The sequence below is a fragment of the Flavobacterium turcicum genome (assembly GCF_011365745.1).
GTDB lineage: Bacteria > Bacteroidota > Bacteroidia > Flavobacteriales > Flavobacteriaceae > Flavobacterium > Flavobacterium turcicum.
The window spans coordinates 57,672-115,342 of the sequence record NZ_JAAOBY010000007.1; the positions used below are offsets into that span (position 1 = coordinate 57,672).

The 57,671-nt window shown below is 34.6% G+C and carries 44 protein-coding genes and 1 pseudogene (2 of these 45 cut by a window edge); 26 read left to right on the forward strand and 19 right to left on the reverse strand.

Features of this window, described 5'->3' with window-relative positions:
* From G9Q29_RS12115 to G9Q29_RS12150, 8 genes are all read right to left on the reverse strand, one after another.
* A protein-coding gene (locus G9Q29_RS12115) for an N-6 DNA methylase (protein ID WP_166137747.1) crosses the window boundary here: on the reverse strand, positions 1-5,137 show its 5' portion. 260 nt of this gene lie to the left of the window's left edge; only the first 5,137 of its 5,397 coding nucleotides appear in the window; it begins with the start codon at positions 5,135-5,137; its stop codon lies beyond the left edge, outside the window.
* Positions 5,124-5,561: a DUF1896 domain-containing protein gene (locus G9Q29_RS12120; protein WP_166137750.1), complete on the reverse strand. Its 438-nt coding sequence runs from the start codon at positions 5,559-5,561 to the stop codon at positions 5,124-5,126. Before G9Q29_RS12120 ends, G9Q29_RS12115 begins: the two co-directional genes overlap by 14 nt.
* A 162-nt stretch (positions 5,562-5,723) precedes the next feature.
* Complete coding sequence (locus G9Q29_RS12125; RefSeq protein WP_317164745.1) at positions 5,724-6,002, reverse strand: ORF6N domain-containing protein; 279 nt, start codon at positions 6,000-6,002, stop codon at positions 5,724-5,726.
* A complete protein-coding gene (locus G9Q29_RS12130) occupies positions 5,944-8,034 on the reverse strand; it encodes a type IA DNA topoisomerase (protein ID WP_166137753.1) in 2,091 nt (696 codons plus the stop codon). Before G9Q29_RS12130 ends, G9Q29_RS12125 begins: the two co-directional genes overlap by 59 nt.
* A gap of 60 nt (positions 8,035-8,094) precedes the next feature.
* The gene (locus G9Q29_RS12135; protein ID WP_166137757.1) at positions 8,095-9,549 is read right to left on the reverse strand and encodes a DUF3945 domain-containing protein; all 1,455 of its coding nucleotides are present in this window, start codon (positions 9,547-9,549) and stop codon (positions 8,095-8,097) included.
* An 83-nt stretch (positions 9,550-9,632) separates the two neighbouring features.
* Complete coding sequence (locus G9Q29_RS12140; protein WP_072944053.1) at positions 9,633-9,941, reverse strand: helix-turn-helix domain-containing protein; 309 nt, start codon at positions 9,939-9,941, stop codon at positions 9,633-9,635.
* A gap of 481 nt (positions 9,942-10,422) precedes the next feature.
* Positions 10,423-11,256: an RteC domain-containing protein gene (locus G9Q29_RS12145; protein WP_166137760.1), complete on the reverse strand. Its 834-nt coding sequence runs from the start codon at positions 11,254-11,256 to the stop codon at positions 10,423-10,425.
* Positions 11,257-11,287: 31 nt separating this feature from the next.
* Complete coding sequence (locus G9Q29_RS12150) at positions 11,288-13,717, reverse strand: aminotransferase class I/II-fold pyridoxal phosphate-dependent enzyme (RefSeq protein ID WP_166137763.1); 2,430 nt, start codon at positions 13,715-13,717, stop codon at positions 11,288-11,290.
* A 221-nt stretch (positions 13,718-13,938) separates the two neighbouring features.
* On the opposite strand from G9Q29_RS12150, the gene G9Q29_RS12155 reads away from it, so the two are divergent.
* The 4 genes from G9Q29_RS12155 (at position 13,939) to G9Q29_RS12170 (ending at position 17,216) form a co-directional block, all read left to right on the forward strand.
* On the forward strand, positions 13,939-14,322 hold the full coding sequence (locus G9Q29_RS12155; RefSeq protein ID WP_131910610.1) for a DUF7793 family protein: 384 nt from the start codon (positions 13,939-13,941) through the stop codon (positions 14,320-14,322).
* A gap of 38 nt (positions 14,323-14,360) precedes the next feature.
* Positions 14,361-15,281, forward strand: a complete 921-nt coding sequence (locus G9Q29_RS12160) for an AraC family transcriptional regulator (RefSeq protein WP_166137766.1) — start codon at positions 14,361-14,363, stop codon at positions 15,279-15,281.
* 88 nt (positions 15,282-15,369) lie between these two features.
* The gene (locus G9Q29_RS12165) at positions 15,370-16,848 is read left to right on the forward strand and encodes a MauE/DoxX family redox-associated membrane protein (protein WP_166137769.1); all 1,479 of its coding nucleotides are present in this window, start codon (positions 15,370-15,372) and stop codon (positions 16,846-16,848) included.
* An 89-nt stretch (positions 16,849-16,937) separates the two neighbouring features.
* The gene (locus tag G9Q29_RS12170; RefSeq protein WP_131910607.1) at positions 16,938-17,216 is read left to right on the forward strand and encodes a DUF6520 family protein; all 279 of its coding nucleotides are present in this window, start codon (positions 16,938-16,940) and stop codon (positions 17,214-17,216) included.
* Positions 17,217-17,258: 42 nt separating this feature from the next.
* On the opposite strand, the gene G9Q29_RS12175 is transcribed toward G9Q29_RS12170, so the two are convergent.
* Genes G9Q29_RS12175 through G9Q29_RS12185 form a run of 3 tightly spaced genes read right to left on the reverse strand, consistent with a single transcriptional unit; the run spans position 17,259 to position 24,268 of the window.
* Positions 17,259-19,841, reverse strand: a complete 2,583-nt coding sequence (locus G9Q29_RS12175; RefSeq protein WP_166137772.1) for a S9 family peptidase — start codon at positions 19,839-19,841, stop codon at positions 17,259-17,261.
* A 4-nt stretch (positions 19,842-19,845) separates the two neighbouring features.
* Entirely contained in the window at positions 19,846-21,255 is a 1,410-nt protein-coding gene (locus G9Q29_RS12180; protein WP_225872935.1) for a RagB/SusD family nutrient uptake outer membrane protein, read from the reverse strand.
* 19 nt (positions 21,256-21,274) lie between these two features.
* Positions 21,275-24,268: a SusC/RagA family TonB-linked outer membrane protein gene (locus tag G9Q29_RS12185; protein ID WP_166137775.1), complete on the reverse strand. Its 2,994-nt coding sequence runs from the start codon at positions 24,266-24,268 to the stop codon at positions 21,275-21,277.
* 875 nt (positions 24,269-25,143) lie between these two features.
* Here G9Q29_RS12185 and G9Q29_RS12190 point away from each other — a divergent pair.
* The 4 genes and pseudogenes from G9Q29_RS12190 to G9Q29_RS14895 all read left to right on the forward strand — a co-directional run bounded on the left by G9Q29_RS12190 (position 25,144) and on the right by G9Q29_RS14895 (position 28,738).
* Complete coding sequence (locus G9Q29_RS12190; protein WP_113634439.1) at positions 25,144-25,395, forward strand: helix-turn-helix domain-containing protein; 252 nt, start codon at positions 25,144-25,146, stop codon at positions 25,393-25,395.
* Between the two features lie 533 nt (positions 25,396-25,928).
* Complete coding sequence (locus tag G9Q29_RS12195) at positions 25,929-28,097, forward strand: TonB-dependent receptor (protein ID WP_113634441.1); 2,169 nt, start codon at positions 25,929-25,931, stop codon at positions 28,095-28,097.
* 32 nt (positions 28,098-28,129) lie between these two features.
* Positions 28,130-28,468, forward strand: a pseudogene (locus tag G9Q29_RS14890) (MerC domain-containing protein); the annotation flags it as partial.
* Positions 28,469-28,519: 51 nt separating this feature from the next.
* Positions 28,520-28,738: a DpnI domain-containing protein gene (locus tag G9Q29_RS14895; protein ID WP_244199275.1), complete on the forward strand. Its 219-nt coding sequence runs from the start codon at positions 28,520-28,522 to the stop codon at positions 28,736-28,738.
* A gap of 295 nt (positions 28,739-29,033) precedes the next feature.
* Here G9Q29_RS14895 and G9Q29_RS12205 read toward each other — a convergent pair whose 3' ends face one another.
* The 3 genes from G9Q29_RS12205 to G9Q29_RS12215 are packed head-to-tail and all read right to left on the reverse strand — an operon-like array spanning position 29,034 to position 31,896.
* On the reverse strand, positions 29,034-30,257 hold the full coding sequence (locus tag G9Q29_RS12205) for a hypothetical protein (protein WP_166137778.1): 1,224 nt from the start codon (positions 30,255-30,257) through the stop codon (positions 29,034-29,036).
* On the reverse strand, positions 30,254-30,694 hold the full coding sequence (locus tag G9Q29_RS12210) for a QcrA and Rieske domain-containing protein (protein WP_086455349.1): 441 nt from the start codon (positions 30,692-30,694) through the stop codon (positions 30,254-30,256). Before G9Q29_RS12210 ends, G9Q29_RS12205 begins: the two co-directional genes overlap by 4 nt.
* Before the next feature lie 2 nt (positions 30,695-30,696).
* Positions 30,697-31,896: a di-heme oxidoredictase family protein gene (locus G9Q29_RS12215; RefSeq protein WP_131910603.1), complete on the reverse strand. Its 1,200-nt coding sequence runs from the start codon at positions 31,894-31,896 to the stop codon at positions 30,697-30,699.
* A gap of 125 nt (positions 31,897-32,021) precedes the next feature.
* On the opposite strand from G9Q29_RS12215, the gene G9Q29_RS12220 reads away from it, so the two are divergent.
* The 11 genes from G9Q29_RS12220 to G9Q29_RS12270 all read left to right on the forward strand — a co-directional run bounded on the left by G9Q29_RS12220 (position 32,022) and on the right by G9Q29_RS12270 (position 46,062).
* Complete coding sequence (locus G9Q29_RS12220) at positions 32,022-32,336, forward strand: DUF6660 family protein (protein WP_225872936.1); 315 nt, start codon at positions 32,022-32,024, stop codon at positions 32,334-32,336.
* Positions 32,337-32,432: 96 nt separating this feature from the next.
* Positions 32,433-36,752: a CusA/CzcA family heavy metal efflux RND transporter gene (locus tag G9Q29_RS12225; protein ID WP_086454895.1), complete on the forward strand. Its 4,320-nt coding sequence runs from the start codon at positions 32,433-32,435 to the stop codon at positions 36,750-36,752.
* An 11-nt stretch (positions 36,753-36,763) separates the two neighbouring features.
* On the forward strand, positions 36,764-38,014 hold the full coding sequence (locus G9Q29_RS12230; protein ID WP_024981662.1) for an efflux RND transporter periplasmic adaptor subunit: 1,251 nt from the start codon (positions 36,764-36,766) through the stop codon (positions 38,012-38,014).
* A gap of 61 nt (positions 38,015-38,075) precedes the next feature.
* Positions 38,076-38,249, forward strand: coding sequence for a hypothetical protein (locus G9Q29_RS12235; protein WP_165930050.1), 174 nt, complete (start codon positions 38,076-38,078; stop codon positions 38,247-38,249).
* The gene (locus G9Q29_RS12240) at positions 38,230-38,904 is read left to right on the forward strand and encodes a DUF1345 domain-containing protein (protein ID WP_086454894.1); all 675 of its coding nucleotides are present in this window, start codon (positions 38,230-38,232) and stop codon (positions 38,902-38,904) included. Before G9Q29_RS12235 ends, G9Q29_RS12240 begins: the two co-directional genes overlap by 20 nt.
* A 194-nt stretch (positions 38,905-39,098) precedes the next feature.
* Positions 39,099-39,356, forward strand: coding sequence for a heavy metal-binding domain-containing protein (locus G9Q29_RS12245; RefSeq protein ID WP_166137781.1), 258 nt, complete (start codon positions 39,099-39,101; stop codon positions 39,354-39,356).
* Positions 39,357-39,646: 290 nt separating this feature from the next.
* Complete coding sequence (locus tag G9Q29_RS12250) at positions 39,647-40,279, forward strand: phosphatase PAP2 family protein (RefSeq protein ID WP_086455356.1); 633 nt, start codon at positions 39,647-39,649, stop codon at positions 40,277-40,279.
* Positions 40,280-40,558: 279 nt separating this feature from the next.
* Complete coding sequence (locus G9Q29_RS12255; RefSeq protein ID WP_024981666.1) at positions 40,559-42,520, forward strand: LTA synthase family protein; 1,962 nt, start codon at positions 40,559-40,561, stop codon at positions 42,518-42,520.
* Between the two features lie 61 nt (positions 42,521-42,581).
* The gene (locus G9Q29_RS12260) at positions 42,582-43,451 is read left to right on the forward strand and encodes a bestrophin family protein (protein WP_166137784.1); all 870 of its coding nucleotides are present in this window, start codon (positions 42,582-42,584) and stop codon (positions 43,449-43,451) included.
* A 10-nt stretch (positions 43,452-43,461) separates the two neighbouring features.
* Positions 43,462-43,929, forward strand: coding sequence for an MgtC/SapB family protein (locus tag G9Q29_RS12265; protein ID WP_086452997.1), 468 nt, complete (start codon positions 43,462-43,464; stop codon positions 43,927-43,929).
* A 36-nt stretch (positions 43,930-43,965) separates the two neighbouring features.
* On the forward strand, positions 43,966-46,062 hold the full coding sequence (locus G9Q29_RS12270) for a heavy metal translocating P-type ATPase (protein WP_166137787.1): 2,097 nt from the start codon (positions 43,966-43,968) through the stop codon (positions 46,060-46,062).
* A gap of 236 nt (positions 46,063-46,298) precedes the next feature.
* Here the strand turns inward: G9Q29_RS12270 and G9Q29_RS12275 are convergent, their stop codons facing one another.
* From G9Q29_RS12275 to G9Q29_RS12295, 5 genes are all read right to left on the reverse strand, one after another.
* Positions 46,299-48,269 carry a protein-disulfide reductase DsbD family protein gene (locus G9Q29_RS12275; protein ID WP_113634450.1) on the reverse strand — a complete coding sequence of 657 codons (1,971 nt, stop codon included), beginning with the start codon at positions 48,267-48,269 and terminating at the stop codon, positions 46,299-46,301.
* A gap of 155 nt (positions 48,270-48,424) precedes the next feature.
* Entirely contained in the window at positions 48,425-49,231 is an 807-nt protein-coding gene (locus G9Q29_RS12280) for a hypothetical protein (RefSeq protein WP_113634451.1), read from the reverse strand.
* A 2-nt stretch (positions 49,232-49,233) separates the two neighbouring features.
* Positions 49,234-49,761, reverse strand: a complete 528-nt coding sequence (locus tag G9Q29_RS12285) for a heavy-metal-associated domain-containing protein (protein ID WP_225872937.1) — start codon at positions 49,759-49,761, stop codon at positions 49,234-49,236.
* 1 nt (position 49,762) lies between these two features.
* Positions 49,763-50,251 (reverse strand): TlpA family protein disulfide reductase, encoded by a 489-nt coding sequence (locus G9Q29_RS12290; RefSeq protein WP_113634453.1) that lies wholly within the window; start codon positions 50,249-50,251, stop codon positions 49,763-49,765.
* Between the two features lie 28 nt (positions 50,252-50,279).
* Entirely contained in the window at positions 50,280-50,642 is a 363-nt protein-coding gene (locus tag G9Q29_RS12295) for a heavy-metal-associated domain-containing protein (RefSeq protein ID WP_086452991.1), read from the reverse strand.
* Between the two features lie 1,228 nt (positions 50,643-51,870).
* Between G9Q29_RS12295 and G9Q29_RS12300 the strand changes: the two genes are divergently transcribed.
* The 7 genes from G9Q29_RS12300 to G9Q29_RS14935 form a co-directional block, all read left to right on the forward strand.
* On the forward strand, positions 51,871-52,239 hold the full coding sequence (locus G9Q29_RS12300; RefSeq protein WP_086452989.1) for a hypothetical protein: 369 nt from the start codon (positions 51,871-51,873) through the stop codon (positions 52,237-52,239).
* A gap of 153 nt (positions 52,240-52,392) precedes the next feature.
* On the forward strand, positions 52,393-53,238 hold the full coding sequence (locus G9Q29_RS12305; protein WP_086452988.1) for a DUF3347 domain-containing protein: 846 nt from the start codon (positions 52,393-52,395) through the stop codon (positions 53,236-53,238).
* A gap of 20 nt (positions 53,239-53,258) precedes the next feature.
* Positions 53,259-54,311 (forward strand): YncE family protein, encoded by a 1,053-nt coding sequence (locus tag G9Q29_RS12310; RefSeq protein ID WP_086452987.1) that lies wholly within the window; start codon positions 53,259-53,261, stop codon positions 54,309-54,311.
* A 103-nt stretch (positions 54,312-54,414) separates the two neighbouring features.
* Positions 54,415-55,041, forward strand: a complete 627-nt coding sequence (locus tag G9Q29_RS12315; protein WP_086452986.1) for a heavy metal-binding domain-containing protein — start codon at positions 54,415-54,417, stop codon at positions 55,039-55,041.
* A gap of 190 nt (positions 55,042-55,231) precedes the next feature.
* Positions 55,232-55,966 carry a DUF3347 domain-containing protein gene (locus G9Q29_RS12320; protein WP_086453000.1) on the forward strand — a complete coding sequence of 245 codons (735 nt, stop codon included), beginning with the start codon at positions 55,232-55,234 and terminating at the stop codon, positions 55,964-55,966.
* Position 55,967: 1 nt separating this feature from the next.
* Positions 55,968-56,438, forward strand: a complete 471-nt coding sequence (locus tag G9Q29_RS12325; protein ID WP_086452985.1) for a heme-binding domain-containing protein — start codon at positions 55,968-55,970, stop codon at positions 56,436-56,438.
* Positions 56,439-56,443: 5 nt separating this feature from the next.
* Positions 56,444-57,671, forward strand: partial view of an efflux RND transporter permease subunit gene (locus G9Q29_RS14935; RefSeq protein ID WP_086452984.1) — the 5' portion only. It continues 53 nt past the right edge of the window; only the first 1,228 of its 1,281 coding nucleotides appear in the window; its start codon is at positions 56,444-56,446; its stop codon lies beyond the right edge, outside the window.

The following is a 57,671-nucleotide window of genomic DNA, read 5'->3' on the forward strand; positions in this document are numbered from 1 at the left end:
TTTTTTCCAAAGCACTAAGGAAATTCATTGATGCAAGCTTTTCATCATTAGCAACTAATCCATTATTGTAGGTGTATTTTATATTACCCTCGCCCTGTACCAAAAACCGATTGACCCTAATGTCAACACCCTCTTTTTCGGAAATTTCCGTTTTAACCAACAATGCAAACCCATATAGGCTGCCTATTTCTTCATATTGACCACCAGTACGGGCTTTATCTGCAATTTGGTTAAGTTTGGCTCCAATCTGTTTTACATCAACATTAGGCGATAATCCATCAAGTTGGACAAGATTCAGTATCGTACCGTCCTGTCGTTTTTGTATACGCTGTTGCAGGTTTTCCCAATCGAGGCTCATTCTTTCCAATCGTGACCTAGCAGACTCCAGTGTAGTGATACTGTCTTCCAGCTTGTATTTGGAACTGAATTTGGAACGGTTGAATGCCTGCTTCTCACTTTCCAATCCAGCAACCTGTTTCTCCAGTTTTGCTTTTTCCAAAAGGTCGGTATTCCCCGAAAGGATAGCTACGTATTCCGAGAAATTCATTCCCGATTTTTCATCCATACTGCCTTCATCAATGGTTCGCTTTCCGAGATTGTTGGCTTTAAGCTGGTCAATAAAAAGCTGTTTATTGTACAGCAGATTAAACTTGTAGCCATCCAGCGATTTTTCGACTGCATAGATAATTACATCTACCTTGTTATTGGCAAAGAATTTGGCAATTTCATTGCCTTTGCGGACGGCCCTTCCGTCACGTTGGGCAAGATCGCTTGGTCTCCACGGCGTATCTAAATGATGGACAGCAACTGCTCTTTTCTGCGCATTTACACCAGTTCCCAACATACCTGTAGAACCAAACAGAACACGGATTTTTCCATCATTCATTCCGCTGATAAGCTCTTTACGTTGCTTATCATTTTTAGCTTCCTGTATAAAACGGACTTCATGTGGCGGTATGCCGTGATTTTCTACAAGTTTACGTTTTATTTCTCCATAGACGTTCCATTCTCCAGGTTTGTAAGTACCTAAGTCTGAAAAAATAAACTGCGTTCCTTTCTGTGCATGGAATTTTTGATAGTATTTAGCTATATTGGCAGCACAATGGGAAGCTTTGCTATCGGGATGGTCATCGTATTTTCCACTTACCATCCGCATATCGAGCGACATCTTACGGGCATAATCTGTAGCAATCAACATCTTTGCTTTTTCTTCGCGATCTGTCAGCGGAGGTCTCCCTAATAAGATAGCATTACCTGATTTTGCAAACTCCATCAATTTCTGGATGAATACTTCCTGATCAGGCGTAGGTGGTATATTATAAAGCACCTCGTTCTTTTCCGGACGATCTATACCAATATCCTTAGCGGTTCTGTAATCTGTGATTTCCGAATAAAACTGTGCCAGTTCCGGCACTTTGATAAAGTAACGGAAGCGTTCTTTTGACACTATATTATTCGCTACCGAAAACTCATAATCAATCGTCTTTCTTGCATAGATAGCCGCCCACGCATCAAAGCAGTTAATACCTTGTTTTTCCAATGCTCTTGGACGGAGATATTTAAACAACAAGTATAACTCGGTTAAGGAGTTGCTAATGGTTGTTCCCGAAAGAAAGGTAGCACCCATATCGCCTTTTATGAGATCCTGAATGGTTCGGATGGCAAAAAGCAGGTTCATGGCTTTTTGGCTTCCCATCATATTACCCAAACCCGCAACCCGGTCATGGCGGGTATTGAACATTAGGTTTTTGAACTGGTGGCTTTCATCAACAAATAAATGGTCGATGCCCATCATCTTAAAGTCCACTACATCATCTTTTCTGTTTTCGATGTCGTATTCCAATGTTTTCAGCCTAACTTCAAGATTCTGTTTCCTGATGATTACACCTTTGAGCATTCCCCTTGAAATCTCCTTGCCCTGTGCTTCTAAGGTGGCAAGATTATCTTCCACGCTGTTGAGTTCGACTTGCAGGATTTCCTTTTGCATTTCTGGCGACTGAGGTATCATGCCAAACTGATCATGCGTCAATATCACGCAGTCCCAATCGTTGTTTTTAATATCTCCGAAAATCCGTTGCCTTTTCTGTGGGGTAAAATCTTCTTTACCAGGATACATAATTTTAGTGTGTGGGTAGGCTTCACGGTACGTTTCTGCAATCTCATGAACATTGGCTTTCAATCCTATTATCATAGGTTTGTGTACCATTCCCAAGCGTTTCATCTCTTGTGCTGCGGTACACATCACCAATGTCTTTCCTGCTCCAACTTCGTGATCGCAAATCGCACCGTTGTTCAGTTTGATCATCCATACTGTGTCCTTTTGGCTCGAATACAAATCGTTAATACCTAAACGTTTTCTTTCCAGTCCGGGAAATTCCTGATGACTTCCGTCGTACTGCGGTCGTACAAAACAGTTAAAGGTATCGTTATATTGGTTGGTTAGTCTTTTTTTGAACTCATCGTTTTGGGCGTGAAGCCATTCGGTAAATGCTGTACGTATTTCATCAATCTTGGTATTCGCCATCTGTATGGCTTCCATATCCCGTACCTTGATCTCCTTATCATCAATCATGACCTTTTTGGTAATATCAGGAGTGGTGTTAACTAATGCATTTTTCAGCAGAGCAATCCCGTCAAATGTTCGACTTTCTGACTTGACGGCATATTTATCCCATATATGTACATTTTTCTGGTCGCATTTTATAGAAAAGTCATCAGAAGTCTCAGAATATTGAATGCGCACCTCTGTGTCGAAAAGATGAGAAGCGAAGCGAGCATAGATCCCTGTCGGTATCCAGCGTTCACCAAGATTGAAATCCAGCTCTTCAAATTCAATTCGTCTTGGACGAGCTTCTTCTAAAGAGGTAAGGCTTTGTTTGCCCTGCCTATCATAGGGATTGTTTTCGAGATATGTTTTTACAGCTGTGGCTTTCTCCACCACATTGCCTGCAATCCATCTTTCAGCTATTTCATATTCCTTTTCCATAGGATTGTAAAAAATACGTCCGTGTAATGCCTCTTTCAAATTGTCGGATGACATACCGCTGATTTTGGACATATACCCCAAATCAACCTTGCCGTATTTGTTCAGCGATGCGGCCAACGCCTCATCGGGATTATCGGTAGCCAATGTGGTAATGGAGAAGCTTACAGGACGGTGGAAGATATCCGCTTTGTGTACCACACCGCCCACCACACGTTCCAGATAAGGAATTTCCTTACCTGAACTGTCTGTTTTGATAAGCTTGATATTATCAGCACTGTTTAGGTTGCCGTACCTTTTTACAAAGGCATCGTAAGCCTTATTAAATGTTTCTCTCTCTTCTTTATGTTCGATTTGCAGTTCGGCTTCCTTCTGATATAAATCTAGATAGCTATCCCGTACATAAATATAGGCTTCAGCTCTTGCTTTCTGCAAGGACGATAATTGCAAAGGATGAAACATTACCTCCTGTTTATCGTTATCAAAATCTTTAAGATAGCCGACCCAGCCGTTATGTACTGCAAGGCAATCGTTACGATGAAAAGATTGTATTTCTTTGGTATAAATTGCAGGTTCGGGAATAGTGTTGCCTGCGGTAATCTTTTCGATCAGACCATTTCCGTTCAGTCCTGAAAACAAATCGCCGATAACTTCCTGCGTATTCCTTTCATTTGGGGTATTGTTATTTACAGGAGAAATAGAAACAGGAGGTTGCTGCATCAAACCGCTGAACAGGTTTCTCTGATACCCGTTCACGGTTCTTTTTCTTTTGGCTGGTTGTTTTGTTGTTGCGACTGCTTTAACAGGAGTGGCAACAGCCGCCAGTTCTTCTGAATTTTCAAAGAGATCAAAAATGCTTAGTTGCCTTTCCTCTTTTACAATGTCCTTATTTGTTGTTGAAGCAGATAAAGTCTGTGTTTCCTGTGTAATGGTTACAGATTGAGCAGCGGGAGGTGTAACCGTTGGTATTATAGGAATTTCTATGACAGGCACATCGTTTCGTTCGCCTTTATACAAGCCAATATCCAGATGCTCCCCAAAATCTTCTGATAGCATTTGCTTCAGGTCTTTGGCAATTCCTTCCACACCATCCCTGTGCGTATAGATAAATGCAGGTTGCCCGTAAGGATCGGTATCTAAAACACGTGTAGTATGTATAATCCTTCCGTTATCCTGAAACAAGGCATTGCTTGGTGTATTGTATTCCGTTATTTGGCTCTGACAGAAAAGTTCTTCCACTTCTGTGAGGCTTTGCTTAACGGTGTTTTTTTGCAGTATAATCAAGTCGCTACCGACTTCCGTACCGGCATAGTCTGTAAATAGGTTATTTGGCAATCGGACTGCTGAAACCAGATTATTATCCTTCATCAATGCCCTGCGTATGGTCTCGTTCTTAGCACTGTTCAATACCCCCTGTGAAGTAATAAAAGCCAATATGCCACCCTCACGGAGCATATCAGTTCCTTTCAGGAAAAAGTAATTGTGTATGCTGCGGGCTGCTTGCACTTTTGCTGTGTCCCTGTTTCTGGAATAGGAAAGATCAAAAACGGAAGTATCACCGAAAGGGATATTACTAGCAACCACATCATAGCTATTTTGTTCTCTTTCTGGTATTTCTTCAAAACCGTTTATTCGGACAGAACTGTCGGGATAGAGCTGCTTTAAAATTTTTCCTGTAAGCAGATCCTTTTCATAAGCGGTAACCTGAGGAGAGTCTCTATCGGCAAAAGATTTTATAAAAGAGCCGATACCGGCAGAAGGTTCTAGAAATTTTCGGATGTTTATACCGTTTTCTTTTAAGGGAGCAGAAATAGCATCAATAACCAAAGGCGGAGTATAAAATGCAGTCAGTACAGAACTCCGCATACTCTCCACATACCTTTGGTATTGCTTCTCGTCAGTTGCATTTTCTTTTAGAAGTTGATGGAGTTCTTGTGTAAGTGGAAAGAGTTCGTGTTCAGTCTTCTTCCAATGGTTAATGTCTATCGGGTTTTGGGCAGGGTTCAACACGAATTTAAGACCGCCAAATCCGCTGTATTGCATCATTAGCAGTCTTTCTCCTATCGTGGCTTTCCGTTTCTCCCTTTCCAGTTCAAAAGCAATTCGTAAGGCATCAATATTCCTTTGGAGATGTTGACGTTTACTGAAGCCCATTTTCTTCTATCCAAATGGCTATAGTTCCAGTCAGTTCGGTATAGAGCAGTTCAAACTCCGAAGAATAGGCAAAGTCATCCTCCAATTTGTAGTTTGTAAAAACAGGGTCGCAAACAGGCAACATCTTGAAGGCAAACGGTCGTAGTTCTTCGTCTGCCATTGTAGTATCAAACTCATTGCAAACCACCTGAAAAACGGTATCAAATCTGGAGAAGTACAATCCTTCAAATAAAACATAGTCAGCAATATGATCGCATTGACTGACGGGGTTTCCTGCCCGAAATGCTCCTTCATAAGCATTGGAAGCCCAACTTGAACGCTGGTCAATAAATTTAACATCATACGTTTTTTCGGGAAAGCTTGTAGTCAATAATTCTTGTAGTCGTAACCTGAAATAAGACAGGTCTTTTTGATGTGTTTCCATACTATATTTTGTTTATAATTTTGCTAAACGGATAAAATTTGAAGCATTCTGCCAATCTCAATATCCATTCGTGAAAAGGCAAACCATTTTTTACCCAGATCTTTCAATGATACTCCAATATGATAGAGTTCGGTATTATCAATTATGAGAAAACGGTCGTGGTCATCCTTTTACGGCAGTATAGCTGCGGAGCACAGATAAGAGCATAGCGATACCTTGCTCGGTAAAAGCATAAGGCAGATAACGCCTTCCCGCATAATTCAAACTTGAGTTCACAAATTGTGACCTCAAGTTTATAGTATCAAATTCATCTTGGGTCAACTGGAAACGGAAGTTTTCAGGAAAGCGGTCTATATTCCGCTTTACAGCCTGATTAAAGACTTTAGTTTCTACCTGATAAATTAGATTTTTCAAATTCAAAGGAGCTTTCCCCTTTCTCATTCAATACAATATAGGCCTCGAATTTCTTTCCAGCTTTACTTTTCATTCCTCTTATAAGAGAAGTTTTGCCAGTATTGACAAGACTTTCTATATCAGTTATGCTTAAATGCACACCACATACATTTCGGAACTGTACCCAGTTGCAGACCTCATCAGAACATTTAACAATTTTATCTCTAATAATCAGTTGCTGCTTTTTGCATTTAGGACAAACAAGGCTAGGTAGGTTTTCTTGTACAATAGCCGTTTGCAGCAATTCATTGGTAATAGACGTGGCATAGATTTCCATTTCTTTTTGAAAAACTTCCGCATTACTTTCGTTGTTTTCAATTTTCTGCAAAGCTAGCTCCCACTCTGCGGTCATTGCTACATCGGCAATTTTCTTGTCTTTGACCAGTTCATAGACTTGCAATCCTTTATCGGTAGGTAACAGGGATTTATTTCCCCTTTGGATATAGTTACGGCTAAACAGGGTTTCAATAATGGAGGCTCTTGTGGCTGGTGTACCAATACCTACGTTTTGCATTGCTTTGCGTCCCTCTTCATTTTCAATCTCCTTTCCTGCCGTTTCCATAGCTGATAAAAGTCCGGCCTCAGTATAAAGCACAGGTGGTCTGGTTTTTTTTTCCAAAACCGAAGCATCTTTGATTTTGAGTTCATCACCTTTTTTCAGTTCGGGTAATTCCTGCACAGGTCCAGTATCATTATCGGAAAAACTGCCTTTGATGGAACGCCAACCTGGTTCCAATATCTTGCAGCCTCTTAAGGCAAAATCATAATGCAGCGCCTGTAAAGTAATATCGGTTATCTCTTTTGTACAGGCTTGTGAAATTGCTTCCAGTAGTCGAAAGGCAATCATATTGTAAACAGCATTTTCCTTGGCCTGTAATGCTGATGGGATTTTGTCCGTAATCAGCAGACCATGATGATCGGTAACACGAAGGTCATTTACGATACGTTTATTGAAATGCCCCCATTTCACTTTGGTTACTGCTTGCTTGAAGGCTCCCATATCCTGTAAAGCCCTTATCAGATTTGGAATCTCTGCCCACATATCTTCAGGAATATATTTACTCCCAGTACGTGGGTAAGTAATAAATTTCTTTTCATACAGGCTTTGGGCAATGTTCAAGGTTTCTTCAGCCGTCAGATTCAACTTTTTATTGGCTTCTTTTTGCAAGCCAGTCAGATCAAACAGCAAAGGCGGTTGTTCCGTCACGCTTTTGGTTTCTACAGTGGTAACCGTAACTGTATTGCCATTTCTTTCGATGGACTTTAATATATTTTCCACAAGCTTTTTATCTTGCCATTTGTTTTTGGAAAGGCTTTTAAAATCTATGAACTCTTTTGTATGGGACACCTGTATTTGCCAGTATTGCTGCACCGAAAAATTTCTATTTTCCAGATAACGTCTGCATATTAAAGCAAGTGTAGGTGTCTGCACTCTACCAAGTGAATAGATACCATTTCCTACAGCAATACTTAATGCCTGAGAAGCGTTGATGCCCAAAAGCCAATCAGCTCGGCTCCTGCCCTGCGCTGCCTGATATAATCCGTCAAAATCGCTACCAGGTTTTAAGTTGTCTAAACCCTGCCTGATTGCCTTTTCGGTCAGCGAATTAATCCAAAGACGATCAAAGGGTTTGTTGCTTTTGAGGTATTCATAGATATAGCGGAATATCAGTTCACCCTCACGCCCGGCATCGGTTGCGACAATTATCTTTTCACTACGATCAATGAGATGTTCAATTACATTTAACTGCTTTAACGCTCCTGCATCTGCTGTATAGATTTTCTCTTTTTTGACTTTTCGGACGGTCAATAAAAAAGGATCGGGAAGTATCGGCAGGGACGATTTCTGAAACCCGGAAATGCCGTAATCTTCCGGCATACCCAATCCTACCAAATGTCCAAAAGCCCACGTAACATAATAGCCGTTGCCCAGTAGGTAGCCATCTTTCTTTTCGGTGGCTCCTAACAGGGCTGCTATTTCACGGGCTACGCTTGGTTTTTCTGCAATCACTACTTTCATGTGTTTATTTTTACAGTTTTTTATTTGTCACATGGAATGCAAAAGGCATTTCATGACACATTACATTTTACGTCCTTTAGATTTGGCCGGCGCTTTGTCTGCTTCCTGTTCCTCCATCTGTTCCTTGCTATCGGGACTTTTTTGTCCTGATTTTAAAGGCTCTTTGATATTCTTGGTAGCATCATTGGTTTTGCCTTCAGAATTGACTGCCGTTTGTGTTTTATGAGCTTCAGTAGGTTTTGCCTCTTCTTTGATTTTGTTCGGGTTTTGAAAAGAAAAATCTGTTTTGTTTGTCTCTTTGTTGAAAGTGATGTAACCTTTGTATTCTTTACCTTTCTTATCCACCAATCCACTCACATAGACAGTCTGACCGTCTTTGAACTTTTGATATTGCTCATTATCCAGTTCTTTTCCTCTAAAAGTTTTCGGAGTTTCCTTCGACTGGCTTTGCTCATTGTTTTGCAATTGCTTATTGGTATTATTTCTGTCAAACAAGAACTCTACAAAACGTTTGTCGGCATTGAATTGTACTTCTGCATCAAACGAAGTCCCTTTTTTGGAAGTCATACCCTCTATATGAAGCGGCTTACCCTCCATTAAGGTTTGCTTTTGTACATCATCAAGTTTCACGCCTTTGATCTCATCAGGGATTTTGATTTTGTCTGTTCGCAGAGCAACAAGCTCATTAGTCAGCCTATCCACGCTGACAATAGAGGGTATGGTCTCATTCGTTTTAGGATTGGTCAGATTGACCACACGCCCCATATTGCCTGTTTTAAGTAGATTTTCTTTATCTTCTTTAGAGAACTCATGACCGAAAAAAGCAAAATTCAGGATAGGTTCTTTACGGATACCGTGAATGGCAACCACAACCACTCCTTCATCATTTTGTTGCAGAGACAGCCTTGCATCCATTCGGGTAACGGCAGTGCCTAGATTAAGGCTTACAGGCACAAGCTCATTTGTTTTAAACCCTCTCAATAATGGGTCAAGGAGGTTCATCTTTTCAAGTTTTTCTTTGTTCAGCCCAAGATTGTTCATTGTTTGCCAATCGATCTGTTCTGGTTTGTAGCGGTATTCGCTTGTTTCTGATGTTGTCTGTGTTGTTGTCATACTATTTTTATTTTCTTGTTTATTATTGCTTTTATCGGGTTCTGCTTTCACTTCGTGCTGCTTCATCAGCTGTTCCCCTTCGGGAGTTGGTCTATCCATCTGTTTTTGCATTTCATTTGTCATATCAATAGCGACAGGTTCAGGAACTTTGAAAAAGGAAAAATTAGTTGGGTTCTTTAACTGGCTGACGAAGTTGGAAAAGAAATTGGAAAAGAAATCACCCTGCTTATCCACACGCATAAACTGATTCTGATTTTTTTTATTAGTATCTACGGTTTCGAGTTTGCCATTATTATCAATGCCCTTTACAGCCTGAATTTTATTTTTCTCTTTGTCCAGTAACAATAATATCTCTGATAATTGTTCAGGAGACTCATGTATATCTAACGTTTGTTTGCTCATAATCTGAATATTTTCTATTTCAATATTGAAAGTAAAGAAGCTGCCACTGTTTCTCTTTGATTGGCTTTAATTGACATCATTTGTCAGCCGTTGACTTTTACTTTGGACATGGGAGCGGTAAAGCTTTCTCTGATGAACTGGTGCACATCTGAGAGCTTATAATAAATTTTTCCACTAATAGTATAATAGGGTAACTTACCGGAAGAGCGGTAACGCTGCAAGGATCGTGGGCTTATCTTCAGTATTTGTAAAATATCCTGATTGTCCAACAGCTCTTCTCCATCAATAATCGCATGTTGATTTTTAGTCCCACTTGCCAATTCCATAAGGATGTCAAATCGCTCCATTATTCGCTCCATCCAAGCCATAAATTCTATTCTGTCGATATTCATAATCAAAAATTTAGGTTCAATACGCAGTATGTAGCAATTCTTCCAGATAGAGGTACTGTTTAAAATGCTTTTACAAAATTCAGTTGCTTTTGTTAGATTTTATCCCAATGGCTTTCGTAGTACTGAAAAACTTTAACATTTAAAATTCTTAAAGCCTTGGTTTTACTGGAAAATAATTCTCCATAAAATGATGATTTCTTATTCGATTTAAAATATTCTCTTTTTAGGCTCCAATTATTTGAGTGATCTTGTCATAAAAAATGAGTGCAACCATGATTTCTGTTTTAGATTAGTACTGTTTAGTATGTTTTTATAAAATTCAGCAGCTTTTATTGGATTTTATCCCCATGGCTTTCGTAGTACGAAAAAAATAAAAACCTTAATTTTTCTGGTATTGTTCTTTGATTGATTCTGGCATAAAAAAAAGCAGTATATCCTTTTAAATCAGGATTTACTGCTTGTGGGCATAGTGGTTAAGGCTTTATTCTTGGTCTTCTCTGTACATTTTTTGCTGTAGGTTTAGCGTTAATTCCTCCAGAAATTTTGTCTTACTGCTTTTACGTGCTTTAATTTCAGTATAGGTTTTATAGATGTTATCTAGTTTGATGTTGAAAAAATCTTCAAAGGATGTCGTTATCGTATTAATATCTGCCGCACCATGATTGATTGTTCCATTAGAAAACAAGGCGTAGATTAATTCTGTCAAAGCTGTTTTTGGCCCTGTCCATACCAATACTTTATGCTTTTTTTCTTCAAAAATATCAGAATCATCCACTTTTAGTCTTTTTAGTGCTTGTCGGATGTAATGAATAAATCGATACATCGCCTTTACTTTTGCCCAGAGCATGTCTTGCGATGTTGAAAATTCCGGAAATTGGTAATAATCAGTCATAGGTGTAAAGGGAAAATTATCGCGATGGTTTCGAGTAAAGAATTGATGATCCAGATAACTGTATCCTTGTTCCATATAATGCACAAAATCGGCATTTCTGTAAAAGAACTTATTAATTTTCCGCAATTCTTTTTGGAGGAATTCGACTTTATAAGTGTTACCCGCTTTTGGCATTCTTAGCTCGCAGGAACGCACTTCTGTAAAATAGATCAATAAACTCATAGGAACGGGTTTGATATTTTTGAAAAAATCGATCTCCTCCGGAACGGTGTTGAAATCATTTTTATCAACTATCTCTTTTAAGTTCGTTAATGTTTTATTACACAATACAATTCCATTACAAGCCTTATTTTGCATTGTATCGTTTGCCTCTAAAATTTCATTGCAGACAGCATTAAATGATTCGATCGCTTTTTCAAACATCTTTTTAAATATTAGTTGTCAATATCTATCGTCATTTTGCAATTGATTTGTAATCATTTTGCAAAGTATTCATAAGTTCCATTGCGTAATTATCTCTTGTCTGAACATAGGCTACTTTTGGAATTATCCTAGCTCCTAATTTTCTTTTTTCAAATGAGGCTGACACTCCAAAATCTATCTTTTGAAGTTGCAAATCATTAGCTCTTTTTATGGTTTGAAATAACAATTGCCTGTACAGTTGGTATTCTTTCGCCCATTTATAATCCATACCTATTAATTCCGGTACATAGGTATGATTGTCATTTTTGTAGCAAAACATAACTCCTACAAATGGATTTTCAGGCTCTACTTTCAGGGCTAATACTATAAATTCCCAGTTGGGACTTTCATTCATGTTTTCGAAAATTTCTTGGGTGTATCGGAATGTATTGATAGCGCAATTATTGTCTTTTACATTGTTGTAAAGTTGATATGCTCTTGATATTTCTGATTTGCTCAATTTATCTTTTATTGCAACATCATAGTACTTCTCATAAGGTTCTATATCTTTATTGAAATGTTTACGGGAACGCAACGATAATGTTTTTGTAAACTCTTCGTGTGAATGCCAAACTTGGTTTTCAATTACACAGGATTCCGGCATGTCTATTTTGAAATAACCTTGATCTACTATTGTTTTGTTGTAGCTGTTTTCTTTTTCGAAATCTCTTAAAACTAGCATGTCTGCATTTAATTCATTGTATTTTTCTTCCAGCTTATCCAATAATAGTTTCAATGCTTTTTCTGCAAAAGGATGTTCCTGATTGATATAGCAGTGTTCTCCTTCGGTAAATAGAGAGCCCATACCCAATACTCTTGAGGTCAGGTATAAAGGATTAGTCTTTCTTATTTCTTCCAAATGGATGGAAACCGATTCAGTAGCCAGCATGTCGTCTTTCCAAAGACCATAGGTAACAAAGGTCATTAATACTATGATACCTTTGTTGTCTTTAATGGTATAATAGTAAAAATCCCATTGGTTGGTTGGGTCTGGATGCTGACTAAATGTTTTTTCTAAATAAACCAGTCCATCCCAATCGAAAATATTTTGTTTTCCCATGTATTGATTCCATTCTGATTTTTCAATATCTTGAATGGTATTTTTTTCTTCGATAAAAAGCTCCTGCTCTTTTAATTCTGAAATGTTTTCTGCTTTTTTATTGTCCATTCCAAAAGCCTGTCTGATTTTGATTTCACTATTATTTGTATCTTCCAAAGTTTTAGGAAAATGATATTCCATCGCTTCAGCTAAGGCTGTAATATCCTCTAGCTGGTTGTGGCTCGATAATGTTATTCTGATTCCTGTGTTCTTTATTGGAACTGCAGGATAAATTCCCAAGTTCAGAAAATATCCTTCTTTAAATAGGCTATGCACAAACTTATAAGCTGTTGCAGGCGTACCCATACCCAAAAAGAACACTGGCGAATCATTTTTTGAAATTATGGGGAGGTTTCCGTTTGATAATAACTGGTTAAAATAATCGATTTTATCAGCTAGGCCTTTTTGTTTCAATTCTATTTCAGGAGATAAATGAATGTCTGCCGAAGCGATTGCTGCTGCTACAGATGCAGGTTCTAACTGAGCGGAAAAGGTTAATGGTCCGCCAAAATTTTTGATTTTATCTCTTAGTTTCTGATTCCTGCAAAATACCGTCGCACCACTGGCTCCAAAAGTTTTGCTTAGTGTACTCACCACAATACAATTTTCGGGAAGTTCTTTTATTGCATCAAAAATAAAACCAGTTCCATTTTTACCTCGCCAACTCATACCATGAACATCGTCAAAATAGAGATTAAGCTGAGGATATTTTTGAGTTAAAGCCAATAATTCTGGGATAGGTGCATAATCACCAAACATGGAATATACTCCATCAGCCATATACCAGATTTTATTGCATTTGGTAATTAATTGTTTGATTTTATCTTCTAACATATCCAAATTGCTATGTCTGATCATTTCTACTGGAATTCCCCGTAGCTTTAAAAGCTGACACGCATTTTGTACACTCCAATGTACTTGATGATCCATTATTACGGCATCTTCATCTCTTAACAATGTCGGAATAACAGCTAAATGTCCTAATGTACTGTTCTTTGTTATAATTGGTGGTATGCCATACATTAATTCTATTTTTTGCTCTAGTTCACTGTAAAGCGGATGTGAAATATATGACTTAGAAAGTGGGAATTGTGTACCATAATTGTTTATGGCTGCTATTGCAGCCTGTTTCAACCGAATGTCTTGTTCGAGTCCCAAGTAGCCAGTTGTACCAAAATGAAACATTTCTTTTCCTTTAATTTTGATTGTTCTACCTGTCAATATTTTGTCTTCAGCATAGAGATGTAGTACTCCTTCTTTTTTTGCTCCTGATAAAACCTCATCGACTGTGTCTATGAAATTATTGTGCTTAATTTTTGCCATTTTTAAATTGTTTAGGTTGTTTTAAAAATTAGATATCTAAAATTCATCATAAAAATTGAAAGTTATTTCATCTAATACCTCAATACTCCCAATATAACAAGTCAAAGTCCCGAATTGACAACTAAAACATCCAAATTGCAACAAATAATCCCAAATTGGCAAGTGACTTATTAATAGATGTTTATATTTTTGTTAAATTAGAAAAATTAAATCCATAAAACATGATTGCAGCACATGATTTTTATGAGAATGATTTTGCCAGGTTTTGGATCTCTGGGGGCATTCTCTTTTTTGAATACAAACCTAACACTACTATTGATTTAAGAGTAGCCCAGTGCGTTGTAACCGATAGAATTCATTTTCAAAACGAATGCACTTATCCTATTTTATGTGATATTAGAGGTGTTGTTGCTACTGAGAAAGCTGGAAGAGATCATTTAGCACAGTCGGGCTCTATTTTGACGCAAGCAGTAGCACTTATTGTACATGAAAAACTTTCCTTGATTATTAGTACTTTTTATGTAGAGATTAGTAAGCCCTCTGTACCTACTCAAATTTTCACGAAAGAAGATGACGCTTTAATTTATCTAAAAGGGTTTGTTTAGCGTTTAATTTAAGAAAAAAGAATTAAAAGTTGAATCTTATGAATAAAACATACAACGAAGAGCGTATTGTTACAATTCATCAAATGTTATTTGAGATGGCACGTGGCAATTTCAACACTCGCATTCCTTTAAGTTCAAATGATGAAGAATTGGAAACGATAGTTGTTTTAATTAATATGGTAGCGGAAGAAATGAAGGAGTCGGTTTTTCAAATTGGTTACATTAATACACATAAGACCTTTCAAGTTACAGCTCGAAGTACATTTGTTTTAGATTTCTCTTTTTTAATCAAGAGCTTTACTCCTGAAGTTACTTCCTTTTTGGGTCATTCCGAATCTGAGTTGATAAACCTATCTTTGGCGGACATTATTACTACAGTTTCTTTTGAACAACTTCAAGAAGTACTTGATGCAAATAGTACTTTGCCTATAACTATTACATTAGATTTTACACCTAAAGAACATTTACCTATTTCGATTGCCAGTAACATTGTAAGGTTGGTTAATCGTTCGGAAATTATAATAAATCTGGTTACTCCTGCACGTCAAGATACTTATAGTCCTTTACTGTATGGGAATGAAAACGAGAAACATAATAAAACTCGAAAGGCAGATGCATTATTGATTCAAAAACTTTATGATTATATTTTAGCACACCTTGAAGAACCCCTTCCCTCCTTAAAGGTACTTTCTTCTAAATTTGGTACTAATGAACATAAATTAAAAGATGGTTTTCGCCATTTTTTTAAGACTAGTATTTATCAGTTTTATAATCAAGAGCGACTCAAAAGAGCTTTCTTTATGATTGAACATACTGGAATACCGTTAAAAAACATTTCTGTCATGAATGGTTTTAATAATTATCCCAATTTCTCAAAATCTTTTAAAAAACAATTTGGTTTTTCTCCGAACGAATTAAAGCGAAATGAAGTTGATTTTATTTTGGTAGACGAGGATTAAATTTATCCCTTTTAGATATCTCTTACTCCCAAAAAGACAAGTGTTGTTATTTTATAATTCAGAATTTTGCTTTTAAATATAAAGCAATATGAAACTGAATATTAAATTACAAAATGTATTTTTAGAAATGGTGTGCTTCCTGTATATCGTTTTATTTACTTATGCTGCGATCAGTAAACTAATTGATTTTGAAAACTTTCAAACACAATTAGGCCAGTCTCCACTTTTAAGTGCTTATGCTGCTTCTATCTCGTTTCTTGTAATTTTTGCGGAATTGGGACTAGTAGTTGCTTTATCTCTGCGAGTAAGTCGAATAAAGGCCCTTTATTTATCAGTGGGCTTAATGACTGTTTTTACTACATATATTATTTTGAATTTTAGTTCGTTTATTCCATGCTCTTGTGGTGGAATTTTAGAAAAGTTAGGATGGACTGAACACTTGATTTTCAACCTTTTTTTCATTTTCATAGGTAGTTGCAGTCTGTTGCTTCATCAATATGATAAAAAAGGGATTATCTCACTGTTATTAATAGTAGTATCAAGTGTGCTTTTCGTTGTTTTTTTATTTCTATCATCAGAGGATACTATGCAGAAGCAAAATCCATTTATTCGTCGATTTACTCCTAACGTTGTATCAAGAACTCTAACAAAAAATTTAAATAATTATGGATTTTACTTTGCCGGCCACTCTAAAGGAAAGATCTATTTAGGAAACACCATTTCTCCATTAACTATCATTGAGTTTAACAGCACATTGCAACATAAAAAACAATATTCTATTCAACTTATTCCGGATACTTTACCTTTTAGAGCCGTTAAAACAAAAATTGTGGGTGCTCATTTTTTTCTTTATGATGGTTCTATTCCTATCATTTATCGGGGTTTAGTTTCAGATTGGAAAGCTACCATTTGGGTTACCAAAAAACCTTACTTTACTACATTACAACCAATTGATTCTACTCTTTGTGTATTTAGAGGGCAACAATTAGGTACTTACGAAAATATATTGGGTACCATAGCTTTAGATGATTCTTTAAAAATTAGAAAGCAAAAGCACTTATTGCAAAAACAAATAGACGGTATTTTTGACACGGACGGAACCCTGACTTACAGTGAGGGTTTAAAGAAAATCGTTTACACGTATTTTTATCGAAATCAATTTATTGTAGCCGATACAGCTTTACAACTTGTCCATCGCGTTACGACTATTGATACCACTACCAAAGCTAAATTAAAAGTAGTCAGAGTCAAAAAATCAGGGGATAGTAAACTTGCAGCTCCGCCTTATACTGTTAATTTAAGAAGTGCTGCCTTTGATCAACTTTTGTTTAATCAATCAGGGCTTCGTGGTCGTTATGAAAGTAAAAAAAATTGGAACTATGCTTCTATAATTGATGTTTATGATATTACGAAAAAAATCTATCTATTCAGTTTCTACATCTACCACGAAAATAAAATGAAAATGAGTGATTTATTGATAACTGAAAAGGCCTTGTATGCAATAGTAGGACATCAAATTGTAAAATATACTTTTGGAGCCCCAATTTTAACGCAACTAAAAAAATAAAATTAAAGATATACTGGCCAGTATCAGGGGTAAGATCGAAAACCTGTAGAAAAGAGTAGATCGAAATAATAATTATTAATTTTTTTATTATGAAAACAGATTTTTTAAAATTGATGGTGCTTCCAATGGTAGCATTCTCATTGGCTAGTGCTGCTGCTGTAACCACTAGTACGGCTACAGAAAGCCAAACGGCTACTGCAATTATTAATGGTTATATCCATTCACCACTCCCTTCCAGTTGTAAACTGGTAAACGTAGATTGCGATGTTACTGGAAATGCTTTTTGTATGAGTGGTTCTTCACAAGTATACGATAAAGATAGTGAAACGAACTGTGCTACGCCGCTTTTTAGAACTGTTAATCCGTAGATTAACGAATAAGTGCAGTTTATTCAAACTGCACTTATTTTTTTATTCCTTTAAATATTGGTCAAACCAATCGGTAATTCGTTTTGTAAGGTCCATTTTATTCTCCTTGATTACAATTACATGCTGGTCTTTTGGGTATACTAATAATACATTCTTTTTCTTGGCTCTCCTCAATGCATTATAAAAAAGTAAACTCTGTTCGTAGGGTAAATTAGTCTCCATTTTACCCACCCAAGACAGTAATGGTGTAGTAACATTATCTGCATAAAGTATTGGTGAATTTTTTAGGTACAACTCTTTGTCTTCATAAATAGATTTTCCTATTCTCCATTGTTGCGATTCACTTCTCCATAATTCTGGAATATTGAGACTTTTTGAGTTACTAAAATACCAACTTACCATGTCTGAAATTGCTGCACCCGATACTGCTGCTGCAAAAATATTCGATTTTGTAATGATGTAATTTGTTTCATAACCTCCGAAAGAATGCCCTATTAAGCCAATATGTTTTGAGTCAATCATTCCTGTTTTTACAACTGCATTGTTTGCAGCAACAACACAATCCAGTGCACTATTTCCGGTTTCTCCTTCATAATATTTCACATCAGGCATTAGTACAAAATAATTCTGTTGCACAAAATGTTTCACATTAAAACCGGTATCGTTGTATAAAGTCGGAATGCAATATTCGTGCAATGAGTTAGTGATTTGCGAGTAAACATTGATTATCATCGGATATTTTTTGCCTACTTCATAATTTACCGGATAATATAATAATCCTTGCAGTTTGTCTCCTTTTGAATTCGAAAATGAAATTAGTTCTACCTTTCCTTGATTGAAATTTTTATCATGGCTATTGCTTTCAAACAGAACTTTATTTACACCATTTTTAAAAGATACAATTCTTGGAGACTGATTGTGTGATTGTTCTCGATAGACATAGACTTCATTATTGGCTCTACGCAATTCATCTGATTTTGTATCATTATTTGCTACTGGAATTAAAATATTGGATGTCGAAACTAATTTGAATTGTTGTGCTTTGGTGGTTGCATTTCTTGATGAAACGATTAAATCATTATCTGAATTAATTTCAGTAAGAGCCCAACCGTTGTAATTATCATTTCCTACTTGCTTGATGTTCGAACCATCTACAGTGAAGTAAGTACCGCTTTCTCGTCCGTTTGTAATGCGTTTTAGTTTATTTGCTTTGATATTAAATTTAAAAATATCAAACTCATCTTGTACCAAAAGGTATTCTCCATCATCACTCCATCCTTTCATTCCAAAAACATGTGGTCTTGTTATATACTTTAAATCATTTGAAACCCATTCGGAACCTTTAGGTGGCATAATTGACACTGTAGATTGTGTTTTTATATTGTACAGCCACCAATTTTTATCTTTAAAATAGCATATGTACGCTCCATTTGGAGAAAAAGACAATAAGTAATTTTCACCAGGTTGCTTTTCTAAAAATAGCTTTTTGGTACCATCAGCCAGATTGTACAAGAAATAGTCAACCTCACCATAGCGTTTAAAATGAGGTGCATATGCAGTGGGATTGTAAAGTAATGCAACTGATTTACTGCCGTTAACCTGTACAAAAGGGAGTTCTTTACTTGTAATCGCATTCCAGCGCTTTTCTTCAATAAACCAAACCGATAAAGTGGAGTATCCCTCAAGATTTTCCCTACTTGCTTTTGGATAAATCCATAAATCTTCTGTATCCCAAACCTCGACATCTTCTTTTTTTGGTGTTGCCTCTTCTTTGAGTTTCGCGATTCCAAAAAATACTCTTTTACCATCACTTGAAATTTTGAAAGATTTTTTGGCAACAATTTCATGCTTTTCTGGAAAATTTAAGAATGATTTTGGTTCAAAGGTTTGAATACTGTTATCTTGGGTTTTGTAGAAGTTCAGTTTTGTGTATTTCCCGTTAATGCCCTCTTCGAGCCAAAAAACACCTTTTCCATATTCTGCTAATATCAGACCAGATAATTTGTTTTGCGTTGTGTGATATTCTGTTTTTTGGTTTGTCCTAAGATTTATTGTTCCGAAATTACTTTTCCCTTCATGGCTAGTGTGATAAAACAGGATATTGTTAGGCTGATCCAATTGGTATTCCGTTACATTTGGAACACGGATGATTTCTTTGTTTTTTATTGTTCTCATGATTAATTGCCCATCATTGGAATAGCTCACAATAATTTTCCCACTATTTGCAAATTCAAAAGCAGCACTATTCGCTATAACATAACTTTCACTACTTTCTAAGTTGGTTACTATTACTTTATCTCCTTGAAAGGCACCAAATGCAATTTCACCGCCAAATTTGCCCTGTGTTCCTAGTGGAAAGCTAAATCCAATATTTTTCTGCGTATGTTTTACGAAGAGTGTATCTGAACCATTGCTGTACTGCATATCAAATGATATCCAGTTTCCCTTTTGGGAAATAGCTCTGTTTTCTAATTTGCCCCACCTTTCATACTCTACTTCAGCAATATTCTTTTTGGAATGATCCTGCCCGTAAATAGAGCAGGATATTACTATGCAAAATGATAGAATTGTTTTTTTACAAGAATAACTGAAAGCGGTAGTACTATTTTTTTTAAATAGTTTCATAACTTTAATAACCTGTGTTTTGTGGTTGTAAATTTGGATTTGCATTCAATTCTAGCTCAGGGATAGGCCACAAAATATCGGAACTGTTCCAGCCTGGTTTTGAAACAGATAGTACTTCATCGACTGATCCAGTGCGCTTTAAATCAAAAAAGCGATGGCCGTGTTCCGTAAAAAATTCAAATCTTCGTTGTTTTTGAATTTCAGATAAAATTTCAGTTGCAATAGTTGAGGTAATTATTGGTAAACCAGCGGTCGTTCTTATCTTATTTAAATCCTCTTTTGCGCCTGTTAAATCGCCTAGTTTTGCTCTTGCCTCGGCTCTAATCAAATATTGTTCTGCTAAGCGCAACACAATAGAATATTCCTGCGAACTTGTAGTTGCGGTGCGCAGTTTGTATTTATTGGGATGATTCCATGTATTTAGTCCGGTGGTAACTGACTTTGTCCAATTCACTTTGCGTTGGTCGCCTGTTTCAAATGCATTCATAAAATCGGTACGAAGCGCACAAACTGGTGGCGGTCCTGATACGAAAATAAAAGTTGTACCTTCATTACTGTTTCGTACCGCAGTTGCTGATGCTAATTGCCAAATAGTAGTTTTACTATTTCTTAGAAAAATCTTGTTTAAATCCGTTTCCCAAGCATAAAGCGGACTATTGATAACAGTAGTTGCTTCATTTGCTGCTTCTGTATTTTTATTCATGTATAAATATACTCTGGCCAGCATGGCTTTGGCCACCATTTTATTGGGTTTTGCACGATCCGAAGAACTATAATTTTCAGGCAATCTTGAACTGGCGCTTTCTAAATCCTTCGCGATTGCTGCATATACTTGATCCGCAGAACTGCGCGTAACTTTTCTATTAATTTCATAATTAGTTCCTGTTATATATGGGATGCTACCATAAATTTGTAACAGATAAAAATGCACTAGAGCACGAACAAATAGTGCTTCACCCGACACTCTGTTTTTAACTACAATAGGCAACCCAGTCGAATTTTCAACACCTTGAATAACTGAATTTGCGTTATATATTTGACTATAGCTTGAAGTCCAAAGTGACGCCACAGTAGCATTGTCAGCCGTAAGCGCATTGTTGTAAATAGGTAGGGCAATTGTAGAGTTCGTATAATCTTGTAATTCATCAGCGTACAATCCCATTCTGACAGATGCACCAGTAGGTAACCCAGATAGGATGCCGCCGTCACGAAGTTGTGCATAGATTTGTGCCATTGCTGCATTTGCTGTCAATTCACTTTCAAACACTGTAGTTCCTGTAAGCTGAGAATTAGGCAATGGAACCTCCACAAAATCACTACAGGAACTTGAAGACAGTATCAGTGCCAAAACCAAAAGAATGCGATACACCTGAAATGGCTTTGTTAGTACCATTATAAATTGTAAATTTTTCATATTACTATTTTTTTGAGGATTAAAAGTTTAATGTCATTCCACCACTGATCACTTTTAGCGGAGGGAGGAATCCTGAGAACTTAAACTCGGGATCACCTGCTTTGTAAGATGTAAATGTGAGTAGGTTTTGACATTGAATAAAAAGTTTACATTTTACATTAGTGGTCGCTTGTAACGGAATATCATAGGAAAGTGATATGTTTTTTAGTCTGATAAAAGAGCCGTCTGTAATTACAGCATCGCTTTCTATGTATCTATAATAAGCGCTTACCGCAGCACCATTTAGTCCCGTAGTGTGCAGTTGCGAACTGCTTTGATCCCCAATTTGCTGCCAAGCATCACCACTAGTGTTGCTTTGGTTTACTTGACCACCTCCCGGAACATTTGAAATGTAATCGTAATTGTCTCTTTTTACGAACTGAAATAAAAAATCCAATTGCCAATTTTTATAGTCCAATTGGTTTTGGATGCCTCCAAAATATTTAGGAGATAAGTCCTTGCTAATTTGCTTGTCGCCTGCTGTTATGCTTCCATCCCCATTTAAATCTACAAAATCGTATAATCCTGTTTGTGGATTAACACCTTTGCTTTGGTATAATTTTACAATATCAATGGATTGTCCAATCACATACCGATTTGCAAAAGTGGAACCTGAAAGATTCGGAAAAGAAAGTAGTTTATTTTTTGCAACGGCCACATTGAAGTTTGTTGACCATTTAAAAGAGTTTGAATCAATATTTAGGGTTCGTACGGAAAATTCAAAACCTGAATTTTCAACGGTAGCATCAAGATTCGCATTCAATGACAAGAAACCTGTTGTAGCTGGCATAGGAATACCCACCAATTGATCGGACGAACGATTCTTATACAACGCTAGCGTACTAAAAATTCGGTCTTTAAAAAAACCAGTTTCTAAAGCTAATTCTAGTTTACGATTGGTTTCCCATCCAAAATCGGCATTATAAAGTCGTGTAGGTTGTAACCCAATTATGCCCTGATAATTAGCACCAGTTGTACCGTAGGTATCATAAAATTGATAATCTCCAATTTGATCATTGCCCGTAGTTCCATAACTAAAACGGAGTTTTCCAAAACTCATTTTACTATTTTCTGGATTGAATTTTTCTTTGCTAAAAATCCATGCAGCACCAATAGCACCAAAATTAGCATATTGTTTGCCTGGTCCAAATCGGCTAGAGCCATCTCGACGACCTGTAAAGTTTAAAAAGTATTTTTCGTTGTAACTGTAATTAACGCGACCAAAAAAAGCTTGATAACGGTATAAAAAGATATCGCTATTGGTTGTGTTTTTTGTAATTGCAGATGCTAAGTTATTAATCAGATTGTTGTTTGCAAAACCAATACCCGATTGGAATAGGCGTTCTGTGCGTTGTTGCTGGCTTGTCATCCCCAGTAGTACATCAAATTTGTGGTTTCCAAAAGTTTTGAAACCTCTTATTTGTGGCTCAATAATCCATGATTGTCTGCTGGTATGGTTTAAGTATAGTAAGGAATTGTCACTCCCAACTTCGTAAACGGGATTGTAAATCGTGGATGGTATCGTTCTGACTTCTTTGGTTTTTAAATCGGTAAAACCAAAGTTTGATTTTATTTCTAAACCTGGAATTAGTTCATATGACAACACACTGTTGGCCACCAAGTCATTGGTGTTCGCACGGTAGGTGCTATTTAGAGGTGCCAAAGGATTTTCGAAGGTATCATTTTCCCAATTCAGATTTCCATTTGAATCGTAGAGTGCGGGAGCGTTTGGTGCCAAATAACGCGCTGTTAATGTCAAATCTGTCGCTGCTTGTAGATTATCTTGCGCCGTGTAATTTCCCGAAAAAGAGATTTTGAATTTCTTATCTAAAGAAGTGTGGTTTATTGAGCTAAGAATACCGCCTTTAATATACCTAAAATCTCCCGGAAGGACTGTTCCCTCGGTTCTGTAGTTCCCACTAATCAAGAATTGTGTTGTTTCACTGCCACCAGAGATACTAGTTCTCAAATCATTAATTGTTGCTGAACCGCCTAATAATTCCTTTTGCCAATTAGTATATCGGGTTTGATCCCAAGCCCCATTTACATCATAATCAGTATCCGAGATTGGAATTCCATCATTGATAAATGCTTGTTTACGCATCGATAAATATTCCTCCGTATTCATAAGATCTACAAATTTTGTCGCTGTACCAACGGCTGTTGAGGCCGTTACTGAAATGTTTGTTTTACCTGATTTTCCTTTTTTTCTAGTAATTAAGACCACACCATTTGCTCCCCTTGAGCCGTAAATTGCAGTCGCATCGGCATCTTTTAATACTTCGATGCTTTCAATGTCATTGGGGTTAATACTGTTGAGCGGGCTGGCTTGGCTTGGTAATGCTGTTGAAGTGTTTGTGCTACCTATGGACTCGTTTGAATAGGGAACTCCATCAATAATGTATAATGGTTCATTCCCATCAAGACGAATGCTGTTGCGACCTCTAATTTTAATTTGGAAACCACCACCAGGAGTTCCCCCATCTTGAATGATATTGACACCTGCCATTCTTCCTTGCATTGCGGCTAATACATTTGTGACAGGTTGCTTGTCGATATCTTTTGCAGTCATTCTTGCAATGCTACCGGTTTGCTCTTTTTCTTTAATAGAATAATATCCGGCATTTATTACGATTTCTTTTAAAGTCGTTGCATCTTCAGTCAATTTTACATTGATAGTTACTTGATTTGCAACTACAATTTGAATCGTTTTATAGCCTAGATAGGAAAAAACCAAAACATCATTCGCCGCTGCTAGTATAGTGTAATTGCCGTTTTCATCAGAAAATGCTGTTGTTGGCTTATTATTAACCTTTATGGTTACCCCAGGAACTGTGCTGGTATCATCGGTAATTTTACCTTTGATAGATCGTGTTTGCGCATTTAATCCTGTTATGAAGCACAGGAAAAGGATGCAGTACAGTTTGGACAGTTGTGTTGTTGTCCAAAACTTCAAAAATGATTTTTTTTTCATACTTTTGAATTGGTTTAGTTAGACTTCGGTTTAGTTTGCTTTGGTCCTCTATTCGTCCGCCAAGAAGAGTTAGAGGGCCTTTTTTTTGTGATTAGCCTCGAAAGCGCTAAGGCATAGATTTTATTTTTTATTAAGTCATAGGCGTTATCTGTATTTTATTAGGTGTTGTCACATCTAAGCAAGCCGTGTGATGTGAAAATAAATAGTTATTTTTCTTAGTTATTGCTGTTTATATAAAAGCATTGGAACCATAAAGCCAACAAATTATCAGTGTAATTAAAGCTAGAATTAAAGTAACTTTTATAGTTTTATAGTATTTCATGTTTTTGTTGTTTGTTTCCTGTTTTTCAATTTATTATTTCGATTTGCGCTATTACTGTTACCACAAACCTTGAGAACACTCTTTTTTGGGTGCAAAGGCGTTTGAATTTAAGTTGTTTTTTTAGGAAAGTACACTGCCGTTGCCAGTTGCAGCCCAACGCAGGCAGTGCGTTTCCAAACTAACTAATTCAATTAATTGATTGATTTACGATACTGTAAAAAAGAAGATTTGCTAAGAATAAAAGGGAGTAACTTTTGCGCATAAAAAATGGCATGGAACTCAGCTTACTGCCCTTGAGGTACTGGTATACCGTGCAACAATAAGTGAGCCCACGCCATGGGACGTGAGCATCTTACTTATCATCTAGTTGCAAAAATTACCAGTTTTCAAGAGCTAGATTCTAAGCGAATGCTTCAATATTTTATTTGAAGGATCGCAAAAATACAATTCATTTCTGAATAGGAAACAAATATAGAAATATTTTTTAAATACTGGCATATATCCCAACAATATTTTTATTAATAAAATGGAAATTGCTTGAAAACATATTAAAATGGAATTTAATGCAGATTTACAAAAATATATAGGAAGAAGAATTTCTGAAATAAGATTAAAGAATAACCAAACTCAACAGGACATTGAATTTTTGACTGGTATTGATTCTGCAGAGGTAAGTAAGTATGAAAGTGGTAAACGAAATTTAACGCTAAAAACTTTAATGAAGTTTGCTAGAGCTTTACAAGTTCATCCTAAAGAATTGTTTGATTTTGAATTTGATATTAAAAAATACCGAGTTGATGAGTAAACAAAAAATAAGAATTTGAAAGATGCCTAAGCATCTTTCAAATTCTTATTTTTTAATGAGGAAAACCGTAAAAAATAGTAGAAGTGGTTTTGTATATTTCATTAATAGTAATATTATCTCTAAATTAGCAAAGTGAAAATATGGGTGACAATACTATCGTTTATTGTGCTGTTTCTTTCAGCAGTACCATGCTCTGCATACGCTAAACATTCAGAATGTAGTATGGAGAAAAGCTGTGAGAATGATTCTCATGAATGCGGTAATGATTGTAACGGAAAGTGTTCTCCATTTTACACATGTGGGACTTGTGTTGGATTTACAATAAATTGCAGTACTTTTTACTTTGTTCAAAAACCTGATTTTAATTCAGATATCGCCATCGCGATAATATCATACGATAAGTTTGTTAATTCTTCCTACATCTGCAAAATCTGGCAACCTCCTAAAATTTCTTAATATATTACTTGTTTTAAGTTGCTTGATGCTAAAATCGATGCAACATTATTTTATATATTAATATTAAGAAATTATAAATGTTTAAATATTTTTTATTGATTGTGGCAATAGCGACTATTGGCACTGCACAAGGGCAGAATAAATTTAAAACCGTTGTTAAAGATTCTGAAACCAATGAACCGATTGCAGGTGTAACTGCCAAAATTGAAGTTTTGAATCTAGTATCTGTATCCGATCCTAATGGGTTTATTACTTTTGAAAACGTTCCTGATGGAGCACATACCATATCATTTTTCATTGATGGTTATAAGGAGCACACACAATCATTTCAAATGCCGTTTATAGGCGAACTTCTTGAAATATCATTAGAAAGCGAAGCGGAAGAGATGGATGAGATTATAGTGACTTCAACCAGAGGCACGCGAACTATTAGTAACATTCCTACCAGAGTGGAATTCATTGCTGGAGAAGAATTGGAAGAAAAAGCCAATATGAAACCTGGAGATATACGAATGATGCTTAATGAAAGTACAGGTATACAAACACAGCAAACCTCTGCAACTTCAGGAAATTCATCGATTAGAATCCAAGGACTAGACGGAAGGTATACTCAAATATTAAAAGACGGTTTTCCTGTTTATTCTGGCGCTTCAAGTGGATTGGGTTTATTACAAACCCCACCGTTAGATTTGAAACAGGTTGAGATAATTAAAGGTTCTGCTTCTACTCTATATGGTGGTGGAGCAATCGCAGGTTTGGTAAATCTTATATCAAAAACACCTACAAAAGAAAGAGAATTGCGTTTTTTACTTAACGGTACGTCGGCACTTGGGTTGGACATTAATGGTTTTTATTCTCAGCGATTTAATAAAATAGGATTGACCGTTTTTGCATCGCATGATAGAAATGCACCTTATGACCCTGCGGACATTGGCCTAACGGCTATTCCAAAGTTTGAGCGTTTTAATTTTAATCCAAAAATATTTGTTTATTTTAATGAAAACACAAAACTTGATTTTGGTGTAAATGCTGTTTTTGAAGACCGTATTGGAGGCGATATCGATTATATAAATGATGAAAGCGGTCATCCTGATAGTTATTTTGAAAAGAACAAAACCAGAAGATTAAGTACTCAATTTGTAATTACACATAAGTTTAATGAAAAAGAATTATTGACGGTACGTAATAGCTTTAATAATTTTAGTCGTGCAATAAACATCCCTGATTACACCTTCGATGGTTTGCAAAACAGTACCTTTTCTGAAATTACATATTCTTATAATGGCAATGTATCTGAGTGGGTTACAGGAGCTAATTTATATACAGATAATTTTTCTGAAAAGGAAATAACATCTTTTCCTTTAAGAAATTACAGTCAGATAACGTACGGAGCTTTTGTTCAAAATACTGTAAAAGCCAAAGAATGGCTTGATATTGAAACTGGTTTACGAGGCGATTATTTTATTGATTATGGATTTTCGCTTTTGCCAAGAATTTCAGCATTATTTAAAATCAGTAATAAACTTACGTCAAGACTTGGTGGAGGATTAGGTTATAAAACACCAACCATCTTTACGGAGGAAAGTGAGCGTATACAATACCGAAATGTTCTTCCCATCAATAGTGATTTTAATACTCTTGAAAAAAGTTATGGTGTTAATTTTGACGTTAATTACAAAACAAATATTTCCGAAGAGATATTACTTTCTTTTAACCAGTTATTCTTTTATACAAATGTAAATAACCCTCTAATTCTAACTCCTGTGCCAAATGAAATCTATCAGTTTGTAAATGTTGATGGCTATTTAGACACCAAAGGAACTGAAACAAATATCAAATTAGGATATAAAGATTTCAAACTATTTCTGGGTTATACCTACACAGATGCTTCAATAGACAATAATGGTATAAAATCTCAAAATCCTTTAACAGCAAAACATAGACTTAATAATGTTTTGATGTATGAAGTGGAAGATAAATGGAAAGCAGGTTTGGAGGCGTATTATTATAGCCCGCAAAAATTAAATGATGGTTCTACGGGAAGAGATTACTGGATTTTCGGTTTTATGATTGAGAAATTATGGGAAAACTTTTCTATCTATGCGAACTTTGAGAATTTTACAGATACCAGACAAACGAAATTTGGAAGTATCTACAGTGGTCCAATTACAGACCCAGTATTTAAAGATATCTATGCTCCTCTAGATGGATTTGTAGTAAATGCAGGAATTAAAATAAAACTATAAATATCGCCCAAAATAATACTAAAAAACAACTAATGAAAATAAAAAATAATATCGACAAACTCGGATTAAGCGGCATTATTATAACTGCTTTTTTATCACCTTGTTGTTTTCCTCTTTTTGCTTTTGGAGCATCAGCTTTAGGCTTGGGTAATTTTGAATTATTTGGTGGTTGGACATTGTGGGTTTTTCAAGCAATGGTTTTAATTTCGATTGGAGGGCTTTATATTTCTTATCGAAAGCATCTTTGCCTTTATCCTTTAATGATAGCAATTCCGAGTGGTGTAATAATATTTTATGCTTATCTTTTCAGTAAACTTCAAAACTCAACTTACTTGATTTACGCAGGAATGTTTGGGTTTTTTATAGCAACTGCTGTAAATTATTATCGCAACAAACTGCATGGAAATTGTAAGGCATGTGCAATATATGAAGGAAAAAAAGTAGAATTAGAATCAACTATTACATGCCCAAATTGTGGTCATAAAAAAACAGAAATGATGCCTACAAATGCTTGTGAATTTTTTTTTGAATGTGAAAATTGTAAAACAAGATTGCGTCCACTCGAAGGAGATTGTTGCGTGTATTGCAGTTACGGAACTGTGAAATGTCCCCCAATTCAAGCTGGTTCTGGTTGTTGTTAATTAGTCCTACCGATAACAGCTATCGTTACGAGCGGACAAGAACAATGAAATCTGTGTTGAACGGAACTAGAGGTAGTTTTAAAAAGAGAAATTTCTTAGCCAAAGCTATATCCCATTTGTTTCAACACCTTTCGATTTTTGTGTAGATGGATTTTTTTGATTGTTATTTCAGACAAATAAGCCAATTTTGTCTGAAGTAACAAATATTTAGTATGATTCTCATAAAAATACCCCCCAAATAGTGTCTAACTTTTGAGGGGTATTTCATATTTGGAGCGTTTTTTTTTATGATATTTTAAAAATAAGTCGAAATCCCAATGTTAAACCCAGCAGTAGTTGCAGGAGGGTTTCCTAAAATATCGGTTTGTTTCTGAAAGCGATAATTTAGTCTAAAAACAGTCTGTGAGGTAGGACGGAAACTTAACGCAGGCATGATGCTCCAAATATCTTCTCCAATATTTCCACCGGTCTCTTTAAAAGTCCCTACGTTCCAGTCTACATATTCTACTCGACAAGCGATGTTTAATACCGCGTTTTCCCATCCTAAAATGTTTTTTTTAAGAATTGGTTGAACTACATCCATAAAGCCACCAAACTGTTTGTTTCCAAATTGCTGTCCGTATGTTTTCGGAACATCTACTTTAATCCATGCCCATTCACCTGTTATAAATGTTTTTACTTTTGGCAAAGTAGTGTTAAAGTCTATTGCAAAAACATCAACACGTCTTTTTTCGTCTATTATTACCCCATCATCTTGATACTTATTGAAGACCCCTCCCATATAGGATAGTCCTAACTCCCCAATTTTACTGTTTCGAATAGCAATTTTACCAGTAAATAACGGTGTACCACTATTTATTTCTTCAAAACGTTCCGGATTGTTTTTGGCAGCTGGTAGAAAAGTTTTGTTCTCTGTATTTTCAATTATCGAATTATCGAAACTTCCTGAAAAATAAGCTTCATATCCAATCATCCAATTGTTCGAATATTTTTTTCCAAAAAGCCCAGCCCCAGCATTGCTAAAAGTGCTCGGTAACATTTGTGTTGCTGAAATGGGTCTATCGGTAAATTCCCATTTTGGACCATCATGATTCTGATTGAAAGCCCCAATAGGATTCATGATTATTCCTCCTCTAAAATTAACCAAGGGATTAAATTCAACATCGACAGAGGCGAATTCTATAGCGATTTCCTTTCCACCTTCTTCAAATTCGATCTCGCTTAAAAATTTCACACGTTTGCTGATTGCCGATGACATAAAAATGGTTAATCGTCTGGCTTGAAATTGATGTCCTTCGGAAACGCCATCGGTGGAAAGGCGTTGCCAATTAGCTTCCAGATAACCTCCAACGGCTATGGGTGTTTTTCCAATATTTAAAAAAGGACGATTATAAACAGCATCCATATTTAAAGCTTGTTTTGTACTGTCTTTAGACGTCCTTTTTAGTAAAACAGGGTCGATTTGTGAATAGAAATTTATAGAAAATAAAAATGTTATGAATAGGAGTTTTAGTCTCATTTTAATGATATTTTAAGGGTGCCGTTATCTATTATGATCGGAAAATTTCGTAAATTTCTATCAGCCGGGCCGTTTTCTAAACTTCCTTTGTTGCTAAATTCACTTCCATGTGCCGGACATTGTAATTTATCTCCAAAAACCTGCAGTTCTGCTCCTTGATGAGTGCATTGCATAAATAGTGCGCTATAATTATTCGCGTCAAAACGATAAACACAAATAGGATGGGTCAGTTTTTCGTTTTGTATGATTACGTATTTTTTATATTCTATGATTCCCTTATTTTTGATTTCAAAATCAGTCAATGGAACTAGAATATCTGAACCTTTTATCTCTTTTTCCAAAATTTTAGATGTGCTGCAGCTTTGTAATAAAGTAAGAGTTGAAATTCCTGCTAAACAACCAAAACCACATGTTTTTAAAAAATCTTTTCTGTTCATAATTACAATGATTTTATAAATTTTAGTAATGCCTCTCTGTCTGATTGTGAAAGATTTTGATAGCCTGTTTTACTGTTGTTTGCTTCGCCACCATGCATTAAAATGGCACTTTCAATACTATTTGCTCTACCATCGTGCATTAAGAAATAGTTCCCTCCTTGTGCGTCTTCAGAAAGCCCTATTCCCCATAGTGGTGGTGTTCTCCATTCGTAAGTTTTTGCGCTTCCTTCAGTATAACCATCGTCTAAACCGCTTCCCATATCGTGTAATAACAAATCGGTGTAAGGAGCGAATGTTTTATTTGAAAGGGCCTTAATAGGTGAATAACCTGTTTTCAATTCAGATTTATGACAGCTTGCGCAATTAATTTGGTTAAAAATGGTTGCTCCTTGTTTAACAACTGCATCACCTTGATTGCGTTGAATTGGTGCTTTTAATGTTTGCAAGTAAAAAACAACGTCGTTTACGGTACTTGTCGCAATTTCAGGATCAATTTCCAGATTAGTATAAACGTCAATAGGATTAAATATAGAGGTAATTCCGATGTCTTGGTTGTAAGCATTTACGGTTTGGTGCAATAAATCAAAAGCCGCGGCTTTTTTGCCAAAACGGCCTATATATTTTCCGTTTTGAGAAACAGCATTTGATGTTGGGATTACAAAGTCAGGAATGTCTATCCAGTTTGGAACACCCGATATTCCATCGCCATTAACGTCATTAGGATCTGCCATTGCCAGGATAGTTGCATCTGTAACAGATTCTAAAAATCCTAAACCTGTATTTGCTGGTGGCGTAAATTTAGCAAAAGTAGCTCCAGATGGGATTTGTTCGGGTAAAAATCCGGGTAGCGATCTATTTTGTAATTGTGGGCCACCTTGGTTTAGGAACAAGTTTCCTGTTTCATCAATTTGTCCAAAACGGGTAAGTGTGGTAGAGGGGTGTCCTTTACCGTCGCCAGCATGACAACTGATACAGCTTGACGCAACAAAGGTAGGACCAAGTCCTGTTTCACGGGTAAAAACCTCATTGAATGCCGCATCACCTTTTAAGAAACGTGCTAACTCTTCATGGGAGAGCCCTTCAACGGTTCCATCTAAAACTTCATCATCAGCAGGAATTTCAGTATAATTTTCATCACAAGATGTGAATAACAGGATCAAGAGTATTGGTATAACCCAAAAAAAAAAGTGTATTGTTTTCATTTGCATAAATTAAATTTTAGGCAAAGCTAAATAAATATTTCGTATTAAATAAAAATATAATAATAAAAATTAATTAATCCCTAAATCATATAAATTTTATTGTTACTTTTGTATTAGTGAAATGGATGAACCTCATACTATCAATTTATCTAACAGCACTTTCATTTTTGCCTTGTGCTGATTTGGAAGTAAATAGTTTGGTACATACATCAAAGGAACTTTCCTCCTATAAAGAAAACCATTCCCACAATAAAGAAAAAGATTTGTGTTCTCCTTTCTGCGCTTGCAATTGTTGTGGAGTGCAAATATTAAGTCATTTTCCAATTAAATTCGATTTTCCTTTAATTTCTGCGGTTATAAAAACCAAAGAGCCATTCTATAAATCTATTTTTGCTTCCAATTTCTTCGGAAGTATTTGGCAACCGCCTCAAATAGCATAATGATGCCCGAGTAATTTCGGGTTAGAAAATTGTGACCTTTTCACAAATAATGGCAAATATTCTATTTGCTGATTTCTAATTCATTATAATATTTCAATGTTAGACAAAATCATACAATTTAGTATAAAGAACAAGTTCATTATACTCTTATTTACCCTTGTGCTTATAGCCTGGGGAAGTTATTCTATTAAAAATTTACCGCTGGATGCCTTGCCAGATGTAACTAATAATCAAGTACAAATAATTACTACTGCCCCTACTTTAGCAAGTCAGGAAGTAGAACAATTAATTACCTATCCACTCGAACAAGCTGTAAAAACGATTCCAAAAGTAATTGAATTACGAAGCATTTCTCGTTTTGGATTATCTGTGGTAACTGTTGTTTTCAAAGACGATGTAGATATATATTGGGCAAGAGAGCAAATTTTTCAACGCTTAAAGCAAGCTGAAGAAAACATACCTAAATATGCAGGTTCTCCAGAATTAGGACCTATTTCTACAGGTCTAGGAGAAATATATCAATACGATGTATATGCCAAAAAAGGCTATGAAGATAAATACGATGCCGTAAAATTACGAACCATTCAGGATTGGATTATCACTCCACAATTACAGGGTATTGAAGGTGTTGCCGAAGTCAGTACCTGGGGAGGAAAATTAAAACAATACGAAGTGGCTATTAATCCAAATAAACTAAATAGTTTAGGAATAACCATTACCGATATTTTTGAGGCTTTAGAAAAAAATAATCAAAACACAGGCGGTGCTTACATTGAAAAAGACCAATACTCTTATTTCATTCGTGGTGTTGGTATGGCTACAGGCATCAAAGATTTAGAAAATATAGTGGTTGCCAATAAAAACGGTGCACCTATTTTAATTCGAAATGTAGCCGAAGTTAGAGAAGGTGTAGCACTACGTTATGGGGCATCTACTAAAGACGGAAAAGGAGAAATTGTATGTGGAATGGCTCTTATGCTAAAAGGAGAAAATTCAAGTGCAGTTGTCAATAGAGTAAAAGAAAAAATGGATCAGATCAACAAAACTCTTCCAGAGGGAGTGGTTGCTGAAGCTTTTATCGATAGAGGAAAATTAGTAGATAGTGCCATAGGAACTGTTACTAAAAACCTATTGGAAGGTGCATTAATAGTAATATTTGTATTGATCTTATTTCTTGGAAATCTTCGTGCAGGACTAATTGTAGCATCTGTAATTCCATTATCAATGCTTTTCGCTGTGATTTTGATGAATACCTTTGGAGTAAGCGGAAATCTAATGAGTTTAGGAGCAATCGATTTTGGAATTATTGTCGATGGTGCGGTTATAATTGTCGAAGCAACAATGCATCATTTGCAAAAACTCAAAAGAAAAAAAGATTTATCCCAATCTGAAATGGATGAAGAGGTATATCAATCGGCTTCCAAAATTAGAAACAGTGCCGCTTTTGGGGAAATAATTATCTTAATCGTGTATTTGCCAATCCTGGCATTAGTTGGCACAGAAGGTAAAATGTTCCGACCAATGGCAATGACAGTAGGATTTGCAGTAATAGGTGCATTTGTTATGTCTTTAACTTATGTACCAATGATGAGTGCGATGTTCTTATCCAAAAATACAGAACACAAAACCAATTTTAGTGATAGAATGATGGCTTGGTTCGAGGGAATATATACCCCGTTTTTAGAAAAAGCATTGCGTTTCAAAAAAGCAGTTTTGGCAATTTCATTAGGTCTATTTGTATTGGCGCTAGTAATTTTTCAAAATATGGGTGGCGAATTCATTCCAACAATTGAAGAAGGAGATTTAGCCTTAAATGCTACAATTATGACCGGAAGTTCGCTTTCGCAAATGGTAAAAACAACCACAGAATATGAAAAAATTCTAAAAGCTAAATTTCCCGAAATTAAAACCATAGTAACCAAAATTGGAAGTGGTGAAATTCCAACGGATCCAATGCCTATAGAAAGTGGGGATATGATTATTGTACTTAAAGACAAAAGTGAATGGACAGGTGATTACGACAATTGGGAAGATTTAGCCAATGCAATGAAAGAAGAAATGGAAGCCATTCCAGGTGCTAATATTGAAGTTTCACAACCAATTCAAATGCGATTCAACGAGTTAATGACCGGAAGCCGAAGTGATATAGCCATTAAAATTTTTGGTGATGATTTAGAAATTTTAGATACTAAAGCCAAAGAATTGATTGCTAAAGTCAATAATATTGAAGGCATTGGAGACTTAAAAGCAGATAAAGTAACAGGCTTACCGCAAATTACTGTAAAATACGATTACAATAAAATTGCATTATATGGTTTGAATATTACCGATATCAACCAAATCATCCGCTCTTCATTTGCAGGAGAAAGCGCAGGTAAAATCTATGAAGAAAGCAAACGATTTGATGTAGTGGTGAGAATGGATGCAGCTAGCCGAACAGATATTACAGATGTGAGTAATCTATTTATTCCTTTACCAAACGGACAACAAGTACCACTATCACAAGTAGCAACGGTTTCTTATGAGCAAGGCCCTGTTCAGGTTTCTCGTGAGAATGGTAAACGTAGAATTACTGTTGGATTAAACGTTCGTGGTCGAGATATAAAAAGCGTTGTCGAAGAAATTCAGGCTAAACTTGATAAAGATTTCAAACTTCCCCCAGGTTATTATGTTACTTATGGAGGACAATTCGAAAACTTGATTGAAGCTACTAAAAGACTTTCGGTTGCTTTACCTATTGCATTAGCATTAATAATGGTGCTGCTATATTTTACTTTCAATAGTATGAAACAATCTTTGCTAATATTTACCGCCATCCCATTATCAGCCATTGGAGGTGTTTTCGCACTATGGATGAGGGGAATGCCTTTCAGTATTTCGGCAGGAATTGGATTTATAGCCCTTTTCGGAATCGCAGTGTTAAACGGAATTGTATTGATTTCTTATTTCAATCAATTGAAATCTGAAGGAATAACCGATCCATTACAAAGAGTTTTAATGGGTACAAAAACACGGTTACGACCTGTTTTAATGACAGCTGCTGTTGCGTCTTTAGGATTTATGCCAATGGCATTATCCACCAGCGGTGGAGCTGAAGTACAAAAACCATTGGCAACGGTTGTTATTGGAGGATTATTATCGGCTACATTATTGACGTTGATTGTTTTACCAATACTTTATTTATTGTTTGAAAAAGGAATTAAAGCAAGAAGAAAAATAAAAACACCAATCGTTACCCTAATAGTTTTATTGATAAGTAGTTTTTCTTTTGCTCAAAATAGCCAGCCTATTTCATTACAAAAAGCTATCGAAATTGCAAAAACCAATAATATTGATTTAAAGATTGCTGATAAGGAAATTGAGAAACAAACGGTTCTGAAAAAGACAGCATTTCAAGCAGATCCTTTGCAAGTGCAATATCAGGGTGGGCAATTCAATAGTAAATATTATGATAGCAATGTTTCGATACAGCAGTATTTTCCAATTGGAAGAATTACAAAAGCCAATCGTCAATTGCAGGAAGAATTGGTGAAACTAGCTGAAAAACGAAAAGCATTATCCGAATATGAAATCGAAAAAGCAGTAACAATCGCCTACTATCAATATTTATATGGTGTTTCTGTACAAAAACTAAATGCAGATTTATTGGAAATTTATTCTAAATTCCTAAAGAATGCAGAACTACGTTTTGAAACAGGCGAAAGCGGAAAAATTGAAGTAATCAGTGCCAAAGCAAAGTCAAAAGAAATAGAAACACAGCAAGCGCAACTCGAATTTGATTTGGCAATTTACCAAAAACAATTACAATTTTTTATTCAAACGGAAGAGAATATTGTACCCGATAGTACAACGCCAATGCAATATTCATTTCAACCGAATGAAAACCAATCCAAAGTAGAAACGTTGGTAACCGATTATTATACACAGCAAATTTCGGTGTATCAAAAAGAAGCCAATACTTTTAAAGCATTGCGAACACCAAAATTAGGATTAGGTTATTTTGGACAAACCATTGATACCAAATCTTATTTTCAAGGGTTTACGGCAGGTTTACAAATTCCTTTATTTGGTGGGGTAAATTCAGCTAAAGCTAAAGCATCTGCTATCAGTATTTCGCAATCCCAATTAGAATTAGACAAAAATAAATTGACTTTGAAATTACAAATGCAGGAATTGAAAAATGATTTCGAAAAGCAACAAAAAGCATTAGATTATTATCAAAAGGAAGGTTTGCTATATGCAGAACAAATAATTGCAACGGCTCAAAAAAGTTATGCCAATGGTGATATGAGTTATTGGTATTACATCAGTTTTTTGAATCAGGCTATCGACATCAAAAAGCAAAATGCCGAAGCTACCAATGCTTATAATCAAAGTGCTATTCAATTGCAATTTCCATCTATTTCTAACAAATAAAATTTCTCAAAATGAAAAATATAAATTCAAAATTCAAAATTTTCTTAATACTTAATACTTTATTCTTACTACTTCTCACCTCTTGTGGAGAAAAGAAAACAGAAGAAGCAGGTCACGAAGAAGAAAAATCAGAAAACGAAGTAGCATTAACAGCCTTACAATTCAAAACAGTTGGTATTCAAACAGGTTCTGTAGAAAACAGGAATCTTAATTTAGTGATTAAAGCCAATGGATATACGACAGTTCCACCACAAAATATGGCTAACATTTCAACCTTAATTGGAGGAACGGTTAAGGATATTTTTGTTTTAGAAGGCACCTATGTAAACAAAGGAAAAGTACTGGCAACTATTCAAAATTTAGAAGTAGTTGGAATGCAGGAAGATTATAATTCGGCTGTTGCCAATATTGAATACCTGCAATTAGAATACAATCGCCAGAAGACATTAACTGATGAAAATGTAAACCCTAGAAAAGTACTTCAGGAAGTAAAATCAAAACTAGCTGTTGAAAGAGCCAGAGCAAAAGCTGCAAAAAACAAATTGCAAGCCCTGAATATGAGTACAAGCGGATCAAGTTTGGTACCGATAGTTTCACCAATATCCGGTTATGTTGGAAAAATCAGCATTGCCAAAGGAGCATTTGCCGAAACAGGAATAACCCTTTTTGAAGTCGTGGATAATAGCCAGATGCACTTGGACTTAAACGTTTATGAAAAAGATTTGGAATCAATTTCTGTGGGGCAAACGATAGACTTTATTTTGACTAATCAAGGAAACAAATCCATTAAAGGAAAAATATTTGGTATCAATAAATCCTTTTCAAATGAAAGCAAAACCGTTGCTGTTCACGCCAAAATTAATCCAGCTGATTCCAAAGATTTAATTTCTGGAATGTATGTTTCTGCCAATATCAATATTAAAAATGCAACCGTCCCTGCCCTACCCAAAGATGCTGTTGTAAAAAATGGAGATAAATACTTTGTCTATATCCAAGAAGAACACGAAGAAAAAGCCACAGGTAAAAAAGCAGAAGCTCACGAACACAAAGAAGGCGAAGCACATTCTGAAGAAGCTGTTGGCGAGGAAGAAGGACACAACGAAGTACATTTCAAAGCAATAGAAGTTGTACCAGGAACAACAGATTTAGGGTATACCGAAGTGAAATTTGTTGAAGCAATTCCTGCCGATGCAAAAATTGTAATTAAAGGAGCTTTTTATTTACTGTCTGCTATGAAAGGTGGCGGTGAGCATACACATTAATAAGTAGTTTAAGAAGCATTAGTAAATTTTATTCACAACAATAGCTCGAATCGAACGAAGTGTGATAAAAAATATCCTAAAACGTTATGGGCAATTAGAAAATTTAAGACTATCTAAAACCGCTAGTATTATTTGTATTGGCGGTTGTGATAGTAAATTAATTGATGAAGACTATGCCCCCAAAATAATATTAGAAAAATCATTAATTGCTGAATATGAAAACAACAAAATATAGTTTTCTGCGAAATACTAGCGGAATAAAAAAGATAATAATTTGTCTTACCTTATCATTATTGTTGTATTTCATTTTACTGTTTTTTAAAATTGATATTAAAAACAGGATAATTTTATCCTGGGATATCTTTTGTCTTTCTCTAATTATATTTAGCTGGGCATTGTTTTTTACTACCACAAATAAAGATCTATGTGAGGTGGTAGATCGTCAGGATGATGGACTTAAAGTGATTTTTACGATAGTGCTCATTGCTGTTTGTGTTAGTTTGTTTGGTACTTTACTTCTTTTAAAAGGTACAGAAGAATCGTCCTTTAACAGAATATTTGATGCAATCGTTTCATTATCGCCCATTTTAGTGTCGTGGACATTGCTTCATACAATTTTTACAATTCGGTATGCACACTTATATCACGACCATAATCAATTAAAAACGGGTAGTAATGTTGGAGGTATCAAATTTCCTTGTAAGGAGGAGCCTGATTATATTGATTTCGCCTATTTCTCATTCGTAATTGGTATGACATTTCAAGTTTCAGATGTCCAAGTAAGCTCAAAGGTTATCAGAAGATTTGTTTTGTTGCACAGTCTAATTTCATTTGCGTTCAATACAATTATTGTGGCACTGACTATTAATAGTATTGCCAGTTTTAAATAACTATTTAATATAAAAAATTTAGAAAATGAACAAAAGACTCAATTGTTGGAAGTGTGTATTAATGCTTTCAGGTTTGCTTGGAATGGCTACCATTTTTTCATAATAACATTAACGAAGGATCAAATTAGGGTTTTAAATAATTCCTATTTGCACTCTCTTTTATATAATTTAAGAAACATTTTAAATCTAATTTGATGAAAAAATTAATCATACTAGGAATTATAAATATTGCAATAATGACGATTGTTTTTTCCTGTAAAGAAGAGAAAAAAGTACAAAAGGTTCATATTCACAAAAAGGCAGAAGCCCATATGATAGTCTACGAATGCCCTATGAAATGTGAAAAAGGGAAATTTTATGACATTTCTGGAAAATGTCCTGTTTGCAAAATGTCATTAATAAAAATTGAACACGAAGAAAATAAAAACCATTTAGAACATAATCATAAATAACTAAAAAAGAAACACCAACACAAATATGATGCAAACAGTAAACAGCTTTGGTGCAGACAGGAAGAAAAAATAAATCACCAAACAAACAATCAGGTTGTTCTATTCACAATGATTCAGAAAATCATTCTGATGATGTTCATAAACGCTAAAGCGAAAGAAATGTCTGCCGAAGATAAATAAAACGGCTGTTCGCACGATCTAGAGCACAAGCATTAAAAAGTAGAACATAAATGAGTATTGTTTTCTGTATCCATTTGCATTATAAAAATTTTGATTAAAAAGACAGAAGAATGAAAAACAAAATAAATTTGTTACAAATAACCAATTTAGCGGTGTTGTTTTTTTGCATAAACTTTGCAAATGCCCAGAATTTAGACATTGATGTTTTAAGAAACATAAATCATAATAGGAACAAATCACTGGATCCAGCATCAAAAGGAATTACAAATAGTCTAGCTCCTGTAAGTATTGGAACTCCAATTATTATGTACTCTGTCGGATTGATAATGAAAGATAGTACAGTCAAAAAGAAAGCTATTTTTATTGGAGAAGCCTTTTTGGCTTCAGGATTTATAACATTTGCTTTAAAAAAAACAGTAAATAGAGAACGACCATTTGTAACTTATCCAGATATTGAGCAAGTTACAACAGCAACCGGACCTTCTTTCCCATCAGGGCACGCTTCTTTAGCTTTTGCAACTGCCACTTCCTTGAGTATGGCGTATCCAAAATGGTACATTATTGCTCCTTCGTTTGCGTGGGCAAGTGCAGTAAGCTATTCTCGTATGGTATTGGGTGTTCATTATCCAAGTGACGTGTTAGCTGGCGCAATCATAGGAAGCGGATCAGCTTATCTTTCCTATAAATTGAATAAATGGGTTAATAAAAAACAGAGGAAAAAAATCCCACAACTTTGGGAATAAATAGTTCTTTTTATTTAAAATCAAATACTTATGTTTTATATATAGTAAAAATAAAAAGGTTACAAACATTCTAAAACGAAAGAAATACCCAACATCTGCAATGAAGTCTTTAAAAAACTTAAACCTATCCCAAACTGCCAGTATCATTGATGATTTTGAAAACTATTTCAAGGCAGTAGAACCGATTAGGCAATGCTTTTAGGAAGTACATTTCTTTTAATAAAAGATGAAGGAGAAATGGTCTCTGGATTCTCATAACTAAAAATACAATTTAAAAAAATGAAAAATATATTTAACAAACGATTTTCATTACTATATTCATTTATATCAACTTATGTTCTGATTTCTTTCGGGATAAGAATTTCCCTTTATGCTTTATCATTTGATGATATTGATTTTTCTCTTATTTCAATTATCAAAATTTTCAGTTTAGGATTTTTCTTTGACCTATCAGTAGCTTTGTTTTTTTCTACAATTTATTATTCATATCTACTTGCTTTACCTTCAAAACTTGTCGGTAGCATACTTGATAAGGTAATTACTTATTTTTTAATGGGTATTTTACTATTCATTAGTATTTTTTCTTTTGTTGCGGAATTTCCATTTTGGGAGGAATTCAATACAAGGTTTAACTTTATTGCTGTTGATTATTTAATATATACTTACGAAGTTTTTGAAAATATAAATCAATCCTATCCAATCCCATTAATAATTTTGGTTCTATTTACTTTAATCTTCATTATATATGTCATTTATAAGAAGAAAAATGTTTTTAGGGAAACATTCACAGAAAAACCAAAATTTAAAGAAAGGCTTTTTAATGTTTTACCTTTATTACTAGTAACATTACTTTTCGCTTTTTTTGCAAAAAATAAACTTGCAGAATGGAGCATCAATAATTATGAAAATGAATTAAGCAAAAATGGTGTTTTCTCTTTTTTTTCAGCATTGCATTCAAACGAGTTAGATTATACAACATTTTATAAAACATTGCCTAACAAAGAAGCATATAAAATAGTAAAAAAGGAATTGCTTCAAAACAATCAAGAATTTACAAATCAAGAAAAAGATGCGATTACAAGAAACGTAAGTGGCTCAAAAGAACAAGCCCCTAACATAGTTTTAATTGCTATTGAAAGTTTTAGTGCCGATTTTTTAAAACAATTTGGAAACCAACAAAATCTAACACCTAATTATGAAGCATTAGCAAAAAACAGCATATTCTTTACTAATATGTATGCTACAGGTACAAGAACTGTTCGAGGTATGGAAGCACTCACTCTCTGCGTTCCACCAACACCAGGAAACAGTATTGTAAGAAGACCAAATAATGAAAGTATATTTTCAATAGCTACGATATTAAAAAAGAAAAATTATGATTTAAGTTTTATATATGGAGGCGATGGCTATTTTGATAATATGAACACTTTTTTTGGCGGTCAAGGGTTTAATATAATAGATAGAAACAGAGGAAATCCGCTATCTGATAATATTAAAACAAAACGATTTGCAATAGAAGACAACGAAGTAACATTTGAAAATGCTTGGGGAATTTGTGATGAAGATAGTTATACTCAATCTATAAAATATGCCAATATAAATTCAAAAAAAAACAAACCTTTTTTTCAATTTATAATGACAACATCTAACCATAAACCCTATTCATTTCCTAATGGAAGAATAAATATGGTACAAGGAAGTAGAGAAAGTGCAGTAAAATATACTGATTTTGCTTTAGGACAATATATCAAAAAAGTGAAAACAAAACCTTGGTTTTCAAATACAATTTTTGTAATTGTTGCTGACCATTGTGCCAATAGTGCTGGTAAATGGGAAATAAATATTGAAAATCATCATATTCCAGCAATGATTTACAATTTGAATAATCAAAAACAAAAAATCAATAAACTTGTATCGCAAATTGACCTAATGCCAACAGTATTTGGATATTTGAATTGGAATTATCAAACAGAACTTTATGGCAAAGATATTAATATAATGAAACCTAATGAAGAAAGAGCTTTAATTGGAAATTATAGAACATTAGGATTATTAAAGAATAAATATTTTACAGAAATAAATGACCGAAAAAAAGTAAATAATTATATATGGGATGCAGAAAAGAAAATAATGAAAAAAATAGAAAATAAAAATTTAATTGATTTAGAAAAATTAACTGTTTCTTATTACCAAACTGCGAGTGAACGATTCAAAAATGGTAAGATGAAACAAAGTAATTAATTATAAATGATTATGTTTTTGTTCTAGATGGATTTTGTCTAAATAATTAAAAAATTAATTTATGCTATTAAATAAAAGAATATCAATATTCACATTTTTGAAACAAATAAAATTTGACATAACTGCCATTCTAATCTATGCTATAGTAGTAGGAATTGCTGACCAGTACGGTTTTCTGTCAAAAATAGAAATACCAATTGCTATGAGTGCCATAATCGGAACTGCATTATCATTATTACTGGCTTTTAGAACAGCCCATGCTTATGAAAGATGGTGGGAAGCAAGAATAATTTGGGGTGCAATAGTAAACGATTCAAGAACTTTAATACGTCAAGTAAAGCAATTTTTACCAGAAAAAGACACTAAAATTGTGCAGGATTTTGCGTACCGTCAAATAATTTGGTGTTATGTTTTAGGAGAATCGTTGCGAAAATTATCGTATTCAAAAAAAGTATACGACTATGTTAAAGAACATAAATTATCAAAAAACAACATCCCAAATGCAATAATTAATCAACATAGTGAAGCACTATCTAAACTAGAAATTAGCGATTTCAAGCAAATACAGATTGACAGTACTTTAAGTCGCTTGTGCGACTCTATGGGAAAATGCGAACGTATTAAAAACACCGTTTTTCCAAAATCATACAGCTTATTGGTACATTTTTTTATTTATGTTTTTGCCACGCTTTTACCATTTGGGTTAGATGATAAATATGTTTTAGTAGAAATATTTTTAACAGCTTTGATACCTATAATATTTATAGCCATAGAACGAACGGCAATTATATTACAAGATCCGTTCGAAAATGTAACAACCGACATTCCAATGACAAGTCTTGCAATAACAATAGAAATAAATATTAAAGAATTGATAGGCGATACAGATTTACCAATTGTAGAAAAGCCAAAATCGTTTTATATAATGTAATATATAAATTATGGATATAAATGCAGAATTAATTATTGTTTCCAAACTGATTGTCTCCTTTTTATTAGGAGGATTTATTGGTTTAGATAGAGAAAAACACTGTCAAGATGCAGGAATAAGAACGTATGCAGCCGTATGTATTGGCGCAACTTTGTTTACAGCTATTACAGCCCATTTGGTAAATAACCCAGCGGATACTTCAAGAGTAATTGCAAATATTGTAACAGGCGTTGGTTTTCTAGGTGCTGGAATTATTTATCGCAATTCTACTGCAGGAACATCACACGGATTAACAACAGCAGCAACCGTATGGTGTACATCAGCAGTTGGTGTTGCGGTAGGATTAGATATGTTTATTATAGCTATAATAGGTGCTTGCGCATTGTATTTTCTACTTTCATTACACCATCAAAAATGGTATATAAAATGGAAGCAAAATATGATAATAAAACACGGTAAGGAAAACGAAAATGATTAAATAAAATATTCTTAATTAATTTAAAATGATTAAAAAATGAAAAATACAGATCCAAAACACAAGCACACTTATGATGCTCAAGGTAAAATGACTTGCTGTTCACAAGAAGAAAAAATAAATAAAATGGCAGATAAGCAGGTAAAAAAGAAAACTAAAAAAGAAAGCTGTTGTAGCAACGAACACGATGATACAAAGGCTAAAAAAATAGTAAAGGACCAGCACAATCACGATGAGCATTCGGATGATGACGGACACGACCATTCAGGCGGTAATCAAACGACGTTTCAAATGTTCTTGCCAGCAGTTATAAGTTTTGTGCTATTACTCATTGCTATTGGTTTTGATAATTATTTTCCACAAACTTGGTTCACTGGCTGGGTCCGTATTTCTTGGTATGTAGTAGCTTATGCTCCTGTTGGTTTTCCGGTAATAAAAGAAGCTTTTGAAAGCATACGTAAAGGCGAAATCTTTTCAGAATTCCTATTAATGAGTATTGCTACAATCGGAGCATTCGCTATTGGTGAATATCCCGAAGGTGTTGCCGTAATGCTATTTTATGCCGTTGGCGAAGTATTTCAAACACTGGCAGTTCAAAGAGCAAAAAACAACATCAAATTATTGTTGGATCAAAGACCAGATACCGCTACAGTTATCAAAGAGGGCAATACTATTGATAAAAAAGCAGCTGAAATTGTCATTGGAGAAATAATCCAATTACGCCCAGGAGAAAAATTAGCACTCGACGGAAAATTACTTTCAGATAATGCTTCCTTAAACACAGCAGCATTAACAGGAGAAAGCAAACCAGATACAAAACAAAAAGGAGAAACCGTTCTTGCAGGAATGATTAACCTGAATACAGTTGTTCAAGTCGAAGTGACAACGGCTTACACTGATAGTAAGTTGTCAAAAATCCTTGAGATGGTGCAAGATGCCACGGCTAAAAAAGCACCTACCGAACTATTTATTCGAAGATTTGCTAAAATATACACCCCAATAGTTGTGTTTTTGGCAATCTGTATTTGTTTAGTTCCAATGATATTCATAGAAAATTATATCTTCAACGATTGGTTATACCGAGCTTTAGTTTTCTTGGTTATTTCCTGTCCTTGTGCGCTGGTAATTTCTATTCCTTTGGGATATTTTGGAGGTATTGGTGCAGCAAGTAAAAATGGAATTTTAGTAAAAGGCTCGAATTTTCTAGATATAATGGCATCTATTCAAACAGTAGTTATGGACAAAACTGGAACGCTGACCAAAGGCGTTTTTAAAGTTCAAAAAGTGGTAGCCGTTGATATTCCGGAAGCTGATTTAATAAAATTCACAGCAGCATTAGAAACCAAATCCACACATCCGGTAGGAACTGCTATTATTGAATATGCCAAAGGTTCAGAAAAAGAGGTAACAGTTACCGATGTCGAAGAAATTGCAGGACACGGATTGAAAGGTAATGTAGAAGGAAAAGAAATATTGGCAGGAAATGTAAAATTAATGAAGAAATTCAATATCAGTTACGATGCTGAAATCGACAACACACCATTTACAATAATAGTTATTGCCATCAATCAAAAATATGCAGGATACTTTCTAATTGCTGACGAAATAAAAGAAGATGCAAAAACAGCTATCGAAAGTTTGCATAAAATAAACATCAAAACCGTAATGCTTTCGGGAGATAAACAAGCCGTTGCAGATGCTGTTGCAAAAGAATTAAATATCGATCAAGCCTATGGCGATTTGTTGCCTGAAAACAAAGTGGAAAAAGTTGAGGAATTAAAATCTCAAAACTTAAAAATTGCTTTTGTGGGCGATGGTGTAAACGATGCGCCAGTGGTTGCCCTTGCCGATGCCGGAATTGCAATGGGTGGTTTAGGAAGCGATGCCACTATTGAAACTGCAGATATTGTTATTCAAAATGACCAGCCTACAAAAATTTTTACAGCTATAAATATTGGTAAAAAAACAAAACAAATAGTGTATCAGAACATTGGATTAGCATTCGCTGTAAAAGCAGTTGTTTTGGTTCTTGGTGCAGGAGGTTTAGCTACAATGTGGGAAGCCGTTTTTGCAGATGTTGGTGTAGCAATGTTAGCTATTTTAAATGCTATTAGAATTCAAAGAATGAAGTTTTAAATCTGATATTAATAAGAAGCGTCCATTAATAGGGACGCTCTTTAAAATATTTATGATTTTTTTGGAGGTGTTTTTCCTCCTGCACAACAAGAACCATCTACACTACAAGATTTTTTCTCATTAGAGACTAGAACCATTACCCAATAAAATCAAAGTATTTTAAAAGTTATTATTTTTAACCCTAAAAATATTGCGTTATAAAAAAAGCTGTCCAAATCATTTTAGACAGCTTTTTTCTATTTTTGAAACTGTTTAATGCCATATTTCAGCCATTGTTCATATTCAGTAATGTCTGGCATATATCCAACTGGTTGGTTTAAACTTTTCTCTTTTGTATCCAAAATGATATAATACGGCTGAGCGTTTGCCTTATAACGAGTGATTTGGAAATCACTCCATTTGTTTCCTATTGATTTTATCTTTTTGCCAGTTTCTTTAGAGACATATTGTTCCTCGATAGGCAATTCTCTTTTGTCATCAACATATAGTGAAATAAGAACTACTTCATTATTTAAAATAGATAAAATGCGAGGATCCGACCAAACATAATCTTCCATTTTTCGGCAATTTACACAAGCAAATCCTGTAAAATCCAAGAGAATAGGTTTGTTTACACTTTTGGCATAAGCCAATCCTTTTTCATAATCGGTAAAAGCCATAATATCATGTGGTCCTTTATGTGCTCCGTCTGGTAATGCTATTGCTGATGTAGATTCTCTGTTGGAGCCGCCTACACCGTATGGAGATTCGCTATAGGTCATAGGTGGAGGAAAGCCACTTATTAATTTTAATGGAGCACCCCATAAACCTGGAATAAGATATATTGTAAATACCAATATTAATAATCCAACAGATAAACGTCCTACCGAAATAGAAGATGAAGGAGAATCATGTGGCAAAGTTATCTTTCCGAATAAGTAGAATGCCAAAGTACCGAATATCGCTATCCAAATGGCTAAAAATATTTCTCTTTCAAACCAGTGCAATTGCAATACTAAATCGGCATTAGACAAGAATTTAAATGCTAAAGCTAATTCTATAAAACCTAAAAATACTTTTACTGTATTTAACCATCCGCCAGATTTTGGTAATGTATTTAACCAACCTGGGAACATGGCAAATAACATAAAGGGTAATGCTAAAGCAAAAGAAAAACCTAACATTCCTACAATTGGTGCGATACCTCCTTTGGAAGCTGCTTCAACCAGTAAAGTTCCTATAATTGGTCCGGTACAAGAAAAGGAAACGATTGCAAGAGCCAATGCCATGAATACGATTCCTAATATTCCACCTTTATCCGCTTGACGGTCTACCTTATTTGCCCAAGAATTAGGTAACATGATTTCGAAAGCACCTAAAAATGATAACGAAAATACAACTAATAATACAAAGAAAATAACATTAAACCATACATTGGTAGATAATGCATTTAGTGCATCGGCACCAAAAATTAAGGTAATTACTGTTCCCAAAAATACATAAATCAAGATAATCGAAATACCATAAATAATCGCATTTTTGATCCCTTTGGCTTTGGTTTTACTTTGTTTTGTAAAGAAACTTACCGTCATGGGAATCATAGGAAATACGCAAGGAGTAAGCAAGGCTGCAAAACCAGATAAGAAAGCGATAAAGAAAATCATATATAAACTCGAATCAGATTCTTTCGATTCTGGTTGTTTTTCTATTGTGGAATTCGCATCAGTTTTAGTAGTTTTCTCATTTACAATATCCGCAGCTTGGATTTCTTTTGCTTCAAGCGTTTTAAGATTAAACTCAAAGTATTTTGTTTCGCTAATACAGTTTTCCTTGCAAACTTGGTAAGAAAGCTCCACTTGTATAATTTCCTTTTCTGGATTAATCTGTTTGATTAATTGGGTAAAAGTAACTTTATCGGAAAAGAAGATTTCATCGACACCAAAGATTTCATTAAACTCTCGTTTGGTTTCACTTTCGGTTGCTTTTCCAATAAATTCATAATTGCTTTTGTTATCATGAAAAATGAATTCGGCAGGAAGAGGACCATCTTCAGGTGTAAATTGAGAATATACGTGCCAACCTGCTTCGATATTACCATTAAAAGTAAGTACATATTCTGAGGTGGATTTCTTCTCGATTCTAGGTTCCCATTTCACAGGATTTATAATCTGTGCCTGGACTTTGACAAAAACAAAGCCCAAGAGTAATAAATAAAAGATTTTCTTCATTTTATAAGTTTAATCAGAACGATTTGTTCTGGTGATAATTTGATTTTACACGTGTCATTTCCCGATAAGCCATAGGAAGTGTTTCGATGGTCTTTTGCCATCGAAACACTTATTTTATGAACTTTAGATTTAAATTAAAATCTTGGCGAAGTAATTTATTTGGTCACATTAAAAAAAGTATATTCCAGTTTTAAGAAAACACCATCAGATGTGGCACGTTGCATCGAGCTATACAATTCTTTTTTGTATGCAAGGTCAATTCTCGCCTGACTGTTAATGATAAACTGAATCGAAGGAACTACATCCAGATATGATTTTCCGTTTTCGGTTATCGTTTGTCCAGTAAATTCCAGCATCGCATTGATGTTGGTTTGTTTAAAACTTGTATAATTTTTTGGATACATTAATTTCCCTACTGAGAACGTATAATTTACTGCGCTGTTACCCAAAAAATCCGGAAAGCTATAATCACTGTTATTAAGTGCCCGCGCGTAACTTACAGAAGAACTTATGGCAACTTTATGGATTAACTGAGTAGCTACCAGACCAGCTTCGTAACCAGAGTTTCCTCCCATTAAGTCTATAGCTTCCTGATTAATAAAAGAGTTATTATAACTGTATCGTCCAAAGGCAGCCATCCTAAAATGACTTTGTAAATCATCTACAGAAAAGAAACGATATTTAGCATAAAAACCACCACCTTTAAGTCCCAATCCATTTTCTTGGTTACTAAGAAAAGCTGAGGTACGAACCATGATATTTTTATTTATTCCCCAAGTAACTTCGGGCGTTAAATTATACATAGACCCACTTTCCAGTTGATTTTTCATAAGAGATTGACCAACCCGAACCCCAATAGAACCCGCCGGAACATTACTAGCGGGTTCGGTTACTACAAATAATTCCTGTGCATCTATTTTGAATGAAACAAGTAATAAGAAAACAATTGATAGATATTTCATTTTTATAAGGCTTTTAAATAATAATCATTTTCATTTTCCGTGGCATAACCAGGATATTTTGAATATGATTTAATTAGTTTTTTATACTCTTTTTGGGTTACAAAACCTTTATCCAAAACTCTGAATTTTGCTTCTGTATCAGCTACTGCGTTTTTAGTATCTATAAAAGTATACGTAACATCATCGATTTTTACTGTTGCATTATCTTCAATTTTTGGAGTATCAAACTTTGCGGTCAAGACCATAGAACCTACAAAAAAACCAGCTTTCTCAACCGCATTTTTCAACACTTTAGGTTGTAATGTATTTTTTTTCTTAAAGTAAACAGTAAAGGTATTGGTGTTTAAATCGGTACCAATACTATCAACTTGAGTTAAGGATTTTAACTGTTTGTTTATAGCATTAGAACACATAGAGCAAGTTAATCCTGTTGCCATTATTTCGGCTTTAGTGATTTGAGAATATGATTTTACACCAGTTAATAATACTAAAAGTGTAGCGGCTACGAATTTTATATGTAATGTTTTCATTTTATTTTTTGTTTTTTTTGATTTGAGCAATTATTTGTGCTTCGGTTGGGTTTATGGCAATCAGTTTTCCTGATGCATCAAAAAGATAGGTTTCAGGCAGTGCTTCAACTCCAAAAGCCACAGCCGTTTTGGCATCAAAACCTTTCGGGTCGATTAATTGCTGGTGTTTCATTTTGTCTTTTTCAATGGCTTTTAACCATTTTGATTTATCGATATCAATTGAAATTCCAACAATTTCAAAATTCTGACCTTTGTATTGGTCATACATTTTTACCAATTTTTTGTTAGCCATTCGGCAAGGTGCGCACCATGATGCCCAAAAATCTACCAAAACTGTTTTTCCTTTAAAAGTATTTAGTTTAACTGTAGCGTTCTTATTGTTTTGAAGCTGAACATCTGGAAAAGAATCTCCTATTTTTATTTGTGCACTTGCTATAGAAACAGTTGCTATCAGGGAGAGTAATGTGATTATATTTTTTATTTTGAACATGAAATTTAATTTAAATGATTGATTATGATTACTCCGCTTTTTTAGGACTTGCTTCTCTATCATATTGGCAACATCCATGCAATTCATCGTAAACAGCATTTGGGGCACTAAATTTTTCATTGTCATATCCAGCATCTGCAACACGTTTTAGTATGGCATCAAGATTGGTTTTCTTAGTATCGTAGGTAACTGTAGCGGTTTTGGTGTTCGTGTCCCAATTTACTTTGGCAACTTTATCAATGTTTGCAGCCGTTTCAATAGTTTTTTTGCACATGCCACAATTACCATTGATTTTTACGGTTTCAGTTGTTTTGTTTTTTATTTGCGCGCTGGCGAAAGTGACTGATAGCAATAGAGTCATTGCCATCAATAATTTTTTTATTGAGTTCATTGTTTTTATAATTTTGAATGAATTAATCCTAGAGCATGACAGAAACCATAGTATTTAGAGCTATGAATAGCGTTGATTGGATTAATATTTAATGATTTTTTAAGCCATAAAACAGGCTTTGGATTAGACAGATTTGTAACTGTCAGGAAATGAATCTAGCTTATTTTAGGTGGAAGCCAGATAGAACGGAAATCTGAAGAAATAAAGATTTCTGAATAATAGTAATTTTGTTTCCTTTCTGAAAAACTAAAAAGAGAATTATTTTCTGTTTGGAAAGAAAGTATCGAGGAATAACCGCAGTAAGCAGTTGGGCAACCACAAGAATTACCTACACAGCTATTATCGCAATTGTGTTCTTTCTTATTAGAATCTTTTTTCTTGCAACAGTCTTTTACTGTAAATTCTTTTTTACAACATGGCATTTCTTTTTTTGTCCCATGCGCATAAGTAAGCGTTGGTCCCAAAAGAAAACCAAGCATAACGAGTAGCAATATGTAGAACTTTTTTGTCATACTGGGCACAAATCTACAATTTTATTAGCTGACTCGAATGTTAATTTTTTTGTAAATGTTCTATTATAATTGATTCTTCAATTATGTTTAGTGACACCCCGCTGAAATAAAAACAGTTTAATTAATTGATAATCAGTATTTTTTGTTTTTAGGACTAAAAGATCGTTTTTAATTTACTGAACACTTGTAACATGTAGATTAGTAATTTTTACAAATTAAAAGAAATATAATTGTTGATTATGAAACCAGTTAATTGATAACGTATCCCAACTGAAGAACTGGAAATTCATCGCTTTTATTCCACAAACGGAAAGAATTGATAAAATTATCGATGGATTTGAATAGTCATATATCTTCCATGAAATTACATTAAAAGCTAGTGAATTCAAATTTCTAACTTTAGATTATGATGAGAAAACTCAAAATTTCGATATAATAGTTTTCCTGAAAAACTAAAATTTATATCAACTGGCTCAAATACCAGATAATAATGAGGAATTAATCCATTTATATGATTTAAATTTTTACATAGATGAGATTAACACTCATAACAAAGATTTAAGTAGTTTAGTCTTCATCTATTTGCTTCCCTAATAATACTTTTAATGAGAATATAAATCAAAACAAAATAGTAGTGATGAAATTTTTTTAACAAGTCTTTATTGAAAATTAAGATTATTTCTCTAACTTTGTCCAATATTAGATTTTCTATACAAATGAAAAAGTTTCACATTTTATTAATCGTTGTACTTGGCTTCTTCTTGATGCCAATGGTAACTTTTGCGTGTGGAAACAATTCAGAAAAACAATCTTGCAAAAAAGAAATCTCTTCTAAAACAGATAAAAAAGATTGTTGCGAAGGTGATAATCATTCGAAGAATAAAAATCATAAAGGTTGTGGAGGAAAATGCAGCCATTCTAAATGTGGTTGTGCTTCTTCTTGCAACACATCTGTTTCTATTAATGAATTGAACTTTAATAAAAATATTTTTAATTTCTTTTCAGAAAAACAAAATTTTTACAATTACGAAACCTCCATTTCTTCTGGTTTCAATTCTTTATGGCTTATACCAAAAATAGGCTAAATTTTAAATTTGATAGCCATAATTGTGTCAAATCAAAAGCAATTATTGCTTTAAATCATTTACTTTCTCAGTTAATTTCATTTTCAAAAGGCTGGCTTTGTTGTGCTGTCATTTTGTTCTTGTTTAACTAATTCAATTTAAAATTATTTTACAATGAAATCACTAAAAAAAATAGTGATGGCAATAACTCTATTGCTATCATTCACAGTGTCTAATGCGCAAATCAAAAACGCTAAAACTGAAACCGTAAAAATATTCGGGAATTGTGGAATGTGCGAAACCACCATAGAAAAAGCAGGAAGTCTCAAGAAAATTGCGAATGTTGATTGGAATAAAGACACCAAAATGGCTACGCTTACTTATGATGCTAAAAAAACCAATCAAGATGAAATCTTAAAACGTATTGCACTTGCGGGTTATGATAGCGAAAAATTCCTTGCTCCAGATGCTGCATATTCAAAACTTCCGGGATGTTGTCAATACGATCGTGAAGCAAAAGTTGCAGTAAAAACGGAAACAAAATCCGAAGAAACTAAAATGGAAATGAACGACCATTCTACAATGACTGAAAACCAAGGAACAGACCAACTAAAACCAGTTTTCGATAATTATTTTTCATTGAAAGATGCCTTGGTAAAAACAGATAGTAAAATGGCTTCTGCAAAGTCAAAAGATTTATTAACCGCAATCACTGTCGTAAAAATGGAAACATTGAAAATGGATGTACATATGACTTGGATGAAAGTTTATAAAGATTTAACTGCTGATGCAAAAAATATTTCTGAAACACAGGATATCAAAAAGCAAAGAGAACTTTTCAAATCATTATCTAAAAATACGTATGAGTTGATAAAAGTTTCAAAATTTACTGAACCGGTTTATTATCAATATTGCCCGATGCAAGATGCCAATTGGTTAAGTAAAGAAAATACAATTAAAAATCCTTACTACGGATCACAAATGTTGAGTTGTGGTAAAACAGTAGAAACAATAAAATAATAAAATTAAAACTTTAAAAAATGAAGAATATATCTTTTACCGCATCAATAATTGGAGCAATACTTTTATCATCTTGTAATAAAGATGATAATATGGATATGACAAATGCAGCATTAAACGTTAATTATCCAGCAGCGTATGTTGTCAATGGTGAAGATGCAACAATTTCAGTAATCAAATTATCAACTAATGAAGTTACAGGAACTATTCCATTGATGGGAACCGATACAGATATGATAATGTGGCCACACCATATTTCTTCACATTCAAATCATCTTGCAATTGGAGTTCCGGGAATGGATTTAAGCGCAGGACACGCAGTGACAGGAACTATGTCGGGTAAACTTGTTGTTATTGATGCAACAACTGGTTCAATTGTTAAAAAAATGGGTTTACCTGTAATGAACCACAATACTATTTATTCTCCAAATGGTACAGAAATTTGGGTGCCTCAAATGGATATGAACGGAAAAGTATTGGTGTATGACGCTACAACTTATGCGTTGAAAAGTACAATTACTGTAGGTATGATGCCTGCAGAATTAACTTTCTCTTCGGACGGGACAAAAGCCTATGTTGCTAATGGCGATGATGATAACGTTTCAGTAATCAATGTAGCATCAAAATCAGTAGTTGCAACGGTTACAGTTGGTAACAATCCTGTTGGAGCTTGGACTGGTACAGATGGTAAAATGTATGTTGATAACGAAGACGGACAATCTATTTCTGTTATAAATGTAGCTACAAATGCCGTTGACCAAACTATTATTTTAGGATTTATGCCCGGAATTGCCTCACACAACGGAACAAAAAGCGAATTATGGGTTTCAGATCCAATGAATGGAAAAGTACATTATTGGACTTGGGATGCTGGTATGATGATGTGGATCCACGGTGGCGCTTTTAATACGGGTGCTGGTGCTCACGCAATTTCTTTCACTATGGACGGAAACACTGCCTATGTAACCAACCAAACAGCAAATACAGTTTCTGTTGTAAATGTTACCAATCATACCGTTACTAAAACAATCAATGTTGGTAAAAAACCAAATGGGGTTGTAATAAAAATGTAAACTATTAATTTCTAAAATATCAAATGTAAATTTGATAAACGATTAAAATGGCTTGCAATTGATCAGTGTTAATATTATAAACAATTAATTAAAACTGTAAAAAATGAAAAATCTAATTATCGTACTAAGCGTATTCTTAGCAGTTAGCACAGTAGCATCAGCTCAAGAAGCTACAAAATCTTCGCAAAAGGAAGCTCAAAAAACAACTTATACTTGCCCAATGCATCCAGAAGAAGTGAGTTTAATAGAAGGAAAATGTAGCAAATGTGGAATGACAATGGTAAAAACCACTGAAAAAATAGATACTCACGCTACAAAAGGCAGTCAACCTAAAACTAAAATTGTAACAAAATATGTTTGTCCAATGGACGGCTCAACTTCTGATACCGAAGGGAAATGTTCTAAATGTGGAACTAGGATGGTAAAAATTACCGAAAAGATAGATACTCACGCTACAAAAGGCAGTCAACCTAAAACTAAAATTGTAACAAAATATGTTTGTCCAATGGACGGCTCAACTTCTGATACCGAAGGGAAATGTTCTAAATGTGGAACTGGAATGGTAAAAATTACCGAAAAGATAGATACTCACGCTACAAAAGGCAGTCAACCTAAAACTAAAATTGTAACAAAATATGTTTGTCCAATGGATGGCTCAACTTCTGACAAACCGGGGGAATGTCCTAAATGTGGAATGGAAATGACTAAAACGGAGGGTAAGAAAAAATAATCCAGTCGCATAAATTTTAAATTTCCTTTTAGTTTAATTCAATGCACATGATACCAATAATAAGGATGCAATGATTTTAATGACCCTATAAAACGAAAAAATTAATTTCTATATAAAAATGGGTTTTCAAAAAAATATTCATCAAAAAATGTTGCAAATACCAACAATATCAATTAAAAAAAATAATAAAATGAAAAATCTAATCCTTTCAGCCATAGCGATGGCATTTGTACTAGTTTCTTGTAATCAAAAAAATAAAGAAGCTGCAACAACTAATTCGGAAACAACAGAGAGTACCTCGCAATTATACGCGTGTCCTATGCACCCAGAGGTTACAGGAAAAAAAGGTGAAAAATGTTCAAAATGTGGAATGGAATTAACCGAACCAGTTGTACAAAATGAAGCAGCTCATGATCATACTGATGGTAGTCATAGTCATAATGATACAACAACAGTTGAAGTTAATACTGAAGCTACATCGGTTACCCAAACAACATTTTCAACAAGCGAAATAATCTCTGGCTATTTAAAACTCAAAAACGCACTCACAAAAGACGATACAAAAGGAGCAGCCAATGCGGGTAAAGCATTATATGCAACTTTCAATAAAGTCAATACCAATGCAATAGATCCAAAATTGAAAACAGAATATATTGATATTTCTGATGATGCTAAAGAACAGGCAGAACACATTGGTGATAATGGCGGGAAAATTGACCACCAAAGAGAACATTTTGCGATGTTGAGTAAAGATGTGAATGATTTGATAAAAATATTTGGAGCAAAACAAAAACTATATCAAGATTTTTGTCCTATGTATAATGAAGGAAAAGGGGCTATTTGGATAAGTGAAAGCAAAGAAATAAAAAATCCATACTACGGTTCGAAAATGCTTACTTGTGGTTCTATGAAAAAACAATTATAAAATGAAAAAAATCATCAAGAAAATACTCATAATCGGGTTTGTTATTTTTTTGTTGATGCAGTTATATCAACCTGCTCGTAATGAAAGTTATGAGCAGGAATTAACTGCAAATTTTACAAAAATGTACGATGTTCCTAAAAATGTTGAAACTATTTTACGGACATCTTGCTACGATTGTCACAGTAACAATACTAATTATCCATTATATTCTTACATTCAGCCAGCACGGTTTTTTATGGAAGAACACATTAAAGATGGTAAGAAGGATTTGAACTTTAATGAATTTGGAAAGTACTCCAAGCGAAAACAAGAAAACAAATTAGAAGCTATCATCAAACAAATAAAATCTGATGAAATGCCCTTAGCGTCCTACACGTTACTTCATAAAAATGCAATAGTAACACCTGCTCAAAAAGAGGAAGTAATCAATTGGATAAATAAAACAAAAGATAGTCTTTCATTAGAAAACTAAACATTATGGTAGAAAAATTAATAACATTCTCACTACGAAATCGAGCCGTTGTCTTGCTGGTTTCAGCTTGCTTATTTGCTTGGGGAGTTTACAGCGTCCAACAAAACCCCATTGACGCCATTCCTGATTTATCCGAAAATCAAGTTATTGTGTTTACGGAGTGGATGGGAAGAAGTCCACAGGTTATCGAAGCCCAAGTAACATATCCCTTGGTTTCCAACCTGCAAGGTATTCCTAAGGTTAAAAACATTCGAGGCGCATCTATGTTTGGGATGAGCTTTGTTTACATCATTTTTGAAGATGATGTCGATATTTATTGGGCAAGAACCCGTGTATTGGAAAGACTAAATTATGCCCAACGCTTGTTGCCTCAAAATGTAGTTCCAACACTTGGACCCGATGGCACAGGTGTGGGTCACGTTTTTTGGTATCATTTAGAGGCTAACGGTATGGACTTGGGAGAACAAAGAGCTTTACAAGATTGGTACGTGAAATTTGCATTACAAACTGTTCCCGGCGTGGCTGAAGTAGCATCATTTGGGGGTTTTGAAAAACAGTACCAATTAGTGTTAGATCCCTTGAAAATGCAGTACTACAATGTGAGTATGATGGAAGTGATGAATGCAGTCAAGGCTAATAATAACGATGTTGGTGGGCGAAAATTCGAAATGAGTGATATGTCATACATTATAAGAGGATTAGGATATATCAAAAACATAAAGGACGTGGAAGAGATTGCTATTAAAAATTATAATTCCGTTCCTGTAAAAGTTAAAGACATTGGTTCAATACAAATGGGTGGCGATTTGAGACTAGGTATTTTTGATGAAAATGGCACTGGTGAAGTTGTTGGCGGAATTGTGGTAATGCGTTATGGCGAAAATGCTGATAAGGTAATAACGGCAGTCAAGGAAAAAATGAAAGAAGTTGAAAAAGGATTGCCTGAAGGGGTTACTTTTAAAACCTCTTATGACCGAAGTGATTTAATAGAAAAAGCAATCGCATCAGTTAAAGGAACTTTAATCGAAATTATGATTACTGTTTCTCTTGTGGTTCTTCTTTTCCTTTTTCATTGGCGAAGTGCTTTAATTATACTCATTCAATTACCTATTTCTGTGTCTATTGGCTTTATTTTACTTGAAGCATTTGGCATTTCATCTAATATTATGTCATTAACGGGTATTGCTCTGGCAATTGGTGTTGTTGTTGATGATGGTATTGTAATGGTTGAGA

Bases quoted from the DNA above. Each gene is read 5' to 3' on its own strand.
- G9Q29_RS12120 (WP_166137750.1), bottom strand. From the start codon at position 5,561: ATGGAAACACATCAAAAAGACCTGTCTTATTTCAGGTTACGACTACAA.
- G9Q29_RS12125 (WP_317164745.1), bottom strand. From the start codon at position 6,002: ATGAGAAAGGGGAAAGCTCCTTTGAATTTGAAAAATCTAATTTATCAG.
- G9Q29_RS12130 (WP_166137753.1), bottom strand. From the start codon at position 8,034: ATGAAAGTAGTGATTGCAGAAAAACCAAGCGTAGCCCGTGAAATAGCA.
- G9Q29_RS12135 (WP_166137757.1), bottom strand. From the start codon at position 9,549: ATGAGCAAACAAACGTTAGATATACATGAGTCTCCTGAACAATTATCA.
- G9Q29_RS12140 (WP_072944053.1), bottom strand. From the start codon at position 9,941: ATGAATATCGACAGAATAGAATTTATGGCTTGGATGGAGCGAATAATG.
- G9Q29_RS12145 (WP_166137760.1), bottom strand. From the start codon at position 11,256: ATGTTTGAAAAAGCGATCGAATCATTTAATGCTGTCTGCAATGAAATT.
- G9Q29_RS12150 (WP_166137763.1), bottom strand. From the start codon at position 13,717: ATGGCAAAAATTAAGCACAATAATTTCATAGACACAGTCGATGAGGTT.
- G9Q29_RS12155 (WP_131910610.1), top strand. From the start codon at position 13,939: ATGATTGCAGCACATGATTTTTATGAGAATGATTTTGCCAGGTTTTGG.
- G9Q29_RS12160 (WP_166137766.1), top strand. From the start codon at position 14,361: ATGAATAAAACATACAACGAAGAGCGTATTGTTACAATTCATCAAATG.
- G9Q29_RS12165 (WP_166137769.1), top strand. From the start codon at position 15,370: ATGAAACTGAATATTAAATTACAAAATGTATTTTTAGAAATGGTGTGC.
- G9Q29_RS12170 (WP_131910607.1), top strand. From the start codon at position 16,938: ATGAAAACAGATTTTTTAAAATTGATGGTGCTTCCAATGGTAGCATTC.
- G9Q29_RS12175 (WP_166137772.1), bottom strand. From the start codon at position 19,841: ATGAAACTATTTAAAAAAAATAGTACTACCGCTTTCAGTTATTCTTGT.
- G9Q29_RS12180 (WP_225872935.1), bottom strand. From the start codon at position 21,255: ATGAAAAATTTACAATTTATAATGGTACTAACAAAGCCATTTCAGGTG.
- G9Q29_RS12185 (WP_166137775.1), bottom strand. From the start codon at position 24,268: ATGAAAAAAAAATCATTTTTGAAGTTTTGGACAACAACACAACTGTCC.
- G9Q29_RS12190 (WP_113634439.1), top strand. From the start codon at position 25,144: ATGGAATTTAATGCAGATTTACAAAAATATATAGGAAGAAGAATTTCT.
- G9Q29_RS12195 (WP_113634441.1), top strand. From the start codon at position 25,929: ATGTTTAAATATTTTTTATTGATTGTGGCAATAGCGACTATTGGCACT.
- G9Q29_RS12205 (WP_166137778.1), bottom strand. From the start codon at position 30,257: ATGAGACTAAAACTCCTATTCATAACATTTTTATTTTCTATAAATTTC.
- G9Q29_RS12210 (WP_086455349.1), bottom strand. From the start codon at position 30,694: ATGAACAGAAAAGATTTTTTAAAAACATGTGGTTTTGGTTGTTTAGCA.
- G9Q29_RS12215 (WP_131910603.1), bottom strand. From the start codon at position 31,896: ATGAAAACAATACACTTTTTTTTTTGGGTTATACCAATACTCTTGATC.
- G9Q29_RS12220 (WP_225872936.1), top strand. From the start codon at position 32,022: ATGAACCTCATACTATCAATTTATCTAACAGCACTTTCATTTTTGCCT.
- G9Q29_RS12225 (WP_086454895.1), top strand. From the start codon at position 32,433: ATGTTAGACAAAATCATACAATTTAGTATAAAGAACAAGTTCATTATA.
- G9Q29_RS12230 (WP_024981662.1), top strand. From the start codon at position 36,764: ATGAAAAATATAAATTCAAAATTCAAAATTTTCTTAATACTTAATACT.
- G9Q29_RS12240 (WP_086454894.1), top strand. From the start codon at position 38,230: ATGAAAACAACAAAATATAGTTTTCTGCGAAATACTAGCGGAATAAAA.
- G9Q29_RS12245 (WP_166137781.1), top strand. From the start codon at position 39,099: ATGAAAAAATTAATCATACTAGGAATTATAAATATTGCAATAATGACG.
- G9Q29_RS12250 (WP_086455356.1), top strand. From the start codon at position 39,647: ATGAAAAACAAAATAAATTTGTTACAAATAACCAATTTAGCGGTGTTG.
- G9Q29_RS12255 (WP_024981666.1), top strand. From the start codon at position 40,559: ATGAAAAATATATTTAACAAACGATTTTCATTACTATATTCATTTATA.
- G9Q29_RS12260 (WP_166137784.1), top strand. From the start codon at position 42,582: ATGCTATTAAATAAAAGAATATCAATATTCACATTTTTGAAACAAATA.
- G9Q29_RS12265 (WP_086452997.1), top strand. From the start codon at position 43,462: ATGGATATAAATGCAGAATTAATTATTGTTTCCAAACTGATTGTCTCC.
- G9Q29_RS12270 (WP_166137787.1), top strand. From the start codon at position 43,966: ATGAAAAATACAGATCCAAAACACAAGCACACTTATGATGCTCAAGGT.
- G9Q29_RS12275 (WP_113634450.1), bottom strand. From the start codon at position 48,269: ATGAAGAAAATCTTTTATTTATTACTCTTGGGCTTTGTTTTTGTCAAA.
- G9Q29_RS12280 (WP_113634451.1), bottom strand. From the start codon at position 49,231: ATGAAATATCTATCAATTGTTTTCTTATTACTTGTTTCATTCAAAATA.
- G9Q29_RS12285 (WP_225872937.1), bottom strand. From the start codon at position 49,761: ATGAAAACATTACATATAAAATTCGTAGCCGCTACACTTTTAGTATTA.
- G9Q29_RS12290 (WP_113634453.1), bottom strand. From the start codon at position 50,251: ATGTTCAAAATAAAAAATATAATCACATTACTCTCCCTGATAGCAACT.
- G9Q29_RS12295 (WP_086452991.1), bottom strand. From the start codon at position 50,642: ATGAACTCAATAAAAAAATTATTGATGGCAATGACTCTATTGCTATCA.
- G9Q29_RS12300 (WP_086452989.1), top strand. From the start codon at position 51,871: ATGAAAAAGTTTCACATTTTATTAATCGTTGTACTTGGCTTCTTCTTG.
- G9Q29_RS12305 (WP_086452988.1), top strand. From the start codon at position 52,393: ATGAAATCACTAAAAAAAATAGTGATGGCAATAACTCTATTGCTATCA.
- G9Q29_RS12310 (WP_086452987.1), top strand. From the start codon at position 53,259: ATGAAGAATATATCTTTTACCGCATCAATAATTGGAGCAATACTTTTA.
- G9Q29_RS12315 (WP_086452986.1), top strand. From the start codon at position 54,415: ATGAAAAATCTAATTATCGTACTAAGCGTATTCTTAGCAGTTAGCACA.
- G9Q29_RS12320 (WP_086453000.1), top strand. From the start codon at position 55,232: ATGAAAAATCTAATCCTTTCAGCCATAGCGATGGCATTTGTACTAGTT.
- G9Q29_RS12325 (WP_086452985.1), top strand. From the start codon at position 55,968: ATGAAAAAAATCATCAAGAAAATACTCATAATCGGGTTTGTTATTTTT.